We start from the raw sequence: 57,671 nt of genomic DNA, 5'->3' as shown, positions 1-57,671 counted from the left end.
GAAACCTATCGTGCAAGACATCCAGTGTTTGCGGCTGAAATGACAAAGGCATCCGCTTCTCAAGCTCAAAATCAGCCCTCGTCTATGAAAGTGGCGGTAAAGGGTATTGTCGAAAGCGACAAGCCTCTCATTAAAGAGTTCTCTCCAGATCACCCCATGGCAGACACTGATGGCTTCATTTATAAGCCGAATGTGAACGTGATGGAAGAGATGGCTGACATGATTTCAGCGTCGAGAACTTATCAAATGAACACACAAGTTGCAGATGTGGCAAAGAACTTGCTTCAACAAACACTACGCATGGGGAAATAGCTCTGTGATTGAAAGGAGTGAGGTATGAGTTCTGTAGGCCAAACAACAGGTAACCCGTTTTTAGATTCAATACAGCTAAAGGGAAAACCTGAGACTCCGCCGTCGAATAATAATCAGCAACTGACACAACAAGATTTTTTCAAGCTGCTGAGTCAGCAATTGTCGCATCAAGATCCGTTCAAGCCAGTTGAGAACGACAAGATGATTGCACAGATGTCGTCATTTGCCACGGTAGATGGGATCACCAAGCTTAATGCTGAAATTACCAACATGAACAAGACCATGACATCTAGTCAGGCGCTTCAGGCTTCAAGCCTTGTTGGTCGAAAAGTGTTGGTTCCATCGAATGAAGGCTATTTGGCTCCTGGTGCTAATGAAATGAAAGGCGTTGTAAGCGCTGTTAAACCGATTAAAGAAATTCTTGTTCGTGTTGAAGATGAAAAAGGCCAGCTTGTTAAAACCTTCAAAGTAGATGGCAGCGCTGGTGGCAACATCGACGTGAAGTGGGATGGCAAAGACAAAGACGGCAACACTATGCCATCTGGCAAATACAAATTTAAAGCTACGGGCTCTGTTGACGGTAAGTCACAAGAATTGCCTACATCGACTTTTGCTCACGTGACCAGTGTTTCTTTGGGGAATGCCCAAACCGGTGCGGTATTAAATCTTAAAGGCGTTGGTGGCATTAAGCTTGCTGACGTTCTAGCCGTATCAGAAAGCTAAGTCGCAAATCGTAAGCGCTTTATTGGAAAAAAATTCGGCGAGGAGCTCGCCAGTACATTATTGATGCAGAACAGGGGAACTTTATGTCGTTCAACATCGCTTTAAGTGGCATAGAAGCCGCACAGAAAGACTTAAACACCACTGCAAATAACATTGCAAATGCAAATACTATTGGTTTTAAAGAGTCTCGTGCTGAATTTGCAGATGTATATGCCAACAGTATTTTCTCTAACAGTAAAACCAATGTTGGTGGTGGTGTAACTACAACTCAAGTTGCACAACAGTTTCATCAAGGTAGTTTGCAGTTTACAAAAAACTCATTAGATATGGCCATTAGCGGTGGTGGTTTCTTTGCAACATCCAGCGACCCTAATTCGAATGATTTAACGTATACACGTGCCGGAGCATTTAAGCGCAGTAAAGATGGTTTTATCGTCGATTCGGCAGGTAACTATTTGCGTACTTTTCCAGTAGATAAAGATGGTAACTCTACCTCTGTTAGCTTAACAACGACCAGACCCGTCAAAATTCCAGATACTGCAGGTAGTCCAGTAAAAACCGAAAATATCGGTATGAGAATGAATCTAAATGCGGGACAAAAGCCAAAAGATCCGGCTAATTTTGACCCTAAGGATTCGGATACCTTTAATAACTCAACCGCAGTAACTTTTTATGATTCACTCGGTGAGCCGCACGTGTTAACTACTTATTATGTTAAGCCACCAAATGCGTCACATGATAATGAAAGTAACTGGGTTGCGTTTTATGCGGTAGACGGTAAGCGATTAGATGTTGATACGCCAAATGCTCAAACATATCGCACTGATACCAATGGTGACGGTACTCCAGATGGTACGGCTAGCGCGACAAATGCAGGCGGATGGAAAGGCTCTGTTATTAAGTTTGATAACACGGGTAAATATACGGGCAGTAATCCGGCAAATATTAAGACGGTGAACTTAGGCTCGTTACCAGATTTCCCTCCAGGGGCGGATGGTAGTCAAGTGTTAAACTTGAAATTCAATAATCCAACGCAATTTGCGGCACCATTTGAAACGACTCAATTAACTCAAGATGGTACAACGGTTGGACGCTTGACCAATGTTCAGGTTGGTGCTGACGGTTTAATCAATGCCAGTTATAGTAATGGTAAGACGGTTCCACTAGCACGAATTGCGTTAGCAAGGTTCCCTAACGAGCAAGGTATGAGCCAAGTAGGTAATACTTCATGGCGTGCAAGTTTAGAGTCAGGTAAAGCGCTGGCGGGTGAACCAAACAGTGGTACTTTTGGTAGCATTCGTTCATCGGCTCTTGAGCAGTCAAACGTAGACTTAACCACTGAAATGGTGGACTTGATTTCGGCGCAGCGTAACTTCCAAGCCAACTCGCGTACGTTAGAAGTAAACAACACGCTACAGCAAACCATTCTTCAAATTCGTTAATACTTCCGGATAGAGCTTAATCTAATGGTTAGGCTCTTTAATTAACAGATAAGCTCACACGTAATATTCAGAAGAATTTCTGTTATAAGCCGCCAGACTTTGAAATTGCTCTGCGGTCACGGGTATATACCTATCTTCTATAGGGGGATGGGACTCTGTTGTGGAGATAGCTAAATATTCCTTAAACTGTTTTTTCAAACCCCTCGAATATTTATTTACAAGTAATCGTTCTTTGGGCTCAGAAGAACTACAACAACTTAGCAATCCTGAACGTTTAGGTGGGGTTTCTACTCGAACTTGATGAAAATCATATTGATGCTCATCGACTTTAGTGAATCGAAAAACATAAGAATAAGTTAGATTATTGACGAACCCAACTTCTACAACATCAGCTGTTGTTTCAGGAGCTCCTTGCTTAATTTGTTCAAGTTGTAGGGCGGACAATGGGAACTGACTCCCATTCCATTCTGGGGCAGGGTTAATTTCTATCGTTCTATACATATATTTCTGCTTCAGTTTGTCTTAATAGCATCATGTCTTATGTGTTGAATAAACAGTAAATATTTTTTTGCTATTACATATTGTTTTTGCGGTTGTTACTTTATATGTGGGCAATAGTGTCATTACTTCGCTATTTTCTCAGCCCCAAGAATTATATCTTTTACGTGCGTTTTTGAAGGTATCGCATAAGGCATAACTTTTAAAATCGTTTGTATAAAGAGGTAGAGATACGCCACAAGGTCGTTTTTGGTGGGATATCAACCACTGTGATTGATCTTTCGATGATTTGATTTTGAACACGTCACCATTATGAAATTTTATGATGACGGTTTGTTGGCTTTTCGATGCTAATTTAAAGGCATTATCTAAAGCGTTAAATTGTTGTTTTGATGGCAGCCCATAAGTTCTAGAAAGGAAATACCAGTCAAGAGAAAAATTAAGTTGAACGGTTTTTGTACACATATAAAGCCTGTTTAGCTGCCTGCATTTTCATAGTTTTCTTTCCATATATTTTTGAATTATTTCGGGGGTACCTATTTCACCCTTTATTGTGCCATTGTCTCTGTGCCTTAATGTATAAATTGAACTTAAGTTTCTAGACATAGCAGTGGGTTTTTCAACAGTATGCTGCCGTGATAAACAACATCTAGGTTTACACAGCTGGACGAAAACTAAAGAGTGCGCTTCACTCTTGCGAGCTAGAAACATTTTATTATCAGAAAATATAATTACCGCTTCGGTAACATCATTTTGAAACGTCTGATTTACGCCTTGAACAAATTTTTTATGTTCATTGATTTGGTGAGATGAAAATTGCTTTGCTTTTTTATCCCAATCAAGACTAAAGTTAAACGAACATTGAGCTGGTAACATTATTATTGACCATTATATTTTTTTTCATAATCCTTTGTTTCATTTAGCTTTTCAAATACAAAAAAGTACTTTCTTATAATCTTCCTCTTTTTCATCTTGAAGCACCAATATTCAAATTGGCACGTTCAATGCTTTATCCAGTCAAATGTTGAATTTTTGACGGATAGGCAATTGGACAAACTTCTCTATATCGCCACCAGTGGCGCTAAGCAAAATATGGCTGAATTGGCAGTACGAGCCAATAACCTTGCTAATGCCAACACTGACGGTTTTAAAGCTGATATGGCGCAAGCTCGCTCAATGCAAGCCTTTGGTGAAGGTTTGCCAACACGCGTGTTTGCGATGACTGAATTGCCAAGCAGTAATTTCCAAGCCGGAGCTTTGCGTACTACAGGCAGAGACTTAGACATAGCCATCAATGGTGATGGTTGGGTTGCTGTTCAAGGCAAAGATGGTCAAGAAGCTTATACCCGTTCAGGCAGCTTAAGTTTTGACGCAACGGGTTTATTACAAAACGATCGAGGTAACCCAATTATGGGGGAGAACGGTCCGATTGTACTGCCAATACCTATCCAGAAAATCGAAATATCTCAAGACGGTACCATTTCAGTTCGCCCACAAGGTGCACCAGCTGAAGTGATTGAAGTTGTCGACCGAATCAAGTTGGTCAATCCCAATAATCAAGATCTTACACGCGGTGAAGACGGTTTATTTCGTCAAATCAATGGCCAAATTGCGCCAGCAGATCCTGATGTAAAAGTAGAAAGTGGTGCTATCGAAAGCAGTAACGTCAGCCCTGTAGAAGAGATGGTGGCTCTGATTGATATTCAGCGTCAATTCGAAATGCAGGTGAAATTGATGAAAACCGCAGAAGAAAACGATCGAGCCTCAGCACAGATGGTTCGTATTTAGGGAATCTATAAGAATATAAAGGTGAATTATGCATCCTGCATTATGGATAAGTAAAACTGGCTTAGATGCCCAGAAAACCGATATTTCGGTGATTTCGAACAATATTGCAAACGCGAGTACGGTTGGTTTTAAAAAGAGCCGTGCCGTATTTGAAGATTTGCTCTATCAGAATGTGAATCAAGCTGGTGGCATTAGTGCCGCTAATACCAAGTTGCCAAACGGTTTAAATGTTGGCGCAGGTACTAAAGTCGTTGCCACTCAAAAGTTATTCTCTCAAGGCAATATGGTAACGACGGATAACTCATTAGATTTGATGATTGAAGGCCCTGGCTTTTTTGAGGTGCAAATGCCTGACGGCAGTATTTCGTACACGCGTAGTGGCCAATTCAGTAGAGATGACCAAGGACAAATCGTAACTTCAGGCTCAGGCTTTGTGGTTCAACCTGCAATCACTATTCCGCAAGACGCTAAGAGCATTACGGTCTCAGCTGAAGGTGAAGTGTCGGTCAAGGTTCCGGGTGCAGCTGAAAACCAAGTGATCGGTCAATTCACCATGTCTGACTTTATCAATCCATCAGGTTTAGAGCCTATGGGACAAAATTTATACCTTGAAACTGGTGCAAGTGGGGCGCCAATTCAAGGCGTTGCAGCTTTAAATGGCATGGGCGCTATTCGTCAAGGTGCACTAGAAACTTCAAACGTTAACGTTACCGAAGAGTTGGTCAACCTTATTGAAAGTCAACGTATCTACGAAATGAACTCCAAGGTGATTTCGTCAGTAGATCAAATGTTGTCTTACGTTAACCAGAATCTTTAGGAGTAGATAATGTTGCGTTTATTAGTGGTGGCTAGTGCATTAATGCTGACAGCCTGTGCTTCGACAACAAAGAAGCCGATTCCTGATGATCCCTATTATGCACCTGTGGTGCCTCAGGCTGCACCAACCCACAATGAACCAACAGGCTCTATTTTCCTCGATAGCCAAGCTGCGAATTTATATACCGACAAACGAGCACATCGAATCGGTGACATCATTACCGTTAAACTTACTGAATCTACTCAAGCTCGTAAAAGTGCGACTAATGGCATCAAAAAAGGCAATGCCTTCAAGATTGATCCATTTAGATTAGGCGGGCAAACCGCAACCATTAATGGCAACCCAATTGACTTAAATTATAAGGATAAATTTGATTTAAGCCGTGAAGCGGATGCCGACCAAAGCAATAGCTTATCCGGCAATATTTCAGCACACGTCATGGAAGTGCTGGCTAATGGCAATCTCGTTATTCGAGGTGAGAAGTGGATCACCATCAACAACGGTGAAGAGTTTATTCGAGTGACTGGCGTAATTCGCTCCGAAGATATTATGCCTGATAACACCATCGAATCCCCCAAAATTGCGAATGCCCGTATTCAATACAGTGGTACTGGTACCTTTGCTGAATCTCAAAAAGCAGGGTGGTTATCTAAATTTTTCCTCGGTGATTGGTGGCCTTTTTAGGAGTTAAGTCATGAAAGCAAAAATTATTTTCGGCTTATTGCTTGCTGTCATTTCCACAAGCAGCTTTGCTCAGCGCATTAAAGATATCGCTAATATTCAAGGTATTCGTGACAACCAATTAGTTGGCTATGGCTTAGTGGTGGGCCTACCGGGTACGGGTGAGCGAAATCGCTATACCGAACAAACCTTTAAAACCATGTTGAAAAATTTTGGTGTCAATTTACCAAATGGTGTTCGTCCAAAAATCAAAAATTCAGCGGTTGTTGCGCTTAGCGCCACAATGCCTCCATTTATTAAAACTGGTCAAACAATGGATGTGACGGTTTCAAGCATTGGTGAAGCTAAAAGCTTGCGAGGAGGGACTTTACTGCAAAGCTTCCTTAAAGGGATTGATGGAAAAATCTATGCCATTGCACAAGGTAATTTGATTGTGAGTGGGTTTAGTGCCGAAGGTCGTGATGGTTCTAAAGTCATTCAAAACACACCCACAGTCGGGCGCATTCCTAGTGGGGCAATAGTCGAGCGTGAGGTGATTTCACCTTTCACTCATGGTGACTACTTAACTTTTAATTTATTACGCCCTGATTTTTCATCGGCTAAACGAGTCGCAGATACCATTAATGATTTACTGGGTGGCGGTATAGCGCAGCCATTAGATGCGACTTCAATTCGTGTCAGTGCCCCACGTGATCCTTCTCAGCGTGTATCTTATTTAGCGACCATTGAAAATCTACAAGTCGATTTAGCGACTGAATCAGCAAAGGTCATTGTTAACTCTCGTACAGGTACCATTGTTGTTGGTCAGCAGGTGCGCTTGAAGCCCGCAGCCATTACCCACGGTGGGTTAACCGTCAGTATTAAAGAATCGTTGCAGGTGTCTCAGCCTAACAAATTGTCACTAGGGCAAACCGTTGTGACGCCTGATTCTGATATCGATGTCAATGAAAAGAACAAGCGCATGTTTTCCTTTAAGCCTGGAACCTCGTTGGATGAATTGGTTCGTGCAGTTAATTTAGTTGGTGCAGCGCCATCTGACGTATTAGCTATTTTAGAAGCCCTAAAGTTAGCAGGCGCCTTACAAGGCGAGTTGATCATTATTTAAGACGGACTGGGCAAATGGACAAGTTTTCAAACGCATCAAACATGTTGGAACTCGGAGGCTTAGATAGACTTCGTTCTCGTGTTCAAAACAATGACAAAGACGCCATCAAAGAAGTTGCCAAGCAATTTGAAGGTATCTTTGTTCAAATGCTGATGAAAAGCATGCGTGATGCAAACGAAGTGTTTAAATCAGACAGTCCATTCAACACTCAATACACGGCATTTTATGAACAAATGCGCGATCAGCAAATGGCCAATGATATCTCAGATAAAGGCGTATTAGGGCTTGCTGACTTAATGGTGCAGCAACTATCACCAGAAACCAGCAACATAAGACCTGCATCGACACTTCGCACTGATAGCTTACCTACTACTGTGTTGAACAGTAAAACTGTTACCCCTAAAGCTGAAAAATTGGATGAAATAGTTAGCGGCAAAGTGTTGCCGTCTCAGTCTTTTGATACGCCAGATGACTTTGTTAAACAGCTTTATCCTCATGCCAAACAAGCCGCAGATAAATTAGGAACAACACCTGAAGTATTACTCGCTCAATCCGCTTTAGAAACGGGGTGGGGTAAAAAAATGGTGCGTCAATCGGATGGTTCTGTGAGTAATAACCTGTTCAATATTAAAGCCGATCAAAGATGGAATGGTGATAAAGCCAGAGTTTCAACCCTTGAATTTGAAGGTGGTGTGGCGAATCGCCAGCAGGCTGACTTTAGAGTTTATGACTCAATCAAAGACAGTTTTGATGACTTTGTGAATTTCCTTTCAAGTAATCCGCGTTACCAACAAGCGTTGGATGTCGCCAAAGATCCCGAAAAATTCATAACTGGCATACAAAATGCTGGTTACGCAACAGATCCCAATTACGCCAAGAAAGTGTTAGCAGTTATGAAAGGCATTGCTGCTCAGTAACTTCTTTTTTGAGTAGAACTTTCGACAAGTTTACTCAGGCGCTAGGAACAAAAAACAATAAATTGGAACAGCTGTTATGTCTAATGATTTAATGAATATTGCTCGCAATGGTGTGCTGACGTCACAGTCACAACTAAGTGTAACCAGTAACAATATTGCCAACGTAAATACAGATGGCTATAACAGGCAAGTTGCCACTCAATCTACCTTAGATGCTCGAAAAATAGGAAATCACTTTTTCGGTGCAGGTGCTTATGTTTCCGATGTAAAACGCATTTATAACGAATTTGCTACTCGTGAGCTTCGCATTGGAGCGACAGGCTTATCAGAGGCGCAAACTCGACTTTCTAAAATGAATGAGATGGATCAGCTTTACTCAAAAATCGGTAAAGGTGTGCCTGATAGCTTAAATGATCTGCAAAACAACATTAACCGCTTGGGTGATACGCCCGATGATCTAGGTATTCGCGGCAGCATCATCTCTTCAGCAAAGCATCTGGCTAAAACCATTAATCAAATGGAAAGCCATTTGAATAGCCAGTTTAAAAACACCAATGGTCAGATAGATGCTTCTCTAAAGCGAATTAATGCGTTAACCAAAGAGCTTGGCAACATCAATCAAGAATTGATGGAAGGAAATACTAAAAATAGCCAACTGCTAGACAAACAAGACAGCCTGTTAAAAGAGCTCAGCGAATACGCCAACATCAATGTTATTCCGCTCGAGGGCGGCGGTAAAAGTGTCATGCTGGGTGGCTCGGTCGCTTTGGTTTCAGGTGCTAAAGCCATGCAGTTAGAAAGTAAAGCTGGCGATCCATTTCCAAATGAAACGCGTTTAGTAGTGAAGTCTGGTGATAATGAAACCTTAGTTTCGTCAAAAAATTTAGGTGGTCAACTGGGTGGCTTATTCGAATTCAGGCAAGACACGCTTATCTCAGCCAAAAATGAACTAGGCCAATTTGCCCTAGGGATTGCCGATGCTTTTAATCAAGCACAAGCCAAAGGCATTGACTTAAATGGTCAAGTTGGCAAGCCGATTTTTCAAGACATTAATGATCCTGCTATGGCAAATGGCCGTGCTGGAAAATTTAAAAGCAACACTGGAACCGCAAGCCTTTCCGTCAATATTGATGATGTCACCAAATTGACAGGCGCAGAGTATGAACTGAGCTTTGACGGTACTGATTATACGTTAACGGATAAAGCAACGGGTAAATCACAAAACTTAACCCTAGATACTTCAACAACACCAAACCAACTAACAGGTGGTGATGGTTTTAGTATTCAAATCAAATCTGGGGCGTTTGCTAACAAAGACAAGTTTACCATTCGTCCAACTTCTGGTGCGGCAAGCGGCATTGAAGTGGCAATGAAAGATCCAAAAGAAATTGCCGCCGCTAAAGCCAAAATTACTGAGCCAGACAGCAACTCAGGTAATACCAAAGTCAAGCTTACGGCAATCAACGACCGCAGTGCGGCCAACTTCCCGAAAGACGGTAAGCCCCTTACTTTTGAAATTAATACCAGCACAACACCAAAAACCTTCACGGTATTTGATAAAGACGGCAATCGCATTGGTGCAGCAAACCAGACGTTTACTGGCAATAAAATCAGTGCTCATGGTATCGAATTTGAAGTGAATTCTACCTCAGGTGCAACCGATAAATTCACCTTCGATTTATCAGTAAACAAAGGTGATAACCGTAATGCCGTTGAAATGGCTAAGTTGTCTACCGATTTTAAAATGAACAATGGCTCAACTTCGCTTATTGACGTTTTTGAAAATACCAAACAAGACATAGGTAGCCAAACCAGTTCTGCACAAATTCAACTCAACAGTGCTACCGAAGTGTTTAAGCAAGCTGAAAACCGAGTACTAAGTGAATCAGGCGTCAACCTAGATGAAGAAGCGGCAAATCTAATGCGCTTTCAAAAATCCTATCAAGCGTCAGCTCGTGTAATGACAGTGGCCAATCAAGTATTCGATAGCTTGATGAGTGCGATGAGATAGGGAGCAAGGAAATTAATTATGAGAATATCAACAGCCCAATTTCATCAGCAAAATCTAGGCAACATTCTTCAGCGTCAATCGAATACCAGTAAGATCATGGAGCAGATTGCAACAGGTAAGCGTGTCAATACAGCAGGCGATGATCCTGTCGCTTCAGTTGCCATTGATAACTTAAAGCAACAAAACAAGTTGACGGATCAATATCTAAAAAATATCGACTATGCCAAAAATCATTTAGCCCAAACCGAATCTCACCTTGGCAATGCTGAAAACATTGGTCGCAGCTTAAAAGATCAAATGTTGAGTGTTTTAAATGGTACTCATACCGACGCCGAGCGGCAGACCATTGCCAAAAAAATGCGCAGCGATTTAGAAGCTTTGCAGCAAGTTGCCAATAGCCGTGATGAGTCGGGAAATTATTTCTTCTCAGGTTTTAAAACCGATCAGCAACCATTTGAATTTTCAGGTAGCTCACCACGAAGCATTAGTTACAAAGGTGATGATGGAGTGCGCAACTCAGTAGTTGCCGAAGGTGTTGTGCTGGGTTCGAATGTTTCCGGCAGTCGTGCCTTTATGGATGGCAAAAATGCCTTAGGTGATTACAGCGCCAAATATTCGGCGAATCAAAGTGGCAAGTTTCAAATCTCAGAGGCAAAAATTGCCAATTCTTCGGCACATGTTGCCGCAAATTACAGCATTAACTTTGTTGATAACGGTTCAGGTGGCATAAATGTCGAAGTTAAAAACGGTAGCAACACTGTTTTAGCTGCAACACCATTCGATCCTAAAAACCCTATTAGCTTTAATGGCGTCGAAGTAAAGATAGATGGCACGCCTAAAGCGGGTGATAGCGTGGGGATAAGCCCACAAGCCAATACTAATATCTTTGATACGGTTGAGAAAACCATTGCGCTATTAGAAAAGGGAAATGTGCAATCTGAAGCAGGAAAAGCAGAACTGGCACAGCAATTGAATAACTTAAACCAAGGAATAAATCAAATCGGTTTAGCCAGAAGTGAGGCAGGTGTCAGTTTACAAAATAGCGAGAGCTACATAACAAGACATCAAGACACCAAGCTCGCAAATAAAGAAGCACTTTCAAAGCTAGAAGATTTGGATACCGCCAAAGCCATAACGGATTTAAATCGAGAACAGTTAGCACTGAAAGCTGCATCAAGTGTGTATACCAAAGTCAGTAACACTTCGTTATTTGATTTTATATAACAAGAAGTAATTAAAAACTTTTTCTGGCTAAACAACAAATTCAAAACACAAAGTAGCCGAGCGGTTGGCTTAGGCTGAATGTTAAGGGGAAAACAATGATTAGTGTAAATACTAACGTTACTTCAATGAAGGCCCAAGGGAACTTAGGTAAAGCCAACATGGGCGTTCAAACTTCTATGGAGCGTCTTGCATCTGGTATGCGTATTAACAGCGCAAAAGATGATGCGGCAGGTCTACAGGTTTCTAATCGTCTAACCAGTCAGATCAATGGTCTTGGTGTTGCAAAACGTAATGCTAACGATGGTATTTCGATTGCTCAAACCGCTGAAGGTGCGATGCAAGAGTCGACGAATATTTTGCAACGTATGCGTGACCTTTCTTTGCAATCAGCTAACGGCTCTAACTCAGCTAAAGACCGTGGAGCAATGCAAAAAGAGCTTTCAGCATTACAAGAAGAGTTGACCCGTATTTCAGATACCACAACCTTTGGTGGTCAAAAGCTACTTGATGGTTCATATGGTACACAGGCATTCCAAGTAGGTTCAGACGCTAACGAAACAATTTCTATTACTCTTTCCGATGTCGGGGCAGATAAGCTGGCTCAAGATGGAGAAAACATTACCGCGGGTGGTTTGACTGCAGCATCTGTTGCTGAATTAACGTCTGGTAGCAATGATGGTGGTGTTGCTGCATTTAATGATGGTAGCGCCTTTACGGTAAACATTGGTGATGCCAAAAACGTTGAAGAAGTGGCTAAAAAACTAAATGAAGCATTTGCTGGCCGCGCTAACACTAGAGAGATTTCAGCAAAAGTTAACGATGCAGGTGGTATTGAGTTTACTGGTTCTGTTGCAAATGGTGGCGCATTCGCTATTGATGGCGCCAACATGAAAAAAGATGACGGTTCCTCTGCTACGGTTACTGCCAACACTCACATTGTTGCAACGGCTTTGGGTGGTGCTAATAGCGCTAGCATCAACACCCTAGATATCTCAACAGCAAACGGTGCTCAAGCCGCGATTGGTAAAATTGACGCAGCTATTGAGCAAATCGATAACCAGCGTGCAGATCTAGGTGCGGCACAAAACCGTATGAGCCATACGATTAACAACCTTGGCAACATTGAAAATAACGTTTCTGATGCTCGTAGCCGTATTCAAGATGTTGACTTCGCTAAAGAAACGGCACAGCTGACTAAAGGACAGATTTTGTCTCGTACATCTTCAGCGATGTTAGCCCAAGCTAATCAATTACCACAAATTGCACAGTCGCTATTAGGTTAATAGCGACTCTTAAAAAATTAAAAAATAAGATCGGCCGGGCAGTTGGCTTTGGCTAAATTTTAAGGGGAAAAACATGATTAGTGTAAACACTAACGTTACTTCGATGAAAGCCCAAGGAAACTTAGGTAAAGCCAACATGGGCGTTCAAACTTCTATGGAGCGTCTTGCATCTGGTATGCGTATTAACAGCGCAAAAGATGATGCAGCAGGTCTACAGGTTTCTAACCGCCTAACCAGCCAAATCAATGGTCTTGGAGTAGCAAAGCGTAACGCTAACGATGGTATTTCGATTGCTCAAACCGCTGAAGGTGCGATGCAAGAATCCACGAATATTTTGCAACGTATGCGTGACTTATCTTTACAATCGGCAAACGGCTCTAATTCAGCTAAAGACCGTGGAGCAATGCAAAAAGAATTATCGGCACTTCAAGATGAGTTAACTCGTATTTCTGACACCACTACTTTTGGTGGTCAAAAGCTTCTTGATGGTTCATATGGAACGCAAGCCTTCCAAGTGGGTTCAGATGCTAACGAAACGATTTCAGTAACTCTAGAAGATGTGGGCGCAGATAAGTTGGCTCAGTCTCGTGCGGTTAACGCTGGTGCTATTAACAAGGCGGGAGTCGACTCCCTGTTTAATGGTGGCGATAGTGGTAAATTGGTTTTTACTTATGACTCAAATGGCGCTGCTGCTGGTGGTGATACAGACATTGAAGTTGACCTTAGTAAAGCTAAAGATGCAGGTGGTGTAGCGGAAGCAATTAATAAAACACTTTCTGATAAAGGCTACAATATCACTGCAAATGTTGAGACTGCACCTAATGGTGATAAATCCATTTCGTTTACTGGTGATTTCGAAAATGGTGTAGCAACGTTTGCGCTTGATGCGTCAAAATCTAGACAAGGCGACGGCACGACTGCTTTAGCGGGAGCTACAGTTACAGCCATTGGCTTTAATGGTGACAACTCTGCAAACGTAAGTACTCTTGATATTTCTACAGCTGGTGGCGCACAATCGGCACTTAAAACTATCGACAAAGCCATTGAACAAATTGACAACCGCCGTGCTCATTTAGGTGCAGTGCAAAACCGTATGAGTCACACGATTAATAACCTAGGTAATATTGAAAATAATGTTTCTGATGCTCGAAGCCGTATTCAGGATGTCGATTTTGCTAAAGAAACAGCGCAGCTGACGAAAGGGCAAATTTTGTCGAAAACGTCTTCGGCAATGTTGGCTCAAGCTAACCAGTTACCACAAATTGCGCAGTCGCTATTGGGGTAAGTAGCTTAACTTACTAGTACTTTCAAACGACGTGATAGCTTGTCTACCACGTCGTTTTTTATTAGTTGTCTATAGGCACAGAATACAATTGTGCTCACCTCCTAATTTTCAGATTAGATAATTACGCTCCCTTTTAAGACAAATTTCTTCTTACATAACAGAGCCGTTTTTCCAAATTGCGATTTATCTTAAAAACATTTTTTAAATTTTTCTAAAGTCCTATTCATTCCTGCCGTTAACTTAATTGTAACCATTAACTAAGTCTGGCTGAGTTGAACTAAGTGGAATCAGTCAGGTAAACAGAGGACATGAAGATGATCTCAGTCAATACCAATGTGACTTCCATGAAAGCTCAAGGCAACCTAGGCAAAGCTAACATGGGTGTTAAAACCTCTATGGAGCGTCTTGCTTCAGGAATGAGAATTAACGGCGCTAAAGATGATGCCGCTGGTTTGCAAATTTCAAACCGTTTAACCAGTCAGGTAAATGGTCTTGATGTGGCAAAGCGTAATGCTAACGATGGTATTTCTATTGCTCAAACCGCGGAAGGTGCGATGCAAGAGTCTACTAACATCTTACAGCGTATGCGTGACCTATCTTTACAATCAGCGAACGGCTCTAACTCTGCAAAAGACCGTGGTGCAATGCAAAAAGAAATTGTTGCTTTGAAAGACGAGCTGACTCGTATTTCTGATACAACTTCTTTCGGTGGTCAAAAGCTGCTTGACGGTTCATATGGCACTCAGTCATTTCAAGTAGGTTCAGAAGCAAATGAGACTATTTCGATTTCTCTTTCTGATGTTGGTGCAGATAAACTGGAAAAAAGCGGTAAGACCGTTGCAGGTGAGTTAACTGCAGCTGAAATTACAGCGACAGTTGGCGGCGCAGGAGATGGTGAAATTTCATTTTCTTATACAGCATCAGGTGGTTCTGCTGAGACATTAAAAGCGGACATTTCAGGTGTAACTGATGCTGATGGTATGGCTAAAGCAATTAACAACGCTTTATCAAAAGCAAGTAAAAACACTGGTGTTTACGCTGAATCTGATGGTTCAAAAGTTAGTTTTAAAGGATTAGGTAATAACGGTGATGCTTTGACCTTAACCAGAAAAATTGCAGATGGTACTACTACTGCACCAGCTACGGCATTTGCCCTAGGTGGTGATGACTCAGGCAAGACTAGTGTAGATAATATTGATATTAGTACTGCTGGAGGTGCGCAAGCAGCTGTTGGGGTGATTGATAAAGCTATCGAACAAATTGATAGTCAACGTGCTGACTTAGGTGCTGTCCAAAACCGTATGGGTCACACCATCAATAACTTGGGTAACATTCAGAACAACGTATCTGATGCACGTAGCCGTATCCAAGATGTTGACTTTGCAAAAGAAACGGCACAGTTAACGAAAAATCAAATCTTATCACGTACGTCTTCTGCAATGCTTGCGCAAGCTAACCAGTTGCCACAAGTTGCTCAGTCACTACTGTAATACATGATGTGAACGATTTTAAAAGCCTGTCGAATGACAGGCTTTTTTATGACTGTAAAAAAATAGTCAAAATTAACTAAAGTTAATGAAACTGAGGTCGTTATATAAAGTGTAAACAATATTAACAAGTCTGGCTGAGGCGCTACTGGATGGATTCAGTCAGGTAATTAAGAGGACATTAATATGATCTCAGTAAATACCAATGTGACTTCGATGAAAGCCCAAGGCAACTTAGGTAAAGCCAACATGGGTGTAAAAACGTCGATGGAACGTCTAGCGTCAGGCATGCGCATTAACGGTGCAAAAGATGATGCAGCAGGTTTGCAAATCTCTAACCGTTTAACCAGTCAGGTTAATGGTCTTGATGTAGCGAAGCGTAACGCCAACGACGGTATCTCTATCGCTCAAACCGCTGAGGGTGCGATGCAAGAATCGACCAACATCTTACAACGTATGCGTGACTTGTCACTGCAATCAGCAAACGGCTCTAACTCAGCGAAAGACCGTGGTGCAATGCAAAAAGAAATCAGTGCACTACAAGAAGAATTAACTCGTATCTCAGATACGACTTCTTTTGGTGGTCAGAAACTTCTTGATGGTTCATATGGAACACAATCATTCCAAGTGGGTTCAGAGGCCAATGAAACCATTTCAATTTCTTTATCAGATGTTGGTGCTGACAAATTATCTTCAGGAGCAAAAGTTACAGGTAAATTGACCAAAGGCGCTGTGGACGAGTTGGTAAACGGTTCTGCTGGCTCAGGTGAAATTTCATTCAGCTTTGACCCAGCGGGAACTCCTGCAGCGGCTACTAAAACCATTGCTATCGGTGATGTGAAAAATGTGAGCGAGTTAGTAGATAAGATTAACTCATCTGACGAAGCGAAAGAAGCTGGGTTTAGTGTTGCTGCAAACAATAAAGGAGAGCTAGAGTTTTTTGGCTCCGCGGCTAATGGTGACGCTATTACTACTTTGGCAGGAAAAAAGGATGATGGTACAGCGTTAACTGTTACTGGTTCTTCTTTGGCTATTGGAGGTGCTGATTCTGATAGAGTGAGTGCTATTGATATTTCAACCGTTGGTGGAGCTCAAGCTGCCATTGGTACTATTGATAAAGCCATCGAGCAAATTGATAGCCAACGTGCAGACTTAGGTGCGGTACAAAACCGTATGGGCCACACCATCAATAACTTGGGTAATATTCAGAACAACGTATCTGATGCACGTAGCCGTATTCAAGATGTTGACTTTGCCAAGGAAACGGCACAGTTGACTAAAAACCAAATCTTGTCACGTACGTCTTCTGCAATGCTTGCACAAGCAAACCAATTGCCACAAGTCGCTCAGTCACTACTGTAATACTTGATATGAAGGATTATGAAAGCCTGTCGAGTGACAGGCTTTTTTGTGTCTGTAAAAAAATAGTCAAAATTAACTAAAGTTAATGAAACTGAGGTCGTTAAATAAAGTGTAAACACTATTAACAAGTCTGGCTGAGGCGCTACTGGATGGATTCAGTCAGGTAATTAAGAGGACATGAATATGATCTCAGTAAATACCAATGTGACTTCGATGAAAGCCCAAGGCAACTTAGGTAAAGCCAACATGGGTGTTAAAACTTCGATGGAACGTTTAGCGTCAGGCATGCGCATTAACGGTGCAAAAGATGACGCAGCAGGTTTGCAAATCTCTAACCGTCTAACCAGTCAGGTGAATGGCCTTGATGTAGCAAAACGTAACGCCAACGACGGTATCTCTATCGCTCAAACTGCTGAAGGTGCGATGCAAGAATCGACCAACATTTTACAGCGTATGCGTGATCTATCCCTGCAATCGGCTAACGGCTCTAACTCAGCAAAAGACCGTGGTGCAATGCAAAAAGAAATTGGCGCTCTGCAAGAAGAGTTAACTCGTATCTCAGATACCACTTCTTTCGGTGGTCAAAAACTGCTTGATGGTTCTTATGGTACTCAGTCTTTCCAAGTGGGCTCTGAAGCCAATGAAACGATTTCGGTTTCTCTATCTGATGTTGGTGCAGATAAGCTGGCGCAAGGTAAGGGAGTAACCGGAACTCTTTCTACTGCAGGTGTTAATGAATTAACGAACGGCACTACCAATAATGGTAAATTGGTGTTTTCATTTACTCCAAGTGGTGGCTCTGCAGGTGATGTCGAGGTTGAAATTGGTGATGCAAGTAATGCTGGAGAAGTTGCAGAGGCTATAAACAAAGTTTTTAAAGATAAAGACATTGGTGTTTCGGTTGCCGCGAAAAGTGATGGTAGCCTAGAAATTAAAGGAGCCCTCAATAATGGTGAAGGGCTTGCGTTGAAAGCAACTGGTTCTTTGCAAGACGATGGTACTACTGCGTTTACTAGTGGTGAATTATCTCTAACTGTTTCTGGTAACGATTCTGCAAGTGTGAATAGTATTGATATTTCAACAGCTGCGGGTGCTCAAAGTGCCGTTGGTGTTATCGATAAAGCTATTGAGCAAATCGATAGTCAGCGTGCAGACTTAGGTGCGGTACAAAACCGTATGGGTCACACCATCAATAACCTTGGTAACATCCAAAACAACGTATCTGATGCACGAAGCCGTATCCAAGATGTTGACTTTGCAAAAGAGACTGCACAATTGACTAAGAATCAGATCTTGTCTCGTACCTCTTCAGCGATGCTAGCACAAGCGAACCAGTTACCTCAGGTTGCTCAGTCGCTACTATAATCACTACTTCCATAGTGGATTCGAAAGCCTGTCGTTTGACAGGCTTTTTTGTGTCTGAAAGAAAAATAATTAAAGAGTGATCAATCTTTGCCGATAACGGGTTGATAAGAAGGAGTTTAATTTAACTAGACAATAGGAGTATGCCTTATGTCAAATAACTCACTAACTGCTGGTATGAATGTTGCTAACAACAAACAAGTAAATACTTTGCAGACCAACAAAGTTAGAACAGTAAAAGAAAATGAGCGAATGGCATCAGTTGATGTTGAAAAAGCTGGAAAGCTGACTCAAGTCGAAGAAACGAAAAAAGTCACATCCGTAACTGAGATTGAAAAGCAAGAGCTTACTAAAGCGACTGAAGAGTTAACCCAGATGATGGCAATAACTCGTAAAAGTATCTCGTTTGAAGTGAATGAAAACAGTAATGAACCGATAGTCAGTGTTCGTGATGCTGACTCCGGTGAAGTGATCCGGCAAATTCCTACCGAGGAAGCACTAAAAATTGCCGAACGCATTGCCGAAATGCGTGGTCTGCTGCTTGATGAAAAAGCCTAAGTACTGATGTTTACTTAGCGAAAGTGATTTAAGGAATCTATATGTTAACGTCCACAGGTTTAGGATCTGGCTTAAATATTAATGCCTTGGTTGATGCAATGGTTAACGCACAAAATGCACCAAAGCAAGCGCAGTTTAATCGTGATCAAGCGGTCATTAATGCTGAAATTTCAGCAGTAGGTTCCCTGAAAAGTGGATTGTCTAAATTTCTTGATAAACTAAAGCCTCTTGCAAAGCCTGATGCCTTTCAAGGCACAAGTATCAAAACCTCCAATGAGGATTTTATCGAGGCTAAAGCTGATAAAGGGACTGTGCCAGGTCGTTATACCGTTAGCGTTGAGCAACTCGCTCGTAGTCAAAAACAAGGGACGCAAACAGTTTCAGATGTAGAAGCAGCTGTGGGTGAAGGCAGCTTAAAGTTTACCGTTGATGGAGACAGTTTTACTGTTGATGTCAGTGCGGAAGATGATCTTAAAGATGTTGTTAATAAGATTAATGAATCGGAAGATAATAAAGAAAAAGGTGTGACTGCAACCATTATCAATAGTGATGCTGGAGCCAAATTGGTCATTACCTCTAAAAAAACGGGCCTTGCAAATAATGTTACTGTTGAAGCGACCGATGCAGCTGGCTCTTCATCATTAAGCAATACTTTTAACATGAATGAAGTTCAAGCGGCTAAAGATTCGGTCATTGTTGTTGATGGGCTTCGTAAAACATCGGCATCCAATACTGTTGAAGATGCGATTGATGGAATCACCATTGACTTAAAAGAAGCTGACGCTGCGAAAACAACAACGATCACTGTTTCTCAAGATAAAGATGCCACTAAGAAATCTTTAAAAGAATTTGTAAAAGCCTTTAATGACATGTCGAAAACCATGAAAGGCTTGTCACACTATGATGCTGACAAAAAAACAGCGGGGGCGCTTCAAGGTGATGCAATGATGCGTTCTATGAATTCTCAAATTCGTAATACTTTGTCTTCGTCTTTTTCTGCGGGTTCCAGCCAGGTTCAACTTGCAGAGTTTGGTATCACCACAAAACGCGATGGTACACTAGAAATTGATGACGATATTTTAGATAAAGCCATTGATAACGACTTACCTAAACTGACTGAATTTTTCACAAAAGAAGATACTGGCTTTGTGGCCAAAATGACCGATAAGATTGAGGTTTACAGTAAGACAGGCGGTATTCTTGATAATCGAGACGAGTCATTAGATGGAAAGCTTGATCGTTTGCAAGATCAAAAGGATGCTTTTGGAAGAAAAATGAGTTCACTTGAATCTCGTTTACGAAAGCAGTTTAACGCCATGGACTCTATTGTTGGTCAGCTAAATGCTCAACAAAATTTCTTAGCACAGCGTTTGGCATCGCTTCCTGGGGCGGCTAGAAATTAATTAGCGAAAACACCTAAAGAATCTACAATAAGCAGTGGGTAAATAGAATCTTATGGAAAGTAAAGTGCCAGAATTAAAGCAGCAGTTAAAAGAGCTAAACCAAACCATCTCTTTCACCATAAAAAGCTTAGATGACGTCATTAAAACAGATATCCATAAATCTGAGGAACTGGCATCAAGCTTGCAGTCCTTGATAGACAAGCGTCAAATTTTGATTGAACAGGTGATGTCGACGAATGAGGTTGACGCGACTTATATCAATCAACAAAAAGCGTTGGCAAAAGCGTTTATGGATGCCCTTGTAACACATCGCCAATATTATTTTGATGCATTAGCTAAAGTGAAACCGGGCACCAAGAAAGTAAACCTTTACCAAGCTATCGACTCAGGTAAATAACCAATAGTTCTAGAGTTTTAGTGCAACTCAATTTATTGGTTCTTGCTGAAGTCGATAAGAGAAACTTAATGACCTAACTAGGTAATGGGTTGGTTTCTTAATAACTTAAAGAATATATAACGAATGGAGTTGATACTATGAGAGGATCGCTACAATCCTATCGTCAGGTGTCAGTAAATAGTCAAATTACTGAAGCCTCGCCACATAAAATTACGCAAATGTTATTTGCCGGTGCATTAGAGCGTATCGCTCAATCTCGTTACGCCATTGAAAATAATGACATTGCAGCCAAAGGTTTATGCATTGGTAAAGCTATTGATATAGTCGAAGGGCTAAGAAGCTGCTTAGTGATGGATGACGATGATCTAGGGCAGAATTTGGATGCATTGTATGACTTTGTCATTAACGGCTTGATTCAAGCTAATTTAAGCAGTGATACCAAAATGTTAAATGATGTCTCTGACGTTCTTCGAACATTAAAAGAAGGCTGGGATGAAATCCCTGAAGAAATGCACCACATTACTGCTCACGCAAGTTAAAAGTCCTTATTGCAATTTTAAACAGACGCTATACATAAAGCGTCTGTTTTGTTTTAGGCCTTGCTCCACATTAATTCCTTGCCTTCGGCTTTGACAGCTAAGAGTACCTAACCTATACCTTATCTACTGTAGTATAGAAAGCTGTAAAGACGAGGTAGTAATGAAGTACGGACACAACTTAATTTCTAAAGGATGGAAACCTTTTGCTGCAGGTTTAGCATCTTTACTCATCGTGGCTTGTGGATCTGATAAAAAGGATTCAGTAACGCCACCCCAACCAACTCAACCTTCTGTAGTGGGCTTTATATACACTACGACTAATGGAGAAGGTGATAACCAAATCATTCGCTTAGCACGTTATAGTGACGGTAGCTTAGGAGATGAAAAGGTTTATGATACTTTTGGTACTGGTGGTATCAACGCTGACATCGGTGGTATTGCTCACGGTGACTATGATACCCAAGGTGCTATTCAAATTGTCGGTAATTACTTATTCACTGTGAATGGTGGTTCTAACAGCATCAGTGTTTTCCAGCTTAATCGTGAAAATGGTGAGCTTACCTATTTCAATAACATTCCTTCTAAAGGTCAACGTCCTGCAACTTTGGCTTTCACTAAAAAGAAAGACAGTGATACTGAATATTGGATGGTTGTCGGTAATCAATGGGACAACCCAAACATTCAGCATGGCGGAGGTAGTCCTCGTGCCATTGAACGTTACCCAAACAATGAGTACTTTGCTGATAGAGACGCGTTAAAGCAAACCAGCGACTCTGATAAGCTTCGTAACATAGAACTTTTTAGTTTTGACTCTGACAATGGTTCATTGACGCCTGAAGGTGATGCGCCACTAGCCACTTATGTTCAGTATAATGGCGGTCCAACGACGGTAACCTTTAGTGATGACGGTTCAAAGCTTGCGGTTGCGACATGGGGTGTACCACATCTATTCGCACCACAGCCAAGCGAAGCTGAAATGCAAAAAAGCCGTGTGTATGTTTATGACTTCAATAATGAAACTGGGGCTACTACCGGTTCTAGATTCTGGGAAGAAGACGGTATTTCTGGCTCTGTAGGTATCAACTGGGCAAAAGGCAGTAACTCAATCATCCATGTTTCTAACATCAATCAGGTGCCAGAAAAGTCTGATAATGGTTTAGTTGTACTTTCTGATAACGGTACAGCCGTTTCTAAAACTCAGAACTTTAAAACTGGCGAAACGGATACTCAAGATTATGCTTGTTGGACGGCATTAAGCCCAGATGGTAAGCGTGTATATGTTGCAAGTTTTTATACTAACTTGATCACTCCGTTTGATTTAAATGAAGACGGTACTGTTGCCAATGATAAGGCTCTACCTTATGCCAAGCGTGGTGACATAGATGGGCCATTTGATAGTAAGGATATCTGGGTATCGCCTGATAACAAATATATTTACAACCTTGGTGCCTTCCAAACCTATTCTGTAAGCTGGTTTGGTATTAATGATGCCGGTCTTGAGTTTAAGTCGAGCTATACGATCGATAAAACTAAAGACGATCGAAAAGGGTTTAGGTACCACTATATTGGTTTGACAGGTTTTGATTTAGAAAAGTAACCTAAAATAGAAAAACAGCGCTTAGCCGGAAGCATCATAACTTCCGGCTTTTTTATATGACAATAAAAGCACTAAAGCCATTTTATTGACGTAAATCAAATGTGCTGTTTGCTTTTTGAGCTATAAATCGTTCAGTTTTGCAGAAAGCTAATTAGAGGCTTGCTTCTCGCGTGCTGATAATACAATATGCCATCTACAAGCAGTGTTTACCTTCGGGTAACATAAAATTAGCTAAAATGACACTGTAACTTACAAGCGAGTTTGACTAACATAGTTATTCAACTGACATTGTTGGCTAGCTCGACTAAACTGTAATATGACTTTTAGCCTAATTGGCATGGTATTTCCAAGCAATAAGTGATGGTTAGGTTTTTATAGTGATGATGCATTTACGGCCTTATTAATGATGCAAATTGATCAACGAATTTTACTTGTCGGTAATGACCTAGAACGATTTAATCGTCTAACTTGTGTATTAGAGTTCCTTGGAGAACAAGTCGAGCACATTAGCCTAGAACAACTTAGTGCAAGAACGGATGGTACTCGTTATCGGGCAATAGTTATTGAAGTAACGTCTAGCGAGCTTGAAGCTGTTCGTTCATTAATCAATGCGTTGCCATGGCAACCTTTCATTGCATTATCTCAAGATATTGACGTCGAAGCAGCAAACCTTATTGGTTCATTATCAGATACTCTGAGCTATCCACAATTAACAGAACTTTTGCACTTTTGCCAAGTCTTTGGGCAAGCGAAACGGGTAGAAGTACCTACCAGTGTAAACCAAACCAAACTGTTCAGAAGCCTTGTTGGTCGAAGTGAAGGTATTAATCAAGTACGACACATGATAAGCCAAGTGGCAGGTTCAGACGCTACAGTCTTGGTGCTAGGTGAGTCGGGCACAGGTAAAGAAGTCGTTGCACGTAATATTCATTACTTATCTGAGCGCCGAGATGGTCCGTTTATTCCTGTAAACTGTGGTGCTATACCACCAGAACTGCTTGAAAGTGAACTATTCGGTCACGAAAAGGGCTCTTTCACTGGCGCAATTACGGCTCGTAAAGGCCGTTTTGAGTTAGCTCAAGGTGGGACCCTGTTTTTAGATGAAATCGGTGATATGCCACTGCAAATGCAAGTGAAACTACTTCGCGTATTGCAAGAGCGTGTATTTGAACGTGTTGGTGGTTCGAAAACCCTTAAAGCCGATGTGCGTGTTGTTGCAGCAACTCACCGTGATCTTGAAGTGATGATCAAAGAAAATTCATTCCGTGAAGATTTGTATTATCGTCTCAATGTCTTTCCAATCGAAATGCCATCATTACAAGAGCGCAGTGAAGATATTCCTTTATTATTACAAGAGCTCGTTGCTCGAGTATTTAACGAAGGCCGTGGAAAGGTTCGCTTTACTCAAAGAGCCATTGATTCACTGAAAGAGCATGGCTGGTCGGGAAATGTTCGTGAGTTGTCGAATTTAGTTGAAAGGCTTACCATCCTTTATCCGGGCGGCTTAGTTGACGTTAACGATTTACCTCATAAGTACCGTCATATTGATGTTCCTGAATATCAAGTCGCCGTTAGTGAAGAACAAGCTGAGCGTGATGCACTAGCAGCTATCTTTACAGATGAAGAGCCAGTAGAAATACCTGATAATCGCTTCCCTAGTGAATTACCGCCGGAAGGGGTTAATCTTAAAGATTTATTGGCAGAGCTGGAAATTGATATGATCCGCCAAGCTTTAGAACAGCAAGATAACGTTGTAGCCAGAGCCGCAGAAATGCTGGGTATTCGACGTACTACCCTTGTAGAAAAAATGAAAAAGTACAGCTTATCTAAGGATTAACTTATTGCTCTCTGAGCAAACATAGTTCTCAATGTTTGCTCACTTCCTTTTATAACCTTCCAATGCTGCCCATGTAATCGGTATTAACACAAAATTAAAAACGCTTTATATTCACACATTCTTCGTTCGCTTAAATATACAATATCGGTCAAGCCAACACATTGTGAATTGCTAGAATGACAGCTGCATGTGCAGAAGTAAATCGGGTCAACGAGTTGTATAAACTTTCGTGGACCTTTCCTAAAGGTAAAGTCCCACCAATAAAACTTAGGGAATTTTCTGGCACTGTTAAAGTGCGGATAACTGAGGGAAGGTGTGAAAGTATTACTATTAGATACCAATACAGAACGACTCTGTTTCTCACTAGAGAGCTGATATTGTTTTTTGAAGGTTATCAAGCTGACTCGGTAGAAACGCTTAAAGTTGCAAGGGCTGTAGAGAATAAGTTTTTTACAGAAATCATACCGCCACCAATTAGCTCTATATGGAAAGATCATATCTTTTTAGAGTATGACAAAGGCCTAGAAGATACAGACTGGGTTATAGTATCAGGCAGTGCTCGATTTGATTTGCTCAAAGATGAGAGTTCAGACGAGCATACGGCTAAAAAACCTGACCCAATCCCTATTACTTCAGAAAAAACTCCTCAACCAGTGCTAAAAATAGAACCAATAGAATTACCTGTCATTGGCACATTACCTCGTTACGTAGAAATCTCCGAAAACGGTAAAGCTGGGGAAAAGGTACATTTACACGAACATAGGGATATGATTATTAGGTTAGGCTCTGAAGTAAGTAAAACCCATAGAAGCCTTTCGGGTCAAGCAAAAAAGAACCTGCTTTTATCTGAACTCGTTGTAATGAATCAGTTGCTAGTCGCTAGCACAAATGATGAGATAAGCTTTGGTCAGTGTTCAAGAGCCTTGGCTATCACTGATATGAAAATTCCAATACTTATCAACAATAAACCTTGTGGCTATTTCCTGTTTGAGAGTATGAGAAGAGGGAGCCAAATTGTTGTCTCTATGTTTTTACCAGAGGAAAAAACAAGGAAAATTTCGATAGAGTTAGAACCAACAGATGACTCGAGTGTTCTAGAAATGGAAGAGAAAATTAAAGCTGAAGTAAAGCTTAATCAAAGTAGGCTTGAAAGAGTCGAACGTACAACCTGCTTAAGAGCTCAAGTGTTGGAAAAACTATTGGAAGGCTGTGAAAGTGTGGGAGAAAATCAACAATCTACGCATTTCACTCGTGAAGATTTCGCAGACCCATTAAGCCCAGAACAAAAGGCATTCAAGAAAAAATACTAATCATATTTTAACCCCTGTTATTTCATAGAGCTGCAAAGGGTATACATACTCTTAGTTTAACAGTTGGCATACTAGCTGCTTTATTCACTCTAGAAACAGTTTTTTGACGGAGTGAATGGGTGAGCTACTCATTAAAAATAAAGGTGCTTGGTCGATTTGATGTAAATCGTCTTCACTCTGTCTTCTTGCTAGAAGCCATGAGTGAGGCCATTCAATGTCGAATGAAGTAGAACACATATTGCAGGCTATGCCATCAGGTATTGTCATTCTTGATGGCAACGGTGTAGTAACCAAAGCTAACCCTGTTGCAATTGAATTACTTGGTGAGCCCCTTGAGGGCCAACAATGGTTTACTATCATTCAACGCTCCTTTGCTCCTCAAGACGATGATGGTCATGAAGTCTCTCTCATTAATGGACGTCGAGTAAAGTTAGAAATCACACCTTTATCTCCAGAATCAGGACAGTTAATCGTTCTTACTGATCTCACGGAAACTCGTCAGCTGCAAAATAGCTTGGCTCATCTTCAGCGGCTATCTGCACTGGGTAAAATGGTGGCTAAATTAGCACATCAAGTACGCACGCCACTTTCAGCTGCTATGTTATATGCTTCAAACCTTGCCAACCCTAAACTTCCTCAAGCTAACAAAGATAAGTTTCAAGGAAAGTTAGTCGACCGGTTGAACCAACTTGAACGTCAAGTTAATGACATGCTGCTTATGGCAAGAGGGCGTCAAGAGCAAGAAGGGGAAGCCGTTGGGCTAAACCAGATAATGCGTGAAGTTGAAGCCGATTGTGAACCGATTGCGACTAAGCATCGTTGCCAACTTACATTCATTGATATGTCGTCTGCAAAGTTGATGGCGAACCAATCGGCGTTAGCTTCAGCTATCAATAACTTAGTTATGAACAGTATCGAAGCTAAAGCTTCAGAAATTATTGTAAAAGCCAGCGAACATCATCAAGAGTTATTTCTTGAAGTTATGGATAACGGCAAAGGGTTACCCGCCGAATTACATAGCAAAATTTTAGAACCCTTTTATACAACTAAGTCACAAGGAACAGGCTTGGGACTCGCTGTGGTGCAGTCAGTTGTTGGAAACCATGGTGGTCAATTAACCTTAAGTTGTGAAAAAGAGAAAGGTTGTCATTTTGTAATGCGATTCCCTGCTCTTGCCGCAGCGGCCTAATCCGGAGTAAGAATTATGTCTCAAGCCAAATTATTATTAGTCGAAGACGATGCGGATTTGCGTGAAGCGTTAGTTGATACTTTGACTCTAGCTCAATATGACTGCTTAGATGTAGCCTCGGCAGAAGATGCTATTTTGGCCTTAAAGAAGCAAAGCTTTGACATGGTAATCAGTGACGTTCAAATGGAAGGCATTGGTGGTTTAGGTCTGTTGAATTACGTAACTGCAAATCATCCTAAATTACCTATGCTGATGATGACTGCATTTGCAACGGTTGACGATGCAGTGAAGGCGATTAAGCAAGGCGCTGTCGATTACCTCGAAAAGCCCTTTGCGACCGAAGTATTATTAAATCAAGTATCACGCTACCTTCCTGATTCTACAGATGTAGATCAGCCAATCATTGAAGATGAAAAAAGCGTTAACTTATTTAACCTTGCGAAAAGGGTAGCGACCTCTGATGCATCTGTGATGATCCTTGGTCCTAGCGGTAGTGGTAAAGAAGTGATGGCGCGCTATGTTCATCAAAACAGTAATCGTAAAGACGCGCCATTTATAGCAATCAATTGTGCTGCTATTCCAGAAAACATGCTTGAAGCGACCTTATTCGGATACGAAAAAGGAGCGTTTACAGGCGCGCATCAAGCTTGTCCGGGTAAGTTTGAACAAGCACAAGGTGGTACGCTACTTCTAGATGAAATTTCCGAAATGGAATTGGGACTGCAAGCTAAACTACTTCGTGTGCTGCAAGAGAGAGAAGTTGAGCGTTTAGGTGGTCGTAAAACCATTAAATTAGACGTTAGGGTACTTGCTACGTCTAACCGTGACTTAAAAGCGTATGTTGATGAAGGGCAATTCCGAGAAGATTTGTATTATCGAATCAATGTCTTTCCTTTAGCATGGCCAGCTTTGTATCAACGTCCAGCCGATATTATTCCTCTTGCTAAGCATATGTTAAGTAAACATTGTGAAAAGCAGGGAATTATTGAAGTGCCGGAATTTGCCGATGCAGCAATGAGAAAACTCTTGCTACACCGTTGGCCGGGTAATGTTCGTGAATTGGATAATGTGATCCAAAGAGCCATTATTCTTCATCAAGGTGATCAAATTTCAGTAGACGACATCATTATTGATGCTAATGAAGTGCACGAACAAACAGCGAATGATGCTCTAGATACTCAACCTAAAGATGTTGAAACATTGGGTAACGACTTAAAAGCACAAGAACATGTGATCATTTTAGAAACACTAAATCAATACCAAGGTAGTCGAAAAATGGTGGCAGAAAAGCTTGGTATTAGCCCAAGAACCTTAAGATATAAAATCGCTAAAATGAAAGAATTGGGGATGCAAATACCTGCTTAAGCAGTGAATTAAGAACACATTAGATTTTGTTTATCTTGGTGTTACAAAACTATAAAACTGTTAAGGTCTACGAAATGCTTGCTTTAGGTGAACAAATTATGGAATTTGTTATTTCTCCAAGTATGGTTTTGCTCTATAAGTTATAGCCCTAATTGAGTGATAAGCTTGAACACTTGTTTATCGCTTTCATATCCAAATTAAGGTGATAAATGGCAGCATCACTTCCCATAGACTCTTTAAACTTGTCAGAAGTTAAAGATGCTCAGGCGTACAACGAGCTCGTAGTTGAGCTACTTAAATCTCATATTGCCTTGAAAAATGGAAAAACTGAATTAAGAAGTTGGCTCGTTTTGAATTCTAAAAGCGAACAATTCGAGGTGATGACTCAATTTCACAGTGAAATTTTTGATGACGAAGATAAACTGATTGATTTTTGTATCGTCGCCAATAACCACTTGAAAAAAGGTTTTAGCTTAAGAAAAATACCTAAAATATCGCATGGTGGGGAGGATTATAAAGTTTTTGTGGCTGAGCAAAATCACAACCCTCAGTTTGTATTTTATCATTCTCCATTGAAACAACCTAGCTTAGGTCAACAGCTAGAACAACCCATTAGTTTCCCCCTAGAATCTGCAAATGAATTACAGACGATTATTCGTGATGGAGCCTTTGGATATTCTCCTACTCCTTTAGTTGATTCGCCACAGAGTCGCTCAATGCTTGTATCAAGTATGGATAAGGCTGTTGCCAGAGCTAAAGTACTGCCTAAAGAACTCGAGTTGCGAGCTAAATATGAAACTGTGCATGATGCTATGGATGGAACGATTAAGCGTATTGAGGGGATATTGAAAGATCCAGATAGTAGCCGTGAAAAAAAGAGTAATTTACTGGCTATGCTCGAAGATAATAAATTTTTCGATGAAGAACAAATGAGTATTTTTAGGGAAATGTCACGATTACCCAGCATAAAACATCGAAATCCCCTACCCAAGATAAATTATTGAATTATTTCGATATGACCCATATTAGGTAAAATAAGCACCAAGCTTCGATTTATTTATTACCTTAAACCTAAAAACATCAGTTGAACGCTCGTTAGGTTAATATCAATCTGAGTTCAATATAATTTCAATGTTTTTATCATTCACCGAATGGGTGAAACGCTCTACGCTCACAAGCTTGCTAAAATGACCGCTAGCTATGTTGTAACTTTTGCAAGTAGAATAACTACTTGCTTCAAGCTACGCCTTGCTAACAGCCATTTTTCCTACGCCTGAGAACGTAGCCAACTGATGTTCTTAGGTTAAAAAACTCACTATCTTCAAAATTCTCAATTGTGCCATGTTCACGTTTTTGCTAGACTACTTCCCCGTCCTAGTGCTTTCTCATATCAATCCAATTTTCATCCACAAGCTTTAGCTTGTTGTTGCTGTTTGTGTTGCAAAACTTGAACAAATGGTGAGTTGTATTTGAATTGATGTAAGCGAATTTTCACTTTTTACTTTCTCAGGTTCAGCATGACTACAAGGTATATCTTCGTAACTGGTGGTGTAGTTTCATCATTAGGTAAAGGCATTGCAGCGGCGTCGTTAGCGGCGATTTTAGAAGCACGTGGTTTAGACGTTACCATTATGAAACTGGACCCATATATCAATGTCGATCCAGGCACTATGAGCCCGACGCAACACGGTGAAGTGTTCGTAACCGAAGACGGGGCGGAAACAGATTTAGATTTAGGTCACTATGAGCGTTTTATTCGCACCAAAATGACCAAGCGTAACAACTTCACCACAGGTCGTATTTACGAAGAAGTACTTCGTAAAGAGCGTCGTGGTGACTACCTAGGTGCAACCATTCAGGTTATTCCTCATATCACTAATGCCATTAAAGAGAAGGTGTTAGCGGGCGGTGAAGGTCATGATATTGCTATCGTTGAAATCGGCGGAACAGTAGGTGATATCGAATCTCTACCATTCCTTGAGTCGATTCGTCAGTTAGGTGTTTCTTTAGGTCGTGAGCGTACCTTGTTCATGCACTTAACTCTAGTGCCTTTCCTAGGTGCAGCGGGTGAAGTGAAAACTAAACCGACTCAGCATTCAGTAAAAGAACTTCGTTCAATCGGTATTGCACCAGATGTTCTTATCTGCCGTGGTGATCGCGCGATTCCAAGTAATGAAAAAGCAAAAATTTCTCTGTTCTGTAACGTAGAAGAGCGCGCTGTCATCTCACTTAAAGATGTTGATAGCATCTATAAAATCCCTGCACTACTTAAGTCTCAAGGTCTAGATGATTTAGTGACTAAGCGTTTTGGTATTGAATGCAAAGAAGCGGACTTAGTTGAGTGGGAAAATGTCATTTACCAAGAAGCCAACCCAACCGATGAAGTGACCATCGGTATGGTAGGTAAATACATTGAATTACCTGATGCGTACAAGTCAGTAAATGAAGCATTAAAGCACGCAGGGTTGAAAAATCGTTTATCTGTCAACATTAAGTATGTAGACTCTCAAACCGTTGAAGCAAAAGGAAATGAAGTACTAGAGGGTCTTGATGGTATCTTGATCCCTGGTGGCTTTGGTGAGCGTGGTGTTGAAGGTAAGATTCTTGCAGCAAAATATGCGCGTGAGAATAAAGTACCGTATTTTGGTATTTGTCTGGGTATGCAAGTAGCGCTTATTGAGTTCGCTCGTAACGTTGCCGGTATGAAAGGTGCGCATTCAAGTGAGTTTGACAAGCAGTCTCCTTTCCCAGTTGTGGGTTTGATCACGGAATGGATTGATAATGAAGGTAAGATAGAGCAACGTGATGAAGCCTCTGATTTAGGTGGCACTATGCGTCTAGGCGCACAGGTTTGTCATTTAAAGGCTGGAACCAAAGCGGCACAAGCTTACGGTTCTGAATCTTGCGTTGAACGTCATCGTCATCGCTATGAAGTAAACAATAACTTTGTTGATCAGCTAGAAAAGGCTGGTTTAGTATTCAGTGGTTTATCATCTGATCGTAAATTAGTTGAGATGATTGAAATTGCCGATCACCCATGGTTCGTAGCAGGTCAATTCCACCCAGAATTTACTTCAACTCCAAGAGATGGACATCCTTTGTTTGAAGGTTTTGTTGCTGCAGCAGCAGAATTTCAAAAAAACAGCTAAGGAAGTTTGTTCAGTTTTAGCCACTTCAATCACTAAAAATTGAAGTGGCAACTGTATTTTTTTGAAAATTTATACTAATTTGGTGCTTAATTACTCAATTGGTATAAGTTTTCATTTTTTATTTTAATTTACAACATAAATCTTATATCGAGGATAACAATGGCTAAGATTGTAAAAGTAATTGGTCGCGAGATCATGGACTCACGTGGTAATCCAACAGTAGAAGCAGAAGTACACTTAGAAGGTGGTTTTGTTGGAATGGCTGCTGCTCCATCTGGCGCATCAACTGGTAGCCGTGAAGCTCTAGAATTACGCGATGGCGATAAAGCACGTTACTTAGGTAAAGGTGTATTAACGGCTGTTGCAAACATCAATGGTCAAATTGCTGAAGCTCTAATTGGTAAAGATGCAACTGCACAAGCAGACATCGACCAAGTTATGATCGACCTTGATGGTACTGAAAACAAAGATAAGCTAGGTGCAAACGCGATTCTTGCTGTATCTCTTGCAAACGCTAAAGCAGCGGCAGCATTCAAAGCTATCCCACTATATGCTCACATTGCTGAACTAAACGGCACTGCGGGTCAGTACTCTATGCCTGTTCCAATGATGAACATCTTAAACGGTGGTGAGCACGCGGATAACAACGTTGATATCCAAGAGTTCATGGTTCAACCTGTTGGTGCGAAAAGCTTCCGTGAAGCGCTTCGCATGGGTGCTGAAATCTTCCATAGCCTTAAGAAAGTACTTAAAGGTAAAGGTCTTAACACTGCAGTAGGTGACGAAGGTGGTTTCGCGCCAAACCTAGCGTCTAACGCTGAAGCACTAGCCGTGATCAAAGAAGCAGTTGAAGCAGCAGGCTACGCACTAGGTACAGACGTAACTCTAGCACTAGACTGTGCAGCATCTGAGTTCTACAAAGACGGTAAGTACGACCTTTCTGGCGAAGGTAAGGTATTCGATTCAAACGGCTTCTCTGATTTCCTAAAAGAGCTAGCAACTGAATACCCAATCGTTTCTATCGAAGATGGTTTAGACGAGTCTGATTGGGACGGTTGGGCGTACCAAACTGAAATCATGGGCGACAAAGTTCAGCTAGTAGGTGACGATTTATTCGTAACTAACACTAAGATCTTAGCTCGTGGTATCGAGAACAAGATTGGTAACTCTATTCTAATCAAGTTCAACCAAATTGGTTCTCTAACTGAAACTCTTAACGCAATTCGCATGGCGAAAGAAGCTGGTTTCACTGCAGTTATCTCTCACCGCTCTGGTGAAACTGAAGATGCAACTATCGCTGATTTAGCGGTAGGTACTGCAGCAGGTCAAATCAAGACCGGTTCACTATGTCGTTCTGACCGTGTTGCTAAGTACAACCAGTTACTTCGTATCGAAGAGCAACTAGGTGACAAAGCGGTTTACCGTGGTCTAGCTGAAATCAACTGCAAGTAATTCTTGAGAAGAGAGGAAATATCTTCTGCTTGAGTTCAAAGCTTGATTGATGACTTCTAGTCACTCATAATTAGGAAAGTTTGAGGCCACCCAATAAGGTGGCCTCTATTTTTAATAATCAATCTATTTAACTCAATGAAATTATTTATTGCCAGTTTATGTGTGTTATTGATTTTGCTCCAATACCGTTTATGGTGGGGAGTGAATGGCTTGCATGAATATTTTTCCTTAGTAGAGCAGATTCATACACAGCAACAAAGTAACCAAAAGTTAGTTGAACGCAATAAAGTATTAAAAGAAGAAATTGCCAATTTACAAACGGGTACAGAAGCATTAGAAGAGCGAGCGAGAAACGAGCTCGGTCTTGTGAAAGAAGGCGAAACGTTCTATCGAGTTGTTCGAGGAAAGAAAAAGCCCTAATTGGAGAAGCCAAACGCGTGAGCGAACATATTGACCGTATCATAGCCATCATTCCTGCTGCTGGTGTCGGAAAACGCATGGGAGGAAACATTCCCAAGCAGTATCTTACGATTAAAGATCAAACCATTTTAAGTCACACTCTCAACGTCTTTTTATCTCATCCAAAAATCGAAACAGTGATAGTAGCTATCGGTGAAAATGATCTCTATTTCGATGAATTACCAGAAGCTAAACATCCTAAGTTAATTAAAGCTACTGGTGGAAAAGAACGTGCTGACTCGGTTCTCAATGCCCTAAATTGTGCCGCTAATAACGGATTATCTAAATCGTGGGTTTTGGTGCATGACGCCGCACGACCTTGCATCACAAATGGAGATATTGATAAGTTGCTGGCATCGAGAGCTCAGTTTCCACAAGGTGCTATTTTAGCTATGCCTGTCAGAGATACGATGAAGCGTTCAGATACCGATGGCAAGATTGAGCAGACGGTTTGCAGAGAGCAACTGTGGCACGCTATGACACCTCAAATGTTTCCGTTAGAGCCATTAAAAGAAAATTTAGAACAAGCACTGGCTAATAACGTATCGATCACTGATGAGGCTTCGGCTATGGAATGGGCTCATATCCAGCCAGGTTTAGTATCGGGGCGACCTGATAACATTAAAGTCACGCATACGGACGATTTACAGTTAGCTGAAATTTATTTAAAGAATATTGGGTAATCTTATGAAATTTCGCATTGGACATGGATTTGATGTACATAAATTCGGTTCTGATAAGCCATTAATTTTAGGCGGTGTCACTATTCCTTATGAGGTAGGTCTGATCGCTCACTCTGATGGTGATGTGGTATTGCATGCCATTAGTGATGCCATTTTAGGCTCTATGGCGCTAGGAGATATCGGCAAGCACTTTCCTGATACGGATGAAGCTTATTCTGGAGCAGATAGCCGTGTGCTATTAAGGCACTGTTATAAGCTGGCACAAGGTAAAGGCTTTCAAATTGGGAACCTTGATGTCACTGTGATTGCACAAGCACCGAAAATGCTGCCACATATTGAAGCAATCAGACAAATTCTTGCTCAGGACTTAGAAACGGATGTCGACAATATCAACGTTAAGGCGACTACAACCGAAAAATTAGGATTTACGGGGCGTAAAGAAGGCATTGCCGTAGAAGCAGTTGTATTGATGCAGTCAAAATAGTACCCAGAGGCAAAAGATAAACGCTAGTTAAGTATTTAGGTTTTAAGATGTTTGACGAATTACACTACCTACATGGTAAACCCTCAGCCACCGCCGATTTACGTACTCATAATGCTGACTTTAAAGTCGTAGAAATGATGCCCGTTCAACCATCTGGTGAAGGTGAGCATCACTGGCTTTATATCCGTAAAGAGGGGTTAAATACGCGTTTTGTCGCTGATAAATTAGCTCGGTTTGCCGGAGTACCAAGTAAAGATGTAACCTTTGCAGGGCAGAAAGATCGCAATGCTGTCACCGAGCAGTGGTTTGGTGTTCGTATACCGGGTAAAGAAACCCCAAACTGGGCGGAGTTAAATGATGATGAAATGCAAATATTACAAGCTCATCGCCATAGTAAAAAACTACGCTTAGGTACGCTGGCTGGTAATCGCTTTACGCTTGTTCTAAGAAATGTTTCTGACATCAATGAGCTACAAGAAAAAGTAGAAAAAATTAAAGCGTTTGGTGTTCCCAATTACTTTGGAGAGCAGCGCTTTGGACATGAAGGTAACAACATCAAACACGGTGTTGAAATGTTCAAAGGTCGCAAGGTTAAAGACAGAAGTAAGCGCAGTATGTATTTGTCTGCGGTTCGCTCCCATCTATTCAATCAAGTGGTTTCTCAAAGGCTACAAAGTCATCAATTAAAGCCAATAATCGGTGATTGTGTCTTACTTACTGGATCAAAAAGTTATTTCAGTGTCGAAGCGTGGGATGATGAAACAAAGCAACGTCTAGCCACCAATGACATTCAGCTTTCAATTCCGTTATGGGGAGCAGGTGAACTGAGTTCTCAAGCCGAAGCCCTACAGTTTGAAGCTCAAGCGCTTCAATCACATAGTGTGGAAAAGGCAGGACTTGAAGACGCTGGTCTAAAACAAGAGCGTCGAGCGTTTATCTTAAAAGCCGAAAACCTTTCTTATGAAGTTAAAGATGATACCTTCACTTTAAGCTTTTCGCTGCCTTCAGGCTGTTTTGCAACCTCTATTTTGAGGGAATTAGTTAATTACACTGACGTTCAGCAGCGTGTTTGGAAAGAAAAGCCCAAAGAAGAAGTGCTGCAAACTGAGAATAAGAAAAAATTCATTCTAGTCAGTAATGACGATGGTGTGTTAGCTCCTGGAATTAAAGCGCTTACTCAAGCTATGGCAACTATAGCCGATGTATTAACTGTTGGACCCGACCGAAATTGTTCCGGTGCTAGCAACTCATTAACCTTGACTAACCCTTTAAGGATTAATAAGTTAGATAATGGCTTCGTTTCAGTGAGTGGGACACCGACTGACTGTGTACACTTAGCTATCAGAGAGTTGTGTGAGCAAGAGCCATCGATTGTGGTTTCAGGTATTAATGCCGGAGCCAACATGGGAGATGACGTACTGTACTCAGGCACTGTTGCTGCAGCAATGGAAGGGCGGTTTTTAGGTTTACCTGCTATCGCTATCTCTTTGGTCGGAAAAAAACTAGAACACTATGAAACCGCTGCCCACTGGGCGGTGAAGTTAGTGCAAGGCTTACTTGAACATCCTTTAGAAAGGGATCAAATTTTAAATGTAAATGTACCTGATATTCCTTTAGAGCACATTAAAGGCATTAAAGTTACACATTTAGGTGCTAGGCATAAAGCTGAAGGGTTAGTGAGAACACAAGATCCATCAGGTAAAGAAATCTTCTGGTTAGGTCCTCCGGGGCAACAGCAAGATTCTGATGATGATACCGATTTTAATGCTGTAGCGAATGGCTTTGTTTCAATTACGCCATTAACAGTAGATTTAACGGCTTATAAGCAGTTACCCACTTTGAATGAATGGACTAAAAAATTATGACACAGGCTGTCAGCGCTGCGGCAATCAATTTATCACAACGTTTAGCTGAATTAGGGGTTAGTGATCATAAAGTGCTTCAAGTGGTAGCGAATACGCCACGTGAACACTTTTTGGATATGGCATTAGCCCATAAGGCTTATGAAAATACGGCGTTACCGATTGGCAGTGGTCAAACAATCTCACAGCCTTATATCGTTGCCAAAATGACGGAATTAGTCACTAGCCATCGTCCAAATAATATTCTAGAAATTGGTACAGGATCTGGTTATCAGACAGCTATTCTTGCTCAGATTGTTCCTCTAGTTTGCACCGTAGAGCGCATCAAAAGTCTACAAGTCCAAGCTCGTCAAAAGTTGAAGTGGCTGGACTTACATAATATCTCATTCAAGTACGGTGATGGCTGGAAAGGCTGGGTAAATAAAGGTCCATATGATGCGATATTGGTAACAGCTGCCCCAAGCCAGATCCCAGAGGCTTTATTACAACAACTAGCAGACGGTGGCAAATTAGTCATACCAGTAGGAGGTGAATCTCAGCAGTTGATGCGGATCACTAGGCAGGGAGATACGTTTAGCTCTGAAGTTATTGAACAGGTAAAATTTGTTCCCCTAGTCGATGGGGATTTAGCATAGAGCTTCTTTGACTAATTCTAATAGAATGGATATCAACAGCATGAGTCAGCAACAGTTAACAATACAAGGTGATAAGCAGTGAAGGCTGTCATCAAACTTGTGTTGCTGAGTGCAATTGTGCAGTTATTAGTGAGTTGTAGTTATCGAACAGAACAACCTGCTCCCGTTACTAGTTTAACTACATATAATACCGGTTATGAAAAAGGCAGCATCAAAGGTAGTCGCTATAAAGTGAAGCGAGGTGACACGCTTTACTCAATCGCATTTGGTGCTAATCGAGATTACAAACAGCTCGCTTATTGGAATAAATTACCTGCCCCATATACCATTTTTCCAGGACAAATATTGAAGTTAAATAAACCTTCAATTCCGAAAAAAAATTACAAAAACAAAGCTAAAACTACAAAAAAATCAGTAGTTAACTCTAAAAATCCTCCAAGAAACAAAACTGAAAAAAATAGTTCACAAAAAATACTTGATAAAAATAATCAAGCTGCATACTCTGTAAAAGTAGAACAACAAAAAAGTAACAAGCCATCCACTCAAAATAGTGTGGCTTCTCAAAAAATAAATTCTCAGAAGAAAGTTGAGCGCTGGGTATGGCCCTACAGAGGAAAAATCATCGCTCGCTTTTCAAGTAAAGCCCAGGGAAACAAAGGAGTTAAGTTTTCCGGCAGTCGCGGAGACCCAATAAAAGCGGCGGCAGATGGCAAAGTAGTTTACGCGGGAAATGCGCTTAGAGGTTACGGTAACTTAGTAATTATTAATCACAATAATAATTACTTAAGTGCTTATGCACATGCCGATAAAATCTTAGTAAAAGAAAAGCAACAAGTGAAAGCAGGACAAACTGTTGCGACAATGGGAAGCACTGGTACAAACCGCGTAATGCTGCACTTCGAGATTCGATACCACGGTAAATCAGTCAATCCATTGCAATATTTACCTAAGTAATTCACTTAGGAGCCGATTTGGCACTGGAGGACGAGCAAGCCTTAACATTATTGTCATTAGAGCGATATAGATTAAGGAATTGAAAAAGCTTGATTTACGATGAGTAAATTTAAGTAATATCAATTGGTAAGGATAGCCGTTAGCTACATTAGGGATGAAGTTGTAGTGAAGTAACAAGGAAGCATTTCCCCTTGTGTTGTACAAAACCCTCAATATCTAACATTTCCTTTCTAGTTTGAATTACTGACAGCTTTTACCGAGTAACACTATCTTAGTTCCGATTTGGGGGGAAGCCATTATGGGAAGTAGAAATAGTACCGCGGTTGTAAAAGAGTTAGCAGGCGTCACTGAAGAAATGGATTCCGATGTGAGCGTAGCTCAGCGTGAGCAAAAAGCTGACGAAATCATAGGGCAAGAGGATACACCAAGAAATCTTGATGCAACTCAATTGTATTTAGGTGAAATTGGTTTTTCACCGCTTCTCTCTGCTGAAGAAGAAGTCTTCTTTTCTCGAAAAGCACTTAATGGTTGTGAAAAATCTCGCAATCGTATGATCGAAAGTAATCTGCGTTTAGTGGTGAAAATCGCTCGTCGATATAATAATCGTGGCTTAGCTTTGTTAGACCTTATTGAAGAAGGTAATCTCGGTCTAATTAGAGCGGTAGAAAAATTCGACCCTGAACGTGGTTTCCGTTTTTCAACTTACGCGACTTGGTGGATTCGTCAAACCATTGAACGCGCCATCATGAACCAAACTCGTACTATTCGTTTACCCATTCATGTAGTTAAAGAGCTTAATGTTTATTTGCGTACAGCGAGAGAGCTAGCTCATAAATTGGATCATGAACCTACGGCTGAGGAAATCGCTGACAAATTAGGTGTTCCCAGTGCTGATGTGAGTAAGCTACTTAAACTCAACGAAAGGATCACTTCTGTTGATACTCCAATCGGCGGTGAGAATGATAAAGCGCTTCTCGATGTTATCCCCGCAGAAGATATGGTTGGTCCAGATCATAAGGTTCAATCTAAAGATATTTCTAACTCTGTTGTTAAGTGGCTGAATGAACTTAATAGTAAGCAACGTGAAGTGTTAGCAAGACGCTTTGGCTTATTGGGTTATGAGCCTTCAACCTTAGAAGATGTTGGTGCTGAGATTGGTTTGACTCGTGAGCGTGTAAGACAAATTCAAGTAGAGGCCTTAAAGCGGCTTAGAGATTTACTATCAGCTCAAGGTTTATCGGTTGAAGCACTATTTCAACAACCTAATTATTAATTTCTATTTTGTCCATGAGCCCTCATTTGAGGGCTTTTTGCTTTATGTATCTAAAAAATATCAAACCCTTAGAGCTTAAGTTAAATGCTTTGTGAGCTTATGTCGCCACTTCCACTCAAAAAATGCAAGTCCAGTAACATAAATTGACTCTGCGATAATAACTAACAGCCCGATATTGGTCATGTCAGTAAAGTGTGTTTTAACAATTAACATACAGCAAATTGCCCATAACGAATTACCCATTACCAGAGTGGTTACAGCTAGCAAAGAACGTGTTTTGTTTTGTGCTAGAAAAAGTGCGTATATAGCGTAAATGAGATTTACAATGGCTATGAGTAATATGATGCTTTTTGGTAAACCGTAAATGGTGACTAAAAATTGATGTAGGATGAGAGTGAGTGTTCCTGCTATAGCTGCTGAGAACCCATCAATCCAAAGTATCTTATTGTATCCTTTCATTTTTATTTTCCATGTTTTTTTCTTAGGGGGAGAGTTTTTACAAAACTCTAATAAACCTTGGTACTGCGTACCAAACCGCCCAAGGGGAAATTCTTCAGCAAATTTCCCCTTGGATCCCCTTGTGCCGCCCAGACGAAGCTGAGCGTTTCATATTTTATTGAATAAATGACTAACGCCTCTGCTGGTACATCCATGTACCCCAGAGTCTAGCCTGACATCCGTGTCAGGCTTACGCCATTTTGTATTCAATAAAACCTGAAACAGCTTCGATGGGGAAGAGGTCATCTCTCCGATTAGCTGTTATTGAAACTCACCTTTTGGTAATGTGTTATGTCCGAGAAGTCGGGCATTCAGTGGCTTTTTGATATAAGAATTTATTTGAAATTCTAGAAAGTCGTGGTGTTGCACACCACACCGCCAAAAGGGGAAGCCTCCAGCTGCTTCCCCTTTTGAATCCCCTGAGCCGCCCCAACGGAGTTAAGCGTTTCGGCAATGATTGAATAAATACCTAACGGTTCTGATGGTACATCCATGTACCCCAGAACCTAGCTCAACGTCCATGTTGAGCTTACAGCATTTTATATTCAATCATTACCTCAACAACTCCGAGGGGGAAATCATTTAGGCTGCAAGGATATTTGGAGCAGTTAATGCTTATTTATGCCCCCAATTTGTTGGAGTATTTACTTTGATTTTTGTTTTTAAGTACTCGGGATTTGTTAGTTTAATCTATGAACACTTAACTCATGAAAAGTATTGATTAATAGTAAAACAATAATCATAAATTTGTTTATAAAGTGCAGAATGAAAACATTTCATTTTGCTAGAATCTAAAATATACGATAGCATCAAAATTTGATTATAAAACATACTGTTATTGGCGAGTTTTACTTTGATAAATGACAGAGTAAATGCGAATTCGCAGAATTAAAATAAGCAGATATCGAGTTATGGGTATGATAAAGCACAAAATTGAGTCTACAGAAGCTTTTATAAAGCTTACAGAGAAAAAAGGTGGGATCTATATTACTGAAAAAGATGATATAGAATTTCACGTCATGTGTAGTATATCAATAAAAATTGAACATTTTAAAGATCTGACTTTATCAAACATTACGTTCGAAGATGACTTTATATTGCAAGGTGGTCGTATCGAAAATTGTGTGCAGATTGCAAAATGTACTTTTAAAAAACGATTTATTTTTGGAGTGGTTTGTGAGAAAGGTTTTTGGGCTAGGGGAGTTGTTTTCAACTCATATACAAGTTTCGTTAATGGTGTATTCAAAGAAAGTTTTCATTTGACTGGGGTTTCAAATTTTGGACCTTTGATTTTTACTCAAGGTAAATATGATAGCTTTGGCATATTTGAGTCAAATCTAAGCCATTATCTAGATTTTAGTAAAGCTGAAATTGAATATATTAATATCAAAAATGTTACATTTGAAAAAGCACTATCTTTCACAGATGTGCATATAAAAGCTGGCGCTAGAGAGGCAATGCGAATCTTAAAGGATCAAGCGCACAAATATAATGATAAAATTGCTGCTGTAGATTTTTATCAAAAAGAAATGATTGCGCTAGAATCTGAACTCTGTTCAAGTAAAGGAAAATACTCAGAGCTTTTTGTTATATTCATGAATAGGATTTCTAATAATCATGGATTAAGTTGGCTACGAGCAATATGCTTTACACTGTTATCAGGCTTTATCTTTTTTACATTATTCCTACTTTGCCTTGATGAGCCATATTATTCATTCGAATGGAAAGGTATAGAACAATTCATAGAAGTTCATTCGATGACGTTCAGGTATTTTATTGAGTTTATAAATCCAGCACACAAAATTTCTTATATGGATAATTTTTCTCCAAGTGGTTGGAGTTTTATTTTCGATCTTCTCGGCAGAATATCAATAGGATATGGGGTTTACCAAGCTCTTACATCATTTCGTAAGTATGGTTTCAAATAAAAAAAGTATTTAATAGGAAAATTAATAAAGGTACAGTTCTTCTATTTTAGTAGATATATACTTATCTTCATGAGTTAGTAAATTAGGTTTCAAATGCAGAAATATACTAAAATGGTGAAATGCTAAAGTCTCAATCCCCTCAAATCGAAGAGATACCCTTAGTCCCCTTGAAGCTGTTGAAGTGATAATTGAATATCAAAATGGCGTAACCTCGACATGGATGTCGAGGTAGGCTCTGGGGTACATGGATGTACCATCAGAGGCGTTAGCCATTTATTCAATTATCACTGAAACGTTTAGCTTCGTGGGGCGGCACGGGGAGATGGAAGAGGGGGATTGCTGGTGATCCCCCTTTTTCACGGGTGTGGGTGGTAAACTCACGACTTTCTAGAGTTTCGAAGAAACTCTTTCTACGAAATCGGCTGGTAAGCCAAAACTTACGAAATAACCTTTTTCAACCGATAAACAAACTCCAATGCCTGTTTAGGCGTTAAATCGTCGGGGCAAACCTGATTAAGTAACGCCTCAATTTCTTCTAATTCAGGCGAAATACCAGCGTTAAAACTTAAATTCAAATCTTGTTGAGTCGGCGAAGTCACATCGTGATCACGGCTTTCCAGCAAGTGTAACTTCTGCTTAGCAGCTTTGATCACATGATTAGGCACACCTGCTAAAGCTGCAACTTGTAGACCATAACTCTTACTCGCTGCGCCTTCTTGTACGGCATGCATAAAGGCGATGGTGTCACCATGCTCTACAGCATCTAGGTGAACATTCGCTACAGAAGAAAGTGTTTCAGGTAACTGAGTTAATTCAAAGTAATGGGTAGCAAAAAGCGTTAACGCTTGTAGTTTAGTGGCAAGATATTCAGCGGCTGCCCAAGCGAGGGATAGACCATCATAGGTTGAGGTTCCACGGCCAATTTCATCCATCAATACCAAAGAGTTTTGCGTGGCATTATGAAGAATGTTGGCGGTTTCGGTCATTTCTACCATAAAGGTTGAACGACCTGAGGCGAGATCGTCTGATGCTCCAATACGAGTAAAGATGCGATCAATCGGTCCAATAACCGCTTTTTCAGCTGGAACAAAACAACCAATATGAGCCATTAAAGTGATTAATGCCGTTTGGCGCATATAAGTTGATTTACCGCCCATGTTTGGACCTGTGACCATCAACATACGGCGCTGGTTGTTTAGCTCAACAGGATTAGCGATAAAAGGGACATCACTGACATACTCAACCACAGGGTGACGCCCTGCATCAATATGAATACCAGTAACGCTTGTAAGTTCTGGGCAAGTGTAATTTTGCATTTCAGCACGCTCAGCAAAACAACTTAGCACATCAAGCTCAGCAGCGGATTTAGCAAACTGCTGTAAAGGTGCCAGTTGTGGCATCAGCAAATCAAATAGTTGTTCCCATAACTGTTTTTCAAGTGCAAGCGCTTTTCCTTGGCTAGAAAGGACTTTTTCTTCGTGCTCTTTCAGCTCAGGAGTAATGTATCTTTCAGTATTTTTAAGGGTTTGTCTGCGTTGATAAGACAGCGGAACATTGGCTGACTGGGCTTTACTCACTTCAATGTAATAGCCATGCACACGGTTGTAGCCCACTTTTAGGGTTGGAATACCGGTTTGCTCGCGTTCACGAAGTTCCATTTGTTCTAGGTAACTCGTAGCACCATCACTCAGTTGACGCCACTCATCAAGCTCTGCGTTATAGCCTTCTTTGATGACGCCACCATCGCGGATCAGCATTGGCGGGTTATCTACAATGGCGTTTTGCAGTAACTCTAGTTCTGCTGGAAACTCGCCCAATAGTCGAGTTAATAGTTGTAGATGCGCTGACTCTGCATCTGACATCAAATTTTGAATTTCAGGTAACACTTCCAGTGCTTGGCGAAGTCGTGCAAAATCTCTTGGTCTTGCGGTTCGAAGTGCTAATCTGGCAATGATTCGTTCAACATCCCCTAACCCTTTTAGAAAGTCGTGTAGCTCATCATATAAATTGGCATCGATTAGTTCGGATACGGCTTGGTGACGAGCTTGAATGTGAGCATGATTGGTCAATGGCTGGTGGATCCAGCGTTGCAACATTCGACTGCCCATCGGCGTAGCCGTACTGTCGAGCACTGACGCTAAGGTATTATCAAACCCACCTGATAGGTTTTGAGTCAGTTCTAAGTTTTTACGAGTAGCTGCATCCAGTACAATACTGTCGTTTTGATTAAAACGAGTAATGGCATTAATGTGGGGCAGGGCGGCACGTTGAGTGTCTTTAACATACTGCATCAAACAACCTGCGGCTTGTAATGATAATCGGGCATCGCCAATGCCAAAGCCACGCAGATCTTTAGTACCAAATTGTTCAAGCAGCATTTTCATGCCAGTGTCGTAATCAAATTCCCATTCTGGGCGACGACGGCTACCTTTAATTGAGCCAATTAAGGTCAACTCTGAGAAATCTTCGCTATACAGTAATTCAGCAGGATTAGTACGTTGTAGCTCAGCTTCTAACGCTTCTAATGAGTTGAGTTCGCTAACGACAAATCGACCTGAAGCAACATCTAATGTGGCGTAACCGAATAGATTTTGTCGACCATAAACCGCAGCTAATAAGTTATCTTTGTGCTCTTGTAGCAAAGCTTCATCAGTAAGAGTGCCCGGAGTGATAATACGTACTACTTTACGCTCAACAGGACCTTTTGATGTCGCTGGATCGCCCACTTGCTCACAGATTGCAGCAGATTCACCTAATTGAACTAATTTTGCCAGATAGCCCTCAACTGAATGATAAGGTATACCTGCCATTGGGATAGGATTGCCACCGCTTTTGCCGCGTGCAGTAAGTGAAATCCCCAATAACTCAGCGGCACGTTTAGCGTCATCATAAAAAAGTTCGTAAAAATCCCCCATTCGATAAAACAGCAACATATCAGCATGTTGAGCTTTCATCGTAAGGTATTGACGCATCATTGGCGTGTGGCTGTCTAAGTTTGCTAGTTCGGCATTCATGGGAAAGAGAAAAGCCCTATCTCAATAAAAATCTTTGACGGCTATATTAGCAAGAATTAAATTCGTGATCCGATAAGAAGTTAAAAATTATTTTCAATAACACTTGATACTGTATGATTGTACAGTATACTAACTGACAATTAAATCGAATTGAGTTACATATCCACGAGGGAACAACAATGGCAGCAGATGCAAACAAAGAAAAAGCACTGAGCGCAGTATTGGGACAAATTGAAAAGCAATTTGGTAAAGGTTCTATCATGCGTTTGGGCGAAGACCGCTCAATGGATGTAGAAACCATTTCTACTGGTTCGCTGTCATTGGATGCCGCATTGGGTGCGGGTGGTTTACCAATGGGACGTATCGTTGAGATCTACGGTCCTGAATCTTCTGGTAAAACGACTTTGACCCTTGAAGTTATCGCAGCAGCGCAAAAACAAGGTAAGACCTGTGCCTTTATTGATGCCGAGCACGCGCTTGATCCTGGTTACGCTAAAAACCTAGGCGTAGATATTGATAACCTACTGTGTTCACAACCAGATACTGGTGAGCAAGCACTTGAAATTTGTGATGCATTAACTCGCTCTGGTGCGGTAGATGTCATCATTGTTGACTCGGTTGCGGCTCTTACTCCAAAAGCTGAAATTGAAGGCGAAATCGGTGATTCACACATGGGCTTAGCGGCTCGTATGATGAGCCAAGCTATGCGTAAGCTTGCGGGTAACCTAAAGCAGTCTAACACGTTACTTATCTTCATTAACCAGATCCGTATGAAGATTGGTGTAATGTTTGGTAACCCAGAAACCACAACTGGTGGTAACGCACTTAAATTCTACGCTTCTGTTCGTTTAGATATCCGTCGTACTGGTGCGATTAAAGAAGGCGACCAAGTTGTTGGTAACGAAACCCGCGTTAAAGTGGTTAAGAACAAGATTGCCGCACCATTTAAGCAAGCTGATTTCCAAATCCTTTATGGACAAGGTATCAACAGCAATGGTGAGTTAGTTGACCTAGGTGTTCAACATAAGATCATCGAAAAGGCTGGCGCTTGGTACAGTTATAAAGGTGACAAGATTGGTCAAGGTCGTGCAAATGCAGGTAAGTTTATGATTGAAAACCCTGCTGTTGCACAAGAGATCGATCAGCAACTTCGTGCTCTTCTTCTAGGTAAAGCAGAAGCTAATCAAGCTGCTGAAGGTGAAGAAAACGTTGATTTAGAAACTGGCGAAGTATTCTAAACCAGTGTCTAACACACCAACAGCCAAATCCTACGCGGTCAGCTTATTAGCTGGCCGTGATTATTCCCGCAAACAAATCCACGATAAACTCGTCAAAAAAGACTTCGAGCTTACAGATATCGAGATTGCCCTCGATGAATGTGAAGCTAGTGGCTACCTTAATGATTCTCGTTATGCAGAATCATTGCTGAGAAGTCATATCTATAAAGGTCATGGTGTAATTCGAATTCGCCAAGCCATGTCACTTAAAGGGCTATCTTCTGAAGTCATATCACAAGCGATAGAAAATTCAGATTGTGACTGGTTTGAACTTGCCAAAGAAAAAGCAATGAAAAAGTATGCGGGAAAACCGGCAGCAGGTTACAACGAGAAAGCTAAACGTATTCGCTTTTTATTGGGACAAGGATTCGATTACGAACAAGCCAATTATGCCTTGCATGTGAGTGAAGACGATTAATTCACTTTGATTATTTTCTCTAAACACACCCTAATCAATGAGTATATCGAAATTGATTTAAAGCCCATTTTAAGCTCTTTATTAAGCAGTTGCTTATTTTTTAATTCAAACCTTTTATAACATGTATTTCCGGTGGTTATCAGTATATAATCACCGCATTTCACTGTGGGCAAAAGCGAATAGAACAAAAACGTTGTCGCTTGCTGATTTAATCTTTCCAATTTCAGGACGAGTTCATGTATCAAACCACTGCCGCGCTTAGAACCGCGTTTTTAGAGTTTTTTGGTCGCAATGGTCACCAAATTGTCGATAGCAGTTCGTTGGTTCCGCACAACGATCCAACATTATTGTTTACCAATGCTGGTATGAACCAGTTCAAAGATTTGTTTTTAGGGCAAGAGAAGCGTTCTTATACTCGTGCCACTACATCACAGCGATGTGTACGTGCTGGTGGTAAACACAACGATTTGGATAATGTTGGTTACACCGCTCGTCACCATACCTTTTTTGAAATGCTGGGTAACTTCAGTTTTGGTGATTACTTTAAAGAAGATGCCATCAATTTTGCTTGGACGTTTTTAACTGAAGAGTTAAAGCTTCCAAAAGAAAAGCTTTGCGTTACGGTTTATGAAACTGATGATGAAGCATTCAGTATTTGGCGTGATAAAGTTGGTGTACCTGAAGATAGCATTATTCGCATTGGCGATAACAAAGGTGCTCAATACGCTTCTGACAACTTCTGGCAAATGGGTGACACTGGTCCTTGTGGTCCATGTACAGAGATCTTTTATGATCACGGTGAACACATTTGGGGTGGTCGTCCAGGTACTCCAGAAGAAGACGGTGATCGTTTCATTGAGATCTGGAACCTAGTATTCATGCAATACAACCGTCAACCAGACGGTACGATGGAGCCACTACCAAAACCATCTGTAGATACAGGGATGGGGATTGAGCGTATTGCTGCCATTTTGCAAGGTGGTCACTCAAACTACGACATCGACATTTTCCAGAAATTAATTGCTAAAGCAGCGGAACTTACTGGTGCAAAAGATCTCGAAAATAAATCACTTAGAGTCATTGCTGATCACATTCGTTCTTGTGCATTTTTGATTGCCGATGGCGTAATGCCATCGAACGAAGGTCGCGGTTATGTTTTACGTCGCATCATTCGTCGTGCTGTTCGTCACGGCAACAAGCTTGGTGCAACAGATACTTTCTTCTACAAGCTCGTTCCTACCTTAATTGAAGTGATGGGCGATGCTGCAAATGGATTAAAAGAAGTTCAAGCGATTGTTGAAAAAGCCCTGCAAGCGGAAGAAGAACAATTCGCACGTACTCTTGAGCGTGGTCTGAATATTTTAGATGCAGCTCTTAATGAGTTAGACGGTAAAGTTTTAGATGGTGTAACCCTATTTAAGCTTTATGACACCTATGGTTTCCCTGTCGATTTAACCGCTGATGTTTGCCGTGAGCGTGAAATTGATGTAGATGAAGCCGGTTTTGAAGCTGAAATGGCGAAGCAAAAAGCGCGTGCGCAAGCCGCTGGTCAATTCAGTGCCGATTACTCATCAGCGATCACTCTTGAAGAAACGACCGATTTTACAGGTTATGAGCTATTGGCTGATAACAGTAGTGTGATCAAACTGCTTAAAGAAGGTGAAGAAGTTTCAGAGTTATCAGCTGGTGATGAAGCCATTATCGTATTGGAGCAAACGCCATTTTATGCAGAGTCTGGTGGTCAAGTTGGTGATAGTGGCATGCTAACTGGCGAAGATTTTGAGTTTGAAGTTAAAGATACTCAAAAGTACGGTCAAGCCTTTGGTCATATTGGTAAGCTTGTTTCTGGTTCTGTAAAAATGGGTGTTAGCGTAGCGGCTCAAGTTAATAAGCAACGTCGTCATCGTACTCAACTGAATCACAGTGTGACTCACTTATTACACGCTGCACTTCGTCAAGTATTGGGTACGCATGTAACTCAGAAAGGTTCATTGGTTGACCCTGATAAATTGCGTTTTGACTTCTCTCACTTTGAAGCTGTAAAAGCTGAAGAGCTGGTTGAAGTTGAAAACTTAGTTAACCAACAAATTCGTCGTAACCATGAGCTTAAAGCAGAAGTGATGGACATTGATACGGCCAAAGAAAAAGGCGCAATGGCTCTGTTTGGTGAGAAATATGATTCTGAAGTGCGTGTTGTCACTATGGGGGATTTCTCTATCGAGCTTTGTGGTGGTACTCACGTTGGCCGCACGGGTGATATTGGCTTATTTAAAATCACTCAAGAATCAGGCATTGCTGCAGGTGTTCGTCGTATTGAAGCGGTAACAGGTGCTGCAGCCATTGAATTGGTTAACGCTCAACAACAAGCATTATCTTCTGCTGCCGCTTTATTAAAAGCAGAACCGAATGCATTGGTTGCAAAGCTTCAAGCTCAACTTGATAAAGCTAAGTTACTTGAAAAAGAAGTGGCACAACTTAAAGGTAAGTTAGCCTCGGCAGCAAGTGCTGATTTAGTCAACGAAGCCGTCGAAGTAAACGGTATTAAAGTATTAGTGAAAAAACTTGAAGGTGTCGATGCAAAATCGCTTCGTGATCTTCAAGATCAACTAAAAACCAAACTAGGTACAGGTGTAGTTGTATTAGGTATTGCTGGTGACGCTAAGGTGAACCTTATCGCTGGTGTGAGCAAAGACCTAACCGCTAAAGTGAAAGCGGGTGAACTTGTAGGTATGGTTGCTGGCTTTGTGGGTGGTAAAGGCGGTGGTCGCCCTGACATGGCACAGGCTGGAGGTAGTCAACCAGAAAACCTAGATAACGCACTAACTAAGGTATTACCTTGGTTAGAGGAACGCTTGATTTAACCTTTGTTAATGCTTCTTATAAACAATAAATAATGCGCTTTTAAAGGCGCATTATTTTTGAAGATATAAAATTAAGAAGAAAGCCGTTAGAAGTCAGGTCTTATATCTTACTGAACCAAGTGAGGGATTAGGGGTTAAAAAGAGACTTCAATGGTTAATGAGAGCTCAGTGGACCGCTTGTTCAAATACAGCTTTAATATGCTGAACCTGAACATAAAGTTGCTGAAAATCAGAATGCTTGAGCGGATATCTTGGGGATAGAGGGTATTCATGTTAGGTTTAGGACGACTTTTTATAAGCATTATTTAAATAGTTAGCAGTTGTTTGTACGGTAAAATCAAGTCGAGTATTGAATTGCTCATTTGCTTACCACAAATCGCCATTTAATGACGTTTTCTCAATTGAACACTATTAATTTAAGCCAAGCTGACCTTATAATAGGCGGAAATCGGAGATGTGCCGGATGTACGCTGTAATGGAAAAATAGGAGCGATCGAATGCTGATTTTGACTCGTCGAGTTGGTGAAACATTGATGATTGGTGATGAAGTCACCGTCACAGTACTAGGTGTAAAGGGTAATCAGGTACGTATTGGTGTTAACGCGCCAAAAGAAGTCTCTGTACACCGTGAAGAAATTTACCAACGCATTCAGTCTGAGAAAGAAAATTCATCAGAGGATAGTAACGGCAATTTCTGATAATAGGGATTTGCAGTTTTGAAGGCCAGCTTTTTAGCTGGCTTTTCTTTTTTGGGCTTTATGAAGTAAACCTCCCTAGATCTTTTATTTATTAAAACTCAGCGTTTCTGATCAAAACCTACCTAAACTGGCACTTTTCATACATAATTTACTACTGATTAGCATAACCCTTCGACAATGTGATTAAAAACAGGGCAGTTGGATCGACATAAATAAAAAGGGTTTGACTTATTTCCTTCACACAGTAATATGTGCGCCAAGAAAACGGAGAGGTGGCCGAGTGGCCGAAGGCGCTCCCCTGCTAAGGGAGTATGGGCTTTATCTCCCATCGAGGGTTCGAATCCCTCCTTCTCCGCCATTTTCTTGTTAGATATTTTTGATGCGCGTGTAGCTCAGCTGGATAGAGTACCTGGCTACGAACCAGGCGGTCAGAGGTTCGAATCCTCTCACGCGTACCATCAAATCTAATATGAACTTGAATTCGATGCGCGTGTAGCTCAGCTGGATAGAGTACCTGGCTACGAACCAGGCGGTCAGAGGTTCGAATCCTCTCACGCGTACCATTCAATTTCATGTTTATATCTAAATTAGTAAATACCGATGCGCGTGTAGCTCAGCTGGATAGAGTACCTGGCTACGAACCAGGCGGTCAGAGGTTCGAATCCTCTCACGCGTACCATATTTACTTACTTTTTATCGATGCGCGTGTAGCTCAGCTGGATAGAGTACCTGGCTACGAACCAGGCGGTCAGAGGTTCGAATCCTCTCACGCGTACCATAAAGTAAAAGTACCACGGAGAGGTGGCCGAGTGGCCGAAGGCGCTCCCCTGCTAAGGGAGTATGGGCTTTATCTCCCATCGAGGGTTCGAATCCCTCCTTCTCCGCCATTACTTTTACCCATTCTTATGTATCTTTTTTCTAAATCTTCTTTTTAATTTAATTATCTTTATTTCTCAGATTATCTGATTTTTTATCGGATAAAGAACAATTGTGTAAACGTCAACAGAAACGCACATCCTTGTGCTCACGATTGTGACATTCTTAACTAGTCAACCCCTAAGAACCCACCAGTTTGATGTGCCCACAGTTGCGCATAAATACCACCAGACTTGATGAGTTCAGAGTGAGTGCCTTGTTCAACCACTTTTCCTTCATCTAATACGATAAGTCTGTCCATTGCTGCAATGGTCGAAAGACGATGTGCAATAGCGATAACCGTTTTGCCTTCCATTAATTGATATAAGCTTTGCTGAATTGCGGCTTCGACTTCTGAATCTAAAGCCGATGTTGCTTCATCTAATACCAAAATAGGCGCATTTTTCAATAGTACTCGTGCGATAGCGATACGTTGACGTTGTCCGCCAGACAATTTAACCCCTCGTTCACCGACTAAAGCATCCAGTCCGTGATTACCTTCAGGATCTGATAGGTCGCTGATAAAGCTATCGGCTTGTGCTTTAGCAATGGCTTCAAGTAATTCCTCTTCAGTTGCATCGGGTCGCCCATAGAGAATGTTCTCTCTAATGCTACGGTGTAATAGAGAAGTATCTTGCGTTACCATACCAATTTGTGAGCGTAGCGAATCTTGAGCTACTTGGCTGATATCGGTGTTATCAATGCAAATTTCACCTTCTTTAATATCATGAAAGCGCAGTAAAAGATTTACAAGGGTCGATTTACCGGCACCAGAACGCCCAACTAATCCAACTTTTTCACCAGGCTTGATGGATAAATTAAGGGAGTCGAGCACTCTTTTTTCTTGATCGTAATGGAATTGTACTTGGTTAAAGTCAATTTGCCCTTGGGTGACGTTCAGCGCTGGGGCGTTCGGGATATCGACGACCTCTGTCGGCTTCGATAAAGTCTTCATGCCGTCAGCCACGGTGCCTATATTTTCAAACAAAGCACTGACTTCCCACATGATCCATTGCGACATACCGTTAAGCCTGAGTGATAAGCTTACGGCAATGGCTATGGCACCCACAGTAATCGCGGCTTCTTTCCAAAGCCAAATTGACAGTGCGCCGATGCTGAATGCTAATACATAATTTAGCGTTTGTACGCCCACATTTATTTTAGTGACTAAGCGCATTTGCTTGTATACGGTTTTTAAAAAGCCATCCATTGAATCCTTAGCATATTCAGCTTCATTTTCGGTATGAGCAAACAGCTTTACGGTGGCGATATTTGTGTAGCTATCGACCACTCGGCCTGTCATGGTAGAACGTGCGTCAGCTTGCTCTGTAGAAACTTTTTTTAATTTCGGAACCAATAAATATTGAATACCAATGTAACAACCAAGCCAAACAAACATAGGTAACACTAGACGCCAATCAGCTGAAGCAATCATCACCAACATAGAGGTGAAATACACCAGAATATAAACAAGCACGTCCAGTAGCTTCATTACCGTCTCACGAACCGCTAAGGAGGTTTGCATAACCTTAGTGGCGACACGCCCGGCATAATCGCTTTGATAAAAACTGATGCTTTGCTTAAGCAGGTGCTTGTGAGAAGACCATCGGATCGACATAGGGAAGTTCCCCATTAATCCTTGATAAACGATGAGTCCATGCAGAAGAGATAAGGCTGGAATGACGACCAGCGTCAATAGCGTCATTCCTAATAGCTTCATTCCTTCTTCTTGCAATAAAGTGTCAGGGTTTTTAGTAACTAACCAATCGACGAGCTGTCCCATAAAGCCAAAAAGAGAGACTTCTAAAATCGCAAGAAAGGCTGTAAGAATGGACATAACCACTAATTGTGAACGATAGCCCTTGGTATGGTGAAGGCAAAAAGCTAAGATGCCTTTGGGAGGTTGAGTATTACCTTCAATAGGTAGCGGATCTACCCATGACTCAAATCGTTTAAACATAAAAGTCCTAAAAAATGTACGAAAACGATTCAGCATACTGTAGTTTCAAAAATCAGCAACCACGGACGAAAAATAAATGATAAGTTTCGAAAAAATAAACGAAAAAACGCAGCTTAAACCTATTGTCAATAAAGTAGTTGATTCATCGATAGGTAAGATTTATTTAGCTGCAAATGTTTTTGGGATTTCTCATTTAACATTAAATAATCCCGAACTTGAATTTATGCAAGCAAGTGAAAATGAAATAGAAGCTGCAGAGCATCATATAGAAATGGCTTGTGTGCAGCTTAAGGAATACTTTGACGGGCTTAGAAATGAGTTCGATTTAGCTCTTGCACCACAAGGAACCGATTTTCAAAAACAAGTGTGGCAAGCACTATTGAATGTTCCTTTTGGTGAAACCGCTAGCTACAGCGATATTTCTGAACAAATTAATCGCCCTAAAGCGGTTCGTGCTGTAGGTGCTGCCAATGGAGCAAACCCGATAGCAATCATAGTTCCTTGCCATCGTATTATTGGAAAGAGTGGTAAATTAACGGGTTATGCCTATGGGTTAGAGCTTAAAAAAACGTTATTGAAACTTGAGGGCAAGTGAATAAAGCCAGCTTGGGGGTTTTAGCCTATCTCGTTGTTCAACTAAATATTTATAACACTCGGTATGCCCATTCTCCTTAGCGTATCCGGCTGGAGAGGTATCGTCAAAGGGATAAGAAATAAGTCTTTTTGTTAATCTTTTATAGGTAAGCTGTGGTTCAATAGCTTTAATTGCATCAGTTCTCCCATCCATAGCAAGGTAATGTAGGGGGTGCCAACCTGTGGATTCCGAAGCAACATCAAGTAATTCAGGGTGTTCAGTAACTAGAAATTGAATTACTTTGATTTTTCCTAATTGGCAAGCACGGTGGATTGGTAACGTATGGTATTTAGGAAGGTAAAGTAGTTCAGAATCAGCTCCCACTAAGTATTTTATCACATCCAAGTTACCATGTTCTGTTGCTAGATAAAGTGGGGTGGGGTGAGGATATGTTCGATGTTTTTCTGGTTGTCTTTCATGTAAGTATTTCACCACTTCAACATTTCCACTAGCGGCAGCCCAATGCAATGGTGTGTAGCCATCAGGGTCAACACAGCTTAAATCAATACCATAATCATCCAATGTTCTTACACTATTAAGTATTCCAGATCTTGCAGCCCAGCGTAGTCCTTTTTGCTTGATAACCTTAGGAATTTTATCCAAGAAATCTGTGGATAAATATTGATAGTCGCCAGGGCGTATATGCTTATAAAGCATACTGTTTGAATGGTCCACATTCAGGCTTAGGGCTTTTTGTAATATTAAAACTCGTATTTCAGCGTCATTGATGATCCTGAGACCATCAATAAGCTCCAATTCACTTTCACATGTTTGTACCCATTTTTGTGCTTGTTGCTTAAAGGCTTGGTCTGATTGAATTCTCAAATTGAGGCATAAAATTGGTTGTAACTTTAATACTTCACAACAGGAGTCGTTGAAGTCTTGGTAAGAAGTCGGTTTTGCTTGTAATGGTGTTCCACTTGTGAAATTAAACGCTTCAGTAAAGCTCGTTGCAATAAAAATACCTTGATGGATCATTGCGCAAGTATCTTGTAATGGAATTAAGGATACATCCACAGGTAAATCAGAAAGTTCTACGGGAACTAATTTGTCCAGTTCATTTGCAATCAAGTAGGTATAATCCTCTGATTGAAAAAAGATAAGGCCATCGACATCAGCCACTAAGATTTTGTCGGGAGTTGGAGGTAAGGTTTTAATCTGCTCAGCTTGAGTATCTCCAGGTGAAGCTTTTGTGTCTGGGGCTTGATCTTCTCGGGATAATAGTTCATTGACTACTAATGGTGAAATAAAGCATCGAACTAAATTACCAAACACCAACAACTTGGGGGTGGTATAACAAGCGACACTCCTACTTTGGCCTGGCAAACTTTCTAACCCTAGCTCGTTAACCATTAAATGCCTCAATTGCCATCTTTTGTTGAAATTATTGGGTAATTCATTGGCATAAATAAAACAATCGATAGCTAAGTTAAGTAGTTGGGTTTGCTCCTCGGTAAATTTAGTACAGTCTTTCGAATTTAGGGTGTGAAGCAAACGATGGTAATTAAACTCAACTTTAGGAAGCAAGCTTTTATAATTTGGATTTAACTGTAAAATTAATTGATGTATTTGTGCTTTAGTCAGTTTTCTTTTCCCTAGTTGGGCAACTAGGCTACTTATGATTTGTTGATTATTACTGAGGCGCTGGCTTGTCACAAAATCTTCTTTAATCCATGTTATTTGTTTTTTACTTTTTACATCGGCTTTAGCTTCGTCTAGAGAGGGTTGCTCAGTAGTTGTTTGTTGTGCAAATATTTCCTCACTTTGTACTTCTACTGGTGCTTTCTCTGATTCCTCAACGACTAAGTGCTCTTCTGATGTGGCTGTTTCAGCTTGCATTGTCGTTTTAGTCTCTAAAGAACTTTCCGATGCCTGTGTTGTTTGAACTTCTGCGGAAGCGATACTGTGAGGTTGTTGAGGTAGTGCTTCGTAACTACTTGGACCGTGAACGTAGGTGTAAGCTAAAGCCGAAATATTTGAAGCCGCATCTTGTACATCTTCTAATAATGCTTTTAGTTCTGTGTTGTCGTCTGTATTAGTTATTTGTTTATCTATAACTTGAATGAATCGACCATATAGGGCTGGAGGAATAAAAGGGACTTCTTCTACCAGTACATATTCATCAACTGTTCGATTTGGCAAATCTATCTCAACCCTTTCATTAGCAGGCTCTGGGAACAACTGGGTTACTGGGGTTGTTAGCGTTTGTACAGCAAGATCATGAGACATATTAACTATTTTACTATGTTAAATTTCAGTTAGTTATATCAAATAAACCTAACATGATTGGTTAATTATTTTTAATAGAAGTACATGAATGTACGAACCCTTTGAACTGTTAGCTATAAGCTATTTTCAAAGCTCGAAAAGTGATAGCATCGCCACATCTTTAAGTTTGATGTGAATAGTTTCAATGACGTTATCAAAAGAGTTAACCACTCGTTGTGGTGGTAAGTGTGAGTTGTGTAGTTCGGAAAGTGAATTGTCAGTGTTTGATGTATCTTCAAGTGCTCAGTCAGATACTGAAATCGCGCTTTGTTCTGTTTGTTCCGAACAAGTAGCCAGAACAGAAGGTTTTGACGTTAATCACCTGCGCTGCTTAAATGACAGCATGTGGAGCACAATACCAGCGGTTCAAGTGATGTCAGCAAGAATGCTTAATCGTCTAAGTAGTGAAACGTGGGCTCAAGATTTGAAGGATATGCTGTACCTCGATGAAGAACTACAAGCATGGGTTGATGAGGAAGCATCTGAAGATGACGATGATATCAAGCATGTGGATTGTAATGGCGCAGTATTAAATGCGGGTGATACGGTAGTTGTGATTAAAGACTTGAACGTAAAAGGTACCAGTTTTGTTGCCAAGCGTGGTACATCAGTACGTAATATCTCTTTAACCAACAACCCTGAACATATTGAAGGACGAGTCAACGGTACTCGTATTGTCATCCTGACTCAATATGTGAAGAAGTCTTAAAAAAGTAACTAGACAGAACTATTTATTAACGGCATCGAGTTCTAACTCGATGTCAGTGCAGCCTTTTTTGCAATAAATGCCCGAGCTTTTTGCTTTTTGGTCTTCAGGTAAAACGAGTTCTAAAGGTTGCTTGCATTCAGCACACTGACTGGGTTTACCATTTAGTACTCGTTTTATTAATCCTTTTTGCTGTTTAAAGGATTGGCTTGTGAGCTTATTTATACTTTCGAAATCAGTCATAACAATTTAATACTTGCAACAATAGGTGCATTATACGAAGTTGTTACGCGTTAAATAAAGGTATCTTTGATCTCTTTCTTGGCATAGTTCAAGTCTTGTTGCTCTTTACCAACCAAAATCATGTAATTACCATTTTGCTCAAAGGTCATGCCTTCATATCCATCTTTAGCAAAATTAGACTTGGCAATCATTCTGTCTTCATTCGGAATAATAAAGACAGTCACTTGTCCACCATCCTTATTTTGCATTACAAGGTGCATACCTTTAATGCCTTGGAAGTCGCAATATTTAGAAAATACCACTTGTCCGGGCTGTTTGGTGAAGTGTGCGCCTTTCAACCCTTTTATACCATCGAGTTCATGATTAATTTTGGCAAAACCAATGTCATTTTCTGTCGAAAAGCTCGCTGGCGCGTGATGTTGGTGTGCAATCGCATAGCTAGATAAATCTATCTCACCAGTGCGAAGCATAGTAAAGGTTACGCCTGCCACAAATGCAACTGAAGCAGCCATTGATACCAAGAAGCTCGTAGTACGTTTAACTTTTTGGTGATGCTTTAACTGCTGACGTAGTATTAAGCGTTCAGTCATACCTTCTGGTGTTGACACGTTTAATGCGTCAGCAATTTTGTTGTCTAATGACTTTAAATCATTAAGAAAATCATGTTTGGTCGAATCTGCATTTGCAGCTTCTAAAAAAGATTCGTCTTGACTATGCGGTTCAGCATAAGCTTTACGGCGAAATTCTAGCTCATCCATGCGATAGCCCCCTTTTTTCTGTTTTTTCAATAGCTTCTTTCAACTGATTA

Annotated in this window: 50 protein-coding genes, 6 tRNA genes and 2 pseudogenes (2 of these 58 running past the window's edge); 48 read left to right on the top strand and 10 right to left on the bottom strand. The window is 40.9% G+C overall.

From position 1 onward, the window contains the following. From flgC to flgE, 3 genes are all read left to right on the top strand, one after another. Positions 1-312 carry the 3' portion of a flagellar basal body rod protein FlgC gene (gene flgC, locus E2H97_RS13290; RefSeq protein WP_133407578.1) on the top strand. Its footprint begins 117 nt before the window's first position, so the window shows 312 of its 429 coding nt (coding positions 118-429); the start codon falls outside the window, past its left edge; its stop codon occupies positions 310-312. A 24-nt stretch (positions 313-336) separates the two neighbouring features. Next, positions 337-1,035, top strand: coding sequence for a flagellar hook assembly protein FlgD (flgD, locus tag E2H97_RS13285; protein WP_133407577.1), 699 nt, complete (start codon positions 337-339; stop codon positions 1,033-1,035). A gap of 83 nt (positions 1,036-1,118) precedes the next feature. Beyond that, entirely contained in the window at positions 1,119-2,477 is a 1,359-nt protein-coding gene (gene flgE / locus E2H97_RS13280; protein WP_133407576.1) for a flagellar hook protein FlgE, read from the top strand. A 54-nt stretch (positions 2,478-2,531) separates the two neighbouring features. Here flgE and E2H97_RS13275 read toward each other — a convergent pair whose 3' ends face one another. From E2H97_RS13275 to E2H97_RS13265, 3 genes are all read right to left on the bottom strand, one after another. Continuing rightward, a complete protein-coding gene (locus E2H97_RS13275; protein WP_133407575.1) occupies positions 2,532-2,978 on the bottom strand; it encodes a hypothetical protein in 447 nt (148 codons plus the stop codon). Between the two features lie 138 nt (positions 2,979-3,116). After that, positions 3,117-3,440 (bottom strand): hypothetical protein, encoded by a 324-nt coding sequence (locus E2H97_RS13270; protein ID WP_133407574.1) that lies wholly within the window; start codon positions 3,438-3,440, stop codon positions 3,117-3,119. Positions 3,441-3,467: 27 nt separating this feature from the next. Continuing rightward, the gene (locus E2H97_RS13265) at positions 3,468-3,851 is read right to left on the bottom strand and encodes a hypothetical protein (RefSeq protein ID WP_133407573.1); all 384 of its coding nucleotides are present in this window, start codon (positions 3,849-3,851) and stop codon (positions 3,468-3,470) included. Positions 3,852-4,022: 171 nt separating this feature from the next. Between E2H97_RS13265 and flgF the strand changes: the two genes are divergently transcribed. From flgF to rpoS, 32 genes and pseudogenes are all read left to right on the top strand, one after another. Further along, the gene (gene flgF / locus E2H97_RS13260; protein WP_133407572.1) at positions 4,023-4,763 is read left to right on the top strand and encodes a flagellar basal-body rod protein FlgF; all 741 of its coding nucleotides are present in this window, start codon (positions 4,023-4,025) and stop codon (positions 4,761-4,763) included. Positions 4,764-4,791: 28 nt separating this feature from the next. Next, positions 4,792-5,580, top strand: coding sequence for a flagellar basal-body rod protein FlgG (gene flgG, locus E2H97_RS13255; RefSeq protein WP_133407571.1), 789 nt, complete (start codon positions 4,792-4,794; stop codon positions 5,578-5,580). A 9-nt stretch (positions 5,581-5,589) separates the two neighbouring features. Next, positions 5,590-6,264 carry a flagellar basal body L-ring protein FlgH gene (flgH, locus tag E2H97_RS13250; protein ID WP_133407570.1) on the top strand — a complete coding sequence of 225 codons (675 nt, stop codon included), beginning with the start codon at positions 5,590-5,592 and terminating at the stop codon, positions 6,262-6,264. Between the two features lie 10 nt (positions 6,265-6,274). Further along, positions 6,275-7,366, top strand: a complete 1,092-nt coding sequence (locus tag E2H97_RS13245) for a flagellar basal body P-ring protein FlgI (protein ID WP_133407569.1) — start codon at positions 6,275-6,277, stop codon at positions 7,364-7,366. A gap of 14 nt (positions 7,367-7,380) precedes the next feature. Further along, positions 7,381-8,283, top strand: a complete 903-nt coding sequence (gene flgJ, locus E2H97_RS13240; protein WP_133407568.1) for a flagellar assembly peptidoglycan hydrolase FlgJ — start codon at positions 7,381-7,383, stop codon at positions 8,281-8,283. 76 nt (positions 8,284-8,359) lie between these two features. Continuing rightward, on the top strand, positions 8,360-10,294 hold the full coding sequence (gene flgK / locus E2H97_RS13235; protein ID WP_133407567.1) for a flagellar hook-associated protein FlgK: 1,935 nt from the start codon (positions 8,360-8,362) through the stop codon (positions 10,292-10,294). 18 nt (positions 10,295-10,312) lie between these two features. Further along, positions 10,313-11,518, top strand: coding sequence for a flagellar hook-associated protein FlgL (flgL, locus tag E2H97_RS13230; RefSeq protein ID WP_133407566.1), 1,206 nt, complete (start codon positions 10,313-10,315; stop codon positions 11,516-11,518). A gap of 95 nt (positions 11,519-11,613) precedes the next feature. Continuing rightward, positions 11,614-12,801 (top strand): flagellin, encoded by a 1,188-nt coding sequence (locus E2H97_RS13225; protein ID WP_133407565.1) that lies wholly within the window; start codon positions 11,614-11,616, stop codon positions 12,799-12,801. A gap of 73 nt (positions 12,802-12,874) precedes the next feature. After that, on the top strand, positions 12,875-14,086 hold the full coding sequence (locus E2H97_RS13220) for a flagellin (RefSeq protein ID WP_133407564.1): 1,212 nt from the start codon (positions 12,875-12,877) through the stop codon (positions 14,084-14,086). 308 nt (positions 14,087-14,394) lie between these two features. Then, positions 14,395-15,576: a flagellin gene (locus tag E2H97_RS13215; protein WP_133407563.1), complete on the top strand. Its 1,182-nt coding sequence runs from the start codon at positions 14,395-14,397 to the stop codon at positions 15,574-15,576. A 183-nt stretch (positions 15,577-15,759) separates the two neighbouring features. Continuing rightward, positions 15,760-16,935 (top strand): flagellin, encoded by a 1,176-nt coding sequence (locus tag E2H97_RS13210; protein WP_133407562.1) that lies wholly within the window; start codon positions 15,760-15,762, stop codon positions 16,933-16,935. Positions 16,936-17,118: 183 nt separating this feature from the next. Further along, the gene (locus tag E2H97_RS13205) at positions 17,119-18,300 is read left to right on the top strand and encodes a flagellin (protein ID WP_133407561.1); all 1,182 of its coding nucleotides are present in this window, start codon (positions 17,119-17,121) and stop codon (positions 18,298-18,300) included. A gap of 147 nt (positions 18,301-18,447) precedes the next feature. Further along, entirely contained in the window at positions 18,448-18,855 is a 408-nt protein-coding gene (locus E2H97_RS13200; RefSeq protein ID WP_133407560.1) for a flagellar protein FlaG, read from the top strand. 41 nt (positions 18,856-18,896) lie between these two features. After that, complete coding sequence (gene fliD, locus E2H97_RS13195; protein ID WP_133407559.1) at positions 18,897-20,258, top strand: flagellar filament capping protein FliD; 1,362 nt, start codon at positions 18,897-18,899, stop codon at positions 20,256-20,258. 52 nt (positions 20,259-20,310) lie between these two features. After that, complete coding sequence (locus E2H97_RS13190; protein ID WP_170308304.1) at positions 20,311-20,655, top strand: hypothetical protein; 345 nt, start codon at positions 20,311-20,313, stop codon at positions 20,653-20,655. A 137-nt stretch (positions 20,656-20,792) separates the two neighbouring features. Beyond that, positions 20,793-21,194, top strand: coding sequence for a flagellar export chaperone FliS (fliS, locus tag E2H97_RS13185; protein WP_133407557.1), 402 nt, complete (start codon positions 20,793-20,795; stop codon positions 21,192-21,194). 160 nt (positions 21,195-21,354) lie between these two features. Beyond that, the gene (locus tag E2H97_RS13180; protein ID WP_133407556.1) at positions 21,355-22,791 is read left to right on the top strand and encodes a beta-propeller fold lactonase family protein; all 1,437 of its coding nucleotides are present in this window, start codon (positions 21,355-21,357) and stop codon (positions 22,789-22,791) included. 403 nt (positions 22,792-23,194) lie between these two features. Beyond that, on the top strand, positions 23,195-24,628 hold the full coding sequence (locus E2H97_RS13175) for a sigma-54 dependent transcriptional regulator (protein WP_133407555.1): 1,434 nt from the start codon (positions 23,195-23,197) through the stop codon (positions 24,626-24,628). A 176-nt stretch (positions 24,629-24,804) separates the two neighbouring features. Beyond that, complete coding sequence (locus E2H97_RS13170) at positions 24,805-25,938, top strand: hypothetical protein (protein WP_133407554.1); 1,134 nt, start codon at positions 24,805-24,807, stop codon at positions 25,936-25,938. Between the two features lie 211 nt (positions 25,939-26,149). Continuing rightward, positions 26,150-27,127: pseudogene (locus E2H97_RS13165) on the top strand (sensor histidine kinase); the annotation flags it as partial. A gap of 15 nt (positions 27,128-27,142) precedes the next feature. Next, positions 27,143-28,492, top strand: a complete 1,350-nt coding sequence (locus tag E2H97_RS13160) for a sigma-54-dependent transcriptional regulator (RefSeq protein WP_133407552.1) — start codon at positions 27,143-27,145, stop codon at positions 28,490-28,492. A 209-nt stretch (positions 28,493-28,701) separates the two neighbouring features. Then, positions 28,702-29,496 (top strand): hypothetical protein, encoded by a 795-nt coding sequence (locus E2H97_RS13155; protein WP_133407551.1) that lies wholly within the window; start codon positions 28,702-28,704, stop codon positions 29,494-29,496. Between the two features lie 513 nt (positions 29,497-30,009). Continuing rightward, positions 30,010-31,641 carry a CTP synthase gene (locus tag E2H97_RS13150; RefSeq protein WP_133407550.1) on the top strand — a complete coding sequence of 544 codons (1,632 nt, stop codon included), beginning with the start codon at positions 30,010-30,012 and terminating at the stop codon, positions 31,639-31,641. Positions 31,642-31,800: 159 nt separating this feature from the next. Continuing rightward, positions 31,801-33,093, top strand: a complete 1,293-nt coding sequence (gene eno, locus E2H97_RS13145) for a phosphopyruvate hydratase (RefSeq protein ID WP_133407549.1) — start codon at positions 31,801-31,803, stop codon at positions 33,091-33,093. 135 nt (positions 33,094-33,228) lie between these two features. Beyond that, a complete protein-coding gene (gene ftsB / locus E2H97_RS13140; RefSeq protein ID WP_133407548.1) occupies positions 33,229-33,513 on the top strand; it encodes a cell division protein FtsB in 285 nt (94 codons plus the stop codon). Positions 33,514-33,530: 17 nt separating this feature from the next. Next, positions 33,531-34,235, top strand: coding sequence for a 2-C-methyl-D-erythritol 4-phosphate cytidylyltransferase (gene ispD, locus E2H97_RS13135; RefSeq protein WP_133407547.1), 705 nt, complete (start codon positions 33,531-33,533; stop codon positions 34,233-34,235). A 4-nt stretch (positions 34,236-34,239) separates the two neighbouring features. Next, positions 34,240-34,719, top strand: a complete 480-nt coding sequence (gene ispF / locus E2H97_RS13130; protein WP_133407546.1) for a 2-C-methyl-D-erythritol 2,4-cyclodiphosphate synthase — start codon at positions 34,240-34,242, stop codon at positions 34,717-34,719. 47 nt (positions 34,720-34,766) lie between these two features. After that, positions 34,767-35,747: pseudogene (gene truD, locus E2H97_RS13125) on the top strand (tRNA pseudouridine(13) synthase TruD); the annotation flags it as partial. 96 nt (positions 35,748-35,843) lie between these two features. Continuing rightward, positions 35,844-36,584, top strand: coding sequence for a 5'/3'-nucleotidase SurE (surE, locus tag E2H97_RS13120; protein WP_133408651.1), 741 nt, complete (start codon positions 35,844-35,846; stop codon positions 36,582-36,584). Then, entirely contained in the window at positions 36,581-37,216 is a 636-nt protein-coding gene (locus E2H97_RS13115; RefSeq protein WP_133407545.1) for a protein-L-isoaspartate(D-aspartate) O-methyltransferase, read from the top strand. Before surE ends, E2H97_RS13115 begins: the two co-directional genes overlap by 4 nt. A gap of 78 nt (positions 37,217-37,294) precedes the next feature. Next, positions 37,295-38,170, top strand: a complete 876-nt coding sequence (locus E2H97_RS13110; protein WP_246029002.1) for a peptidoglycan DD-metalloendopeptidase family protein — start codon at positions 37,295-37,297, stop codon at positions 38,168-38,170. Positions 38,171-38,525: 355 nt separating this feature from the next. Beyond that, on the top strand, positions 38,526-39,443 hold the full coding sequence (rpoS, locus tag E2H97_RS13105; protein WP_246029093.1) for an RNA polymerase sigma factor RpoS: 918 nt from the start codon (positions 38,526-38,528) through the stop codon (positions 39,441-39,443). Between the two features lie 75 nt (positions 39,444-39,518). Here rpoS and E2H97_RS13100 read toward each other — a convergent pair whose 3' ends face one another. Continuing rightward, a complete protein-coding gene (locus E2H97_RS13100; protein ID WP_133407543.1) occupies positions 39,519-39,902 on the bottom strand; it encodes a hypothetical protein in 384 nt (127 codons plus the stop codon). Between the two features lie 950 nt (positions 39,903-40,852). On the opposite strand from E2H97_RS13100, the gene E2H97_RS13095 reads away from it, so the two are divergent. Continuing rightward, the gene (locus E2H97_RS13095; protein ID WP_133407542.1) at positions 40,853-41,869 is read left to right on the top strand and encodes a hypothetical protein; all 1,017 of its coding nucleotides are present in this window, start codon (positions 40,853-40,855) and stop codon (positions 41,867-41,869) included. Between the two features lie 437 nt (positions 41,870-42,306). Here E2H97_RS13095 and mutS read toward each other — a convergent pair whose 3' ends face one another. Beyond that, on the bottom strand, positions 42,307-44,883 hold the full coding sequence (mutS, locus tag E2H97_RS13090; RefSeq protein ID WP_133407541.1) for a DNA mismatch repair protein MutS: 2,577 nt from the start codon (positions 44,881-44,883) through the stop codon (positions 42,307-42,309). Positions 44,884-45,062: 179 nt separating this feature from the next. Here mutS and recA point away from each other — a divergent pair, with 179 nt between their 5' ends. The 10 genes from recA to E2H97_RS13040 all read left to right on the top strand — a co-directional run bounded on the left by recA (position 45,063) and on the right by E2H97_RS13040 (position 51,024). Continuing rightward, the gene (gene recA, locus E2H97_RS13085; RefSeq protein ID WP_133407540.1) at positions 45,063-46,121 is read left to right on the top strand and encodes a recombinase RecA; all 1,059 of its coding nucleotides are present in this window, start codon (positions 45,063-45,065) and stop codon (positions 46,119-46,121) included. A 4-nt stretch (positions 46,122-46,125) separates the two neighbouring features. Beyond that, a complete protein-coding gene (locus tag E2H97_RS13080; RefSeq protein ID WP_425466790.1) occupies positions 46,126-46,578 on the top strand; it encodes a regulatory protein RecX in 453 nt (150 codons plus the stop codon). Between the two features lie 236 nt (positions 46,579-46,814). Next, the gene (gene alaS / locus E2H97_RS13075) at positions 46,815-49,439 is read left to right on the top strand and encodes an alanine--tRNA ligase (RefSeq protein WP_133407539.1); all 2,625 of its coding nucleotides are present in this window, start codon (positions 46,815-46,817) and stop codon (positions 49,437-49,439) included. A 497-nt stretch (positions 49,440-49,936) separates the two neighbouring features. Continuing rightward, positions 49,937-50,137 carry a carbon storage regulator CsrA gene (csrA, locus tag E2H97_RS13070; protein WP_121838400.1) on the top strand — a complete coding sequence of 67 codons (201 nt, stop codon included), beginning with the start codon at positions 49,937-49,939 and terminating at the stop codon, positions 50,135-50,137. 266 nt (positions 50,138-50,403) lie between these two features. Then, positions 50,404-50,495, top strand: a tRNA-Ser gene (locus E2H97_RS13065). Positions 50,496-50,518: 23 nt separating this feature from the next. Continuing rightward, positions 50,519-50,595 (top strand) — tRNA-Arg (locus E2H97_RS13060). A 28-nt stretch (positions 50,596-50,623) separates the two neighbouring features. Beyond that, positions 50,624-50,700 (top strand) — tRNA-Arg (locus E2H97_RS13055). A gap of 39 nt (positions 50,701-50,739) precedes the next feature. Beyond that, a tRNA-Arg gene (locus E2H97_RS13050) sits at positions 50,740-50,816 on the top strand. A 22-nt stretch (positions 50,817-50,838) separates the two neighbouring features. Continuing rightward, positions 50,839-50,915 (top strand) — tRNA-Arg (locus E2H97_RS13045). Between the two features lie 17 nt (positions 50,916-50,932). Then, positions 50,933-51,024, top strand: a tRNA-Ser gene (locus E2H97_RS13040). Between the two features lie 158 nt (positions 51,025-51,182). On the opposite strand, the gene E2H97_RS13035 is transcribed toward E2H97_RS13040, so the two are convergent. Then, positions 51,183-53,012, bottom strand: a complete 1,830-nt coding sequence (locus E2H97_RS13035) for an ABC transporter ATP-binding protein (protein WP_133407538.1) — start codon at positions 53,010-53,012, stop codon at positions 51,183-51,185. Positions 53,013-53,088: 76 nt separating this feature from the next. On the opposite strand from E2H97_RS13035, the gene E2H97_RS13030 reads away from it, so the two are divergent. Then, positions 53,089-53,607 (top strand): methylated-DNA--[protein]-cysteine S-methyltransferase, encoded by a 519-nt coding sequence (locus E2H97_RS13030; protein ID WP_133407537.1) that lies wholly within the window; start codon positions 53,089-53,091, stop codon positions 53,605-53,607. Here the strand turns inward: E2H97_RS13030 and E2H97_RS13025 are convergent. After that, the gene (locus tag E2H97_RS13025) at positions 53,584-55,875 is read right to left on the bottom strand and encodes an ankyrin repeat domain-containing protein (protein WP_133407536.1); all 2,292 of its coding nucleotides are present in this window, start codon (positions 55,873-55,875) and stop codon (positions 53,584-53,586) included. The two genes, E2H97_RS13030 and E2H97_RS13025, sit on opposite strands and share 24 nt — an antisense overlap. 184 nt (positions 55,876-56,059) lie before the next feature. On the opposite strand from E2H97_RS13025, the gene E2H97_RS13020 reads away from it, so the two are divergent. Further along, positions 56,060-56,623 carry a PhnA domain-containing protein gene (locus tag E2H97_RS13020; protein WP_133407535.1) on the top strand — a complete coding sequence of 188 codons (564 nt, stop codon included), beginning with the start codon at positions 56,060-56,062 and terminating at the stop codon, positions 56,621-56,623. Positions 56,624-56,641: 18 nt separating this feature from the next. Here E2H97_RS13020 and E2H97_RS13015 read toward each other — a convergent pair whose 3' ends face one another. The 3 genes in view from E2H97_RS13015 to E2H97_RS13005 are tightly spaced (at most 50 nt apart) and all read right to left on the bottom strand, a layout consistent with a single transcriptional unit that may run on beyond the window. Continuing rightward, positions 56,642-56,863, bottom strand: a complete 222-nt coding sequence (locus tag E2H97_RS13015; RefSeq protein ID WP_133407534.1) for a hypothetical protein — start codon at positions 56,861-56,863, stop codon at positions 56,642-56,644. A 50-nt stretch (positions 56,864-56,913) separates the two neighbouring features. Further along, entirely contained in the window at positions 56,914-57,621 is a 708-nt protein-coding gene (locus E2H97_RS13010; RefSeq protein ID WP_133407533.1) for a DUF3379 family protein, read from the bottom strand. After that, positions 57,614-57,671, bottom strand: the final stretch of a protein-coding gene (locus tag E2H97_RS13005) for a sigma-70 family RNA polymerase sigma factor (protein WP_133407532.1). The gene runs 506 nt beyond the window's last position; 58 of the gene's 564 nt are visible here — the last part of the coding sequence; the start codon falls outside the window, past its right edge; its stop codon occupies positions 57,614-57,616. The genes E2H97_RS13010 and E2H97_RS13005 overlap by 8 nt, the downstream gene beginning before the upstream one ends.

The sequence above is a fragment of the Parashewanella tropica genome (assembly GCF_004358445.1).
In the GTDB taxonomy this organism is placed as follows: domain Bacteria; phylum Pseudomonadota; class Gammaproteobacteria; order Enterobacterales; family Shewanellaceae; genus Parashewanella; species Parashewanella tropica.
Note: the sequence above shows the minus strand (reverse complement) of the source record. Positions and strands in the feature narration are given on the sequence as shown.

Bases quoted from the DNA above. Each gene is read 5' to 3' on its own strand.
- flgG (WP_133407571.1), top strand. From the start codon at position 4,792: ATGCATCCTGCATTATGGATAAGTAAAACTGGCTTAGATGCCCAGAAA.
- E2H97_RS13150 (WP_133407550.1), top strand. From the start codon at position 30,010: ATGACTACAAGGTATATCTTCGTAACTGGTGGTGTAGTTTCATCATTA.
- E2H97_RS13220 (WP_133407564.1), top strand. From the start codon at position 12,875: ATGATTAGTGTAAACACTAACGTTACTTCGATGAAAGCCCAAGGAAAC.
- E2H97_RS13265 (WP_133407573.1), bottom strand. From the start codon at position 3,851: ATGTTACCAGCTCAATGTTCGTTTAACTTTAGTCTTGATTGGGATAAA.
- E2H97_RS13030 (WP_133407537.1), top strand. From the start codon at position 53,089: ATGATAAGTTTCGAAAAAATAAACGAAAAAACGCAGCTTAAACCTATT.
- E2H97_RS13095 (WP_133407542.1), top strand. From the start codon at position 40,853: ATGGGTATGATAAAGCACAAAATTGAGTCTACAGAAGCTTTTATAAAG.
- E2H97_RS13205 (WP_133407561.1), top strand. From the start codon at position 17,119: ATGATCTCAGTAAATACCAATGTGACTTCGATGAAAGCCCAAGGCAAC.
- E2H97_RS13180 (WP_133407556.1), top strand. From the start codon at position 21,355: ATGAAGTACGGACACAACTTAATTTCTAAAGGATGGAAACCTTTTGCT.
- E2H97_RS13215 (WP_133407563.1), top strand. From the start codon at position 14,395: ATGAAGATGATCTCAGTCAATACCAATGTGACTTCCATGAAAGCTCAA.
- ispF (WP_133407546.1), top strand. From the start codon at position 34,240: ATGAAATTTCGCATTGGACATGGATTTGATGTACATAAATTCGGTTCT.
- E2H97_RS13160 (WP_133407552.1), top strand. From the start codon at position 27,143: ATGTCTCAAGCCAAATTATTATTAGTCGAAGACGATGCGGATTTGCGT.
- E2H97_RS13020 (WP_133407535.1), top strand. From the start codon at position 56,060: ATGACGTTATCAAAAGAGTTAACCACTCGTTGTGGTGGTAAGTGTGAG.
- E2H97_RS13015 (WP_133407534.1), bottom strand. From the start codon at position 56,863: ATGACTGATTTCGAAAGTATAAATAAGCTCACAAGCCAATCCTTTAAA.
- E2H97_RS13175 (WP_133407555.1), top strand. From the start codon at position 23,195: ATGATGCAAATTGATCAACGAATTTTACTTGTCGGTAATGACCTAGAA.
- recA (WP_133407540.1), top strand. From the start codon at position 45,063: ATGGCAGCAGATGCAAACAAAGAAAAAGCACTGAGCGCAGTATTGGGA.
- flgL (WP_133407566.1), top strand. From the start codon at position 10,313: ATGAGAATATCAACAGCCCAATTTCATCAGCAAAATCTAGGCAACATT.
- rpoS (WP_246029093.1), top strand. From the start codon at position 38,526: ATGGATTCCGATGTGAGCGTAGCTCAGCGTGAGCAAAAAGCTGACGAA.
- E2H97_RS13035 (WP_133407538.1), bottom strand. From the start codon at position 53,012: ATGTTTAAACGATTTGAGTCATGGGTAGATCCGCTACCTATTGAAGGT.
- E2H97_RS13155 (WP_133407551.1), top strand. From the start codon at position 28,702: ATGGCAGCATCACTTCCCATAGACTCTTTAAACTTGTCAGAAGTTAAA.
- E2H97_RS13100 (WP_133407543.1), bottom strand. From the start codon at position 39,902: ATGAAAGGATACAATAAGATACTTTGGATTGATGGGTTCTCAGCAGCT.
- fliS (WP_133407557.1), top strand. From the start codon at position 20,793: ATGAGAGGATCGCTACAATCCTATCGTCAGGTGTCAGTAAATAGTCAA.
- E2H97_RS13010 (WP_133407533.1), bottom strand. From the start codon at position 57,621: ATGGATGAGCTAGAATTTCGCCGTAAAGCTTATGCTGAACCGCATAGT.
- fliD (WP_133407559.1), top strand. From the start codon at position 18,897: ATGTTAACGTCCACAGGTTTAGGATCTGGCTTAAATATTAATGCCTTG.
- E2H97_RS13200 (WP_133407560.1), top strand. From the start codon at position 18,448: ATGTCAAATAACTCACTAACTGCTGGTATGAATGTTGCTAACAACAAA.
- mutS (WP_133407541.1), bottom strand. From the start codon at position 44,883: ATGAATGCCGAACTAGCAAACTTAGACAGCCACACGCCAATGATGCGT.
- E2H97_RS13025 (WP_133407536.1), bottom strand. From the start codon at position 55,875: ATGTCTCATGATCTTGCTGTACAAACGCTAACAACCCCAGTAACCCAG.
- flgH (WP_133407570.1), top strand. From the start codon at position 5,590: ATGTTGCGTTTATTAGTGGTGGCTAGTGCATTAATGCTGACAGCCTGT.
- E2H97_RS13115 (WP_133407545.1), top strand. From the start codon at position 36,581: ATGACACAGGCTGTCAGCGCTGCGGCAATCAATTTATCACAACGTTTA.
- eno (WP_133407549.1), top strand. From the start codon at position 31,801: ATGGCTAAGATTGTAAAAGTAATTGGTCGCGAGATCATGGACTCACGT.
- E2H97_RS13270 (WP_133407574.1), bottom strand. From the start codon at position 3,440: ATGTGTACAAAAACCGTTCAACTTAATTTTTCTCTTGACTGGTATTTC.
- csrA (WP_121838400.1), top strand. From the start codon at position 49,937: ATGCTGATTTTGACTCGTCGAGTTGGTGAAACATTGATGATTGGTGAT.
- E2H97_RS13275 (WP_133407575.1), bottom strand. From the start codon at position 2,978: ATGTATAGAACGATAGAAATTAACCCTGCCCCAGAATGGAATGGGAGT.
- flgD (WP_133407577.1), top strand. From the start codon at position 337: ATGAGTTCTGTAGGCCAAACAACAGGTAACCCGTTTTTAGATTCAATA.
- E2H97_RS13210 (WP_133407562.1), top strand. From the start codon at position 15,760: ATGATCTCAGTAAATACCAATGTGACTTCGATGAAAGCCCAAGGCAAC.
- E2H97_RS13190 (WP_170308304.1), top strand. From the start codon at position 20,311: ATGGAAAGTAAAGTGCCAGAATTAAAGCAGCAGTTAAAAGAGCTAAAC.
- alaS (WP_133407539.1), top strand. From the start codon at position 46,815: ATGTATCAAACCACTGCCGCGCTTAGAACCGCGTTTTTAGAGTTTTTT.
- flgJ (WP_133407568.1), top strand. From the start codon at position 7,381: ATGGACAAGTTTTCAAACGCATCAAACATGTTGGAACTCGGAGGCTTA.
- ftsB (WP_133407548.1), top strand. From the start codon at position 33,229: ATGAAATTATTTATTGCCAGTTTATGTGTGTTATTGATTTTGCTCCAA.
- E2H97_RS13245 (WP_133407569.1), top strand. From the start codon at position 6,275: ATGAAAGCAAAAATTATTTTCGGCTTATTGCTTGCTGTCATTTCCACA.
- E2H97_RS13225 (WP_133407565.1), top strand. From the start codon at position 11,614: ATGATTAGTGTAAATACTAACGTTACTTCAATGAAGGCCCAAGGGAAC.
- E2H97_RS13170 (WP_133407554.1), top strand. From the start codon at position 24,805: ATGACAGCTGCATGTGCAGAAGTAAATCGGGTCAACGAGTTGTATAAA.
- flgE (WP_133407576.1), top strand. From the start codon at position 1,119: ATGTCGTTCAACATCGCTTTAAGTGGCATAGAAGCCGCACAGAAAGAC.
- flgK (WP_133407567.1), top strand. From the start codon at position 8,360: ATGTCTAATGATTTAATGAATATTGCTCGCAATGGTGTGCTGACGTCA.